Source organism: Flavobacterium sp. LHD-85, from assembly GCF_030929595.1.
GTDB lineage: Bacteria > Bacteroidota > Bacteroidia > Flavobacteriales > Flavobacteriaceae > Flavobacterium.
In genome coordinates, this window is the sequence record NZ_JAVFVR010000015.1 from 115,344 (window position 1) to 173,014 (window position 57,671).

Genomic DNA, 57,671 nt, shown 5'->3' on the forward strand with positions numbered 1-57,671 from the left:
TCAAATCAGATTCGATAAAAACAGTTTTAGAAGCCAAAAACTTCGATACGATTATCGATGGTAAAAAAGTCGGTTTGTATTGGATCGAAAATAAAGATATAAAAGCTGCATTTACCAACTATGGCGGGCGATTAATAGGTTTATGGGTTAAAGATAAAAACGGGAAACCAACCGATGTTGTGGTCGGAATGAATAGTGTGAAAGGCTTTAAAACGTCAACAGAACCTTATTTTGGAGCTGCAATTGGAAGAGTTGGCAACAGAGTTGCATTAGGCAAGTTTACGCTCGAAGGAAAACACTGTCAGATTCCGCTTAATAACGGAAAGAATGCGCTGCACGGTGGTGTAAAAGGATTTCAAGATGTAGTTTGGAATGCTGAAAAGACAAACGAAAATACTTTGGTTTTTACTTATGTTTCGCCAGATGGAGAGCAAGGTTTTCCAGGAAATTTAAACGTTAAAGTCACTTATACGCTTACAGATGATAATGCCGTGAGAATGGAATATGAAGCGACAACCGATAAAACTACGATTGTCAATTTAACTAATCATGCTTTTTTCAATTTGAATGGAGAAGGAAGTGGGACAATCTTAAATCACGAATTACAGATTTACGGAGACAAATTTACACCGGTTGATGAAGGTTTGATTCCGACTGGCGAATTGAAATCGGTAAAAAATACGCCATTCGATTTTACATCAAAACATAAAATTGGCGAAAGAATAGAAACCAAAGACGAACAGCTGAAATTTGGTAAAGGTTATGACCACAATTACGTGCTTAATGCAACGAAAAAAGATGGATTTGTTCATGCGGCAATGATTAAAGGTGATATTTCAGGTATTACTTTAGATATTTATACAGAAGAGCCTGGACTACAATTTTATAGCGGAAACTTTATGCAGAGTAAAAATACCTTTAAATCAGGTGCTAAGGATGATTTTAGAACCGCTTTTGCGTTAGAAACACAGCACTTTCCAGATGCACCAAATCAGCCAAAATTCCCTCAAATAACTTTAAAAGCAGGAGAGAAGTATCATACGGTTTCTTTGTATCAATTTTCGGCTAAATAGTAATGAGTTTTGAGCTAGAAATTAGGAGTTGGAAAACGTTATGCGAAAGGCTTTTTTGTGAAAAATAAAAAGGAGTTTTTTGAAGCTAATTGACGGATTTTTAACAAAATTTGCATCATAGAGGTTTTCTATAGTATTGTTTTAACTAATTGATTTTTAGTTTTTAAACAGAATTAATTAAATAAAAAGTTTAATAATGAAAATAAAAAAATATTTTACGCTTTTAAGTCTGTTTTGTGTCTTTGTTTGCTGTTCTCAAGAGAAAGAAACGGTTAAAAAAACGACTTCAAAAGAGCAGCCAATCTTGTTGGCAGATCCAACCATTTTTTATGAAAATGGAGTTTATTATTTGTATGGAACCACAACAGGAGATTTTCCGAACGGAGAAGGTTTTCAGGTGTACACTTCATCTGATTTAAAAAAGTGGAATGGTCCCGTTGGAGCACAAAATGGTTTGGCATTAAAAAAAGGAGAAGCTTATGGAACGAAAGGTTTTTGGGCACCGCAGGTTTTTAGATACAACAATAAATTTCACATGATCTATACTGCCGATGAGAATATTGCTATGGCAAGCAGTGATAGTCCGCTTGGGCCATTTAAAAACGATTCTAAGGCTCCAATGTTTAATTCGGGCAAACAGATCGATCCTTTTGTTTTTGTTGATCAGGATGGCAAAAAATACCTTTATCACGTGCGTTTGACCAATGGGAACCGAATTTTTGTGGCTGAACTGAAAGATGATTTGTCTGGAATTAAAGAAGAAACGCTGAAGGAATGTATTTCTGGCGTTCTTCCATGGGAAAATACTCAGAATGTTTCCTGGCCAGTTACAGAAGGCCCAACGGTCTTAAAACACAATGATTTGTATTATATGATTTACTCTGCAAACGATTTTAGAAATCCGGATTATGCAGTAGGTTATGCGACGGCTAAGAGTCCGCTTGGACCTTGGGAAAAAGCGACTGAGAGTCCGATCATTAGTAAAAAAGATGTTGGAATTAACGGAGTGGGTCACGGTGATGTTTTCTATGATAAAAGCGGAAAAATGAAATATGTGCTGCATACTCATTTTAGCAATAGCGGGGTTTCACCAAGAAAAGCAGGAATTATCGATATTGATTTTGAAGGAAATAAAATCAAAGCAAATGCTAAAAGTTTTGTTTTACTGGAAGAATAAAAACTTTGCGATTTTAGAGTTGATAACGCGGGCTGTCTCAAAGTGAGTCAGCCCTTTTTTTAACATTTTAACCTGCTTTTAACACAGATACCATTTTAATATTGTCTATTTCAGTTCAGATTCGTACATTGTTAAAAATTACAGACATGACAAAAAAAATAGAAGATTTAATTCCGCATCGTGCTCCATTTCTCTTTGTAGATGAAATTATCTCTTATACAACAGATACAATCATTGGTTTAAAGACGTTTACAGATAAAGATGCTTGGCTTCAGGGCAGTTTTCCTGATTTTAATTTTGTTCCAGGAACTATTTTAATCGAAGCTATGGCGCAATGTGGCGGTGCCGGAATAAAACTTTTAGGAATTGCAGACGGCGTTTTTGGATTGGTTAGTATGGATAATGTTGAGTTTTTTGGGGGTGTTGAGTTCAATAAACTCGTTAAATTTGTGGTAAAAAATATTCGTACCAGCGAAAAAATCATAAAACAATCGGGTGAAGCTTTTGATGAAGATAAATTGATTATGAAAGGCGAGTGGATGTGTGTGAAGCTTCAGTAAGAGGGTAGAAGCGAGACGATAGAAGCGAGACGATAGAAGCAAGAAGCTAGATGGTGGAATATTTTTTAGTGGATATTTAGAAAAGAGGTTTTTTAAGCTTCAGAGAAGCTCAATATTTATAGCTTGGGATAAAATTTTAGATTAAAAAGCTCCGGAGGAGCGACATATCTAGCTAAGAAATATGTCACTCCTCTGGAGCTTTTTCTATTTGTTTAATCGTAATTCTATAAATATTTTACCTCGCTGGGATTTTACAAATATTTCTCTTTTTACATTTTTGTGATGATGAATTCGCTTCGGCGATTGACTTGGTGTTGTGCTTCTGTACATGGAACTCCGTTAGAGCAATTGTTGATTAACTGGGTTTCTCCGTAACCGATTGCGCTTTCGATTCGTTCGGGAGCGACTCCTTGAGAAATGAGATAATCTCTTGTGGCTTTTGCTCTTCGGTCAGACAATTCTAGATTGTATTGGTCGTTGGCACGAGAATCGGTATGCGATTCAATTTTGATTACGACAGTGTTATACTGATGCATTAAGAGAACTACTTTATTTAATTCTATTGCAGCATCATAGCGAATATCTGATTTGTCTAAATCAAAGTATATGATTCCGATTTTGATTTTTAAAAGACCATTTTCTCGCACAATCAGAGCAGGATCTAAACCAACTAAAGCTTCTGTTTTTCCTGAGCTGTTTGCAGTTACAATTGCTTTAGTATTGTTGTTGTAATTCTCTTTCGAGACTTCGATAGTGTAAGGCGTGTTGCAATTTACGTTGTTATTAAAATCGTATTTTCCGTCCAATTGAGAAACGGTTTCGGCTACTTTTATTCCGTTGGCATTTTTAAGTGTAACCATAGCTCCTGCAATTCTGTTGTTTGAAATGGCATCAAAAACATAACCGCTTATGGCTTGGTTGCACGATCTTTCAAAGGAATAAATATCGTCATCGCCTTTTCCTGTTTTTCTGTTTGAGCACACAAAACCTTTGTTGGTGGCTTCATTAACGATGTATCCAAAATCGTCTCTATTGCTGTTTAATGGCGCACCAAGATTGGCTGGCGTGTCAAAAGCTCCGTCATGTATTCTGCTTTCGAATACGTCTAAACCTCCTAAACCTAAAAATCCGTCAGAAGAAAAGTATAGCGCCTGATCGGTAATGTACGGGAACATTTCGCGGCCAGTTGTGTTTATTTTTTCGCCTAAATTTTTAGGTTCAGAAAATTGATTATTGCCTAAAATATCTACTACAAAGATATCTGTAGAACCAATAGTTCCCGGCATATCTGAAACGAAATATAGCTTTTTACCATCTTTGCTTACTGAAGGATGTCCAACGGAATAGTTATCACTGTTAAAAGGCAGTTCTTTAATATCTTTCCAAGAAACGGTGCCATTGCTGTTCTCTGTTGCCGTGGCAGAAAAAATCTTAAGATTATTGATGCCTTTGCTGTCACGTTTCAGTTTTCCGTTATAATTGTTTCGGGTAAAATAAATTGTTTTTTCGTCTGGAGAAAAAGCGATGCAGGCTTCGTGATATTTGGTTGTAATATCTTTGCCAAAACGCTCTTTAAAAGTAACGTTTGATTGTGTTTCGCTTATTTTTCCCAATTGCATATTCAAATATGGCTGATCATTCCATCCGTATTTTTCAGTTTTAAAATACGAAGAATCAATTGTGGTAGAGTAGACTAGATCGCCTTTGTAAAACATCGGACCAAAATCTGAATAGGCTGAATTGATTTCTAAGTTTTCAAGCAGAAAAGAAGGCTTTATGTTTTCTATATCTTCTAGAGTTATATTTTTAAGCGAAAAATTCTTTGCTCTTGTCGCATCGATTGATTTTTCTTTTTCTGCAAAAGCCTTCATCCATTTTTTAGCAAGCTCATAATTTTGAGTTCCTTGTAATGACTGTGCATAACGAAATAAATATTCGGCAGAGACTTCGTTCGGATATTCTGCAATCAGCTTCCCATACCATTTTGATGCACTTGACATTCTGGTATTAAAATAATAAGCATCTCCCAGCCGTTGAAGCGTTTCTTTAGAAGCATCACCATTATTTATCGAAAGCTCGTACGATTTTGCGGCTTCAACATAATACATCTTATCAAAAAGAGCATCGGCAGCTTTGTTTTTGGTTTGCGAGTAAATCAGCTGTATAACCAATAATGCGAGTATAGTAATTGTTCTTTTCATAGACTATCCGTATTAAAAGAATCTTGGTGATTTTAGTCCTTTTTTGCGTGAAACCAGTTCAAATCGAAGCATGATTTCGTGCGTGCCGCTATTGTAATTTTGCAATGCGGTTGTGGTGTAATCGTAAGCATAGCCAGCCATAATCATTGGTGTAATCTGGATTCCGACAAGACCGCTTACAGAATCTGAAGTACGATATGAGGCTCCTAGCGTCAATACATTGTTGAACATAAAATTGGCCGAGAAATCGGCAATTATAGGCGCACCGGCAACATATTTCACTAAAACAGCAGGTTTAAATTTGGTATGTGCCGAAAGGTCAAAAACATAACCCCCAATAAGATAAACGTGTATTCTCTGATTGACTAAATCTTCGCTGATATCATCGTAAGTATAACGTTCGCGGGTCATAAAATTCGGAACCGAAAGCCCGATATAATCCCTCTCTCCATGCCAGTACAATCCAGCGCCAATGACAGGAAGGAATTTGTTGGTAATGTTTTCACGAAATTGCACATCGGGATCTTTATAGCTTCCTTTAGACCAATCGATATTGATGACGCGTCCACCGCCTTTTATACCAAAAGAAAGCTTGTGCGTTTCGCCAGATTTAATGGTGTAAGAGAAATTAGCATCCAGATATTGTTCTTCTGTTGGTCCGATTTCTTCATTTACAATCGAAATTCCAAGACCCACATTTTTTCCGACTGGTGTATCGAGAGAAAAACTTTGAGTATCTGGTGCGCCTTCGATACCAACCCACTGCGTTCTTAAAAGACCTGTTACGGTTAAATGTCCAAGAGATCCTGCATAAGCTGAGTTTACGGTCATTGTATTGTACATATATTGCGTGTATTGCGGGTCCTGTTGTGCAAAGGCTCCATATACCGAGAATAGAGTAATTATCGCGAAAACCTTTTTTATATTTTTAATCATAGCCAATTCTATTTTGGTTAATCCTATTCTTAAACTTTTCATTTTCTGGATGGTTTTATTTGAGGTAAAGCCATCCAGAGGTTTTTTTAGATCCGTCTCCTAAATCAAGGATATAGAAATAGGTTCCTTCAGGAAGCGTTTTGGCAGAACCTTCCGCTTTTCCGTCCCAAGTGTTTTTATAGCCTTTTTGATAATAAACCAAATTACCCCAGCGGTTAAAGATCTCCAACTGGTTATTAGGATATCTCTCAATACAATCAATATAGAAGTAATCGTTTTGGCCGTCATCATTTGGTGAAAACTCATTGTAGATTTTGAGACAGTTTGGCGAAACAGTGGCAGTGTCCTGATTGTTTGCCGGATTTGTATCGATCTGATCTAGTTTTGTCAAATGTGCCGTGTTCAGATAATCATTAAAATCGACAACTTTAACTGTTAAAGTCAGCGTTTGTAAAGCTCCAGTATTGATTGATGGAATACTCCAAATGCCTGTTTTAGGGTCATAAGCTCCTGAAGTTACAGTTGAGCTTATAAATGAGTATCCTTTTGGCAATGCATCCTGCACTTCTACATTTGTAGCATTTATACTGCCACGATTTTCTGCTGTAATAGTAAAGGTTACCTGAGAGTCCATTGGAACATCGGTTTTATCTACTTCTTTATTGATGGCTATATCTGTAGAAGGAACATTGATAAATTCAGAATCTTCATCATCCTCGCTTTGGTCTCCATTATCGTTATTTGGAGTCGAATCTGGATCAAATTGATTGCTGGCAGTTACTTGAGCAATATTAACATAATCAGTGCTTTCTAAGCCAAGAGGGTTGGCTACAGTTGCTTGGTACGTTAGTGTAATGCCTCCAACAGGAACGGTTAAATCGACCCATTTTATAATGTCTTTACTGAAGATACCTCCATTATTGATGTTTGAAATATTCTTGAATCCAAGCGGTATCAGGTCTTCAACAGCAACTCCAGTAGCGGTGCTTGGCCCATCATTATTAAGCTGAAGCGTAAATGTTACAACTTCGTTTACATTAGCGTTTTTGTTGCTGGCTGTTTTTTCCAAACTTAAATCGGCAACTGCAATTTTGATTTGTAAGCTGTCATAATCATCTTCTGTTATAACTCCGTTATTTGGAGTCGAATCAGGATCGGGCAGGTTACTGGCAATAACCTCGGTTATATTTGTGTATTCGCCTGCTGTGCCCGTTGGCTTATCCACTGTTGTATAAATATCTAGGGACTGATCTGTTCCGGTAGGAATATTTCCGACATTCCAAATACCTGTGACATAGTTGTATAATCCGCTTGTAGGGCTACTTGTCTGATAAGTAAATCCAGGTGGAAGCAAGTCTTTGACTCTTACGCCAGATGCATCTGCAGGCCCGTCATTAGTAACGGTAACTGTAAAAATTACCGTTGAGCCTACATCATAGACGGCATCCTGATTAAGAGCTGTTTTTTTAATAGATAAATCTGCCATTACAATTACCGGTGCAACAGAAATACTGTCATAATCATCCTCAGTCGTAACGCCGTTGCCTGGTGTACTATCCGGATCATGCTGATCTGCGGTCATGATTTCGGCTATATTTAAATATTCGTCTGTAGTGCCTGTTGGACTTTTTACAAAAACATTTAAAATCAAAGTATGGCTATTTCCAGGCAGTATAATTCCAGGAGACCATTCGCCAGTTGCAGGATTATAAGCTCCTGAAGTCGAATTATAGAAAATGTAATCATACCCAGAAGGCAATACATCTTTTATAGTTACACCTGTAGCATTGCTCGGACCTGAATTGGTTACTGTAATTGAGAAAGATATCTGCGAACCTACTGCAGGAGTAAGTATGTTGTTAATTACTTTTTTCTCAATAGAAAGATCAGCCACTGCAGGAACTGGTGTCAGTAGTAAAGAACTGATATCGTCTTCGCCAATGACATTGTTATTTGGTGTCGAATCTGGATCTAATTCATTGGATGCGTAAACTTCAGCGATGTTTAAATAATCTCCTGTTGTATTTACTTTTGCACCAATTAATAAAGATTCTGAACCTCCACTTGGTATGTTTCCAACTTCCCATAGTCCAGTGGTATTGTAATATTGACCAGATGTTGAACTGTATACCACATATTCGTAACCGCTTGGCAGCATATCTTTTACTTGAACGCCTGTTGCGGTTTGTGGGCCACTATTTTTTACGGTTATTTCAAACGTAACTGTTGAGCCAAAGATAGGGCTTGAATTGCCACCTACTATTGATTTAATTAGTGATAAATCGGCTGATGCTGGAATCGGAGCTGTTGTTATTTCTGCATAATCGTCTTCTGTAGTAATTCCGTTATTCGGAGTTGAATCTGGGTCGGGAAGACTGCTCGCGGTTACTTCAGTTGTGTTTAAATAATTTCCTGTAGTGTTTACAGTTGCTGTTAATTGAAGTGTTTGTGCGTCTCCGCTTGCTAAAGAACCAATAATCCATTTTCCGTTTGTACTGGTATATGTTCCTTTTGTTGCTGTAAAACTATTAAAAGTATAACCAGAAGGCAGTAAATCGGTTACTTCGACGCCTGTTGCATTTTGTGGCCCCTGATTGGTTATGACTATTTCAAAAGTAACTGGAGCTCCAATTAATGGAGTGGCATTGTTAACGGTTTTAGTTAAAGATAAATCGGCTGCTTGTCCTAAAGGAGAAGTAGTTGCCGTACCATAATCATTTTCAGTTGGTACTCCGTTGCCTGGAGTCGAATTAGGATCAGGCAGGCTACTTGCAGTCACTTCTGCAATGTTTTCATAATTTCCTGTCGGATTTACAGTTGCAGTTATGCGCAACACTTGCGAATCTCCATTTAAGAATGAACCAATTATCCATTTCCCTGTTGCAGCATTGTAAGTTCCTTTTGTAGCGCTGTAATTAGCGAAAGTATAGCCAGAAGGCAATAAATCGGTTACTTCGACCCCAGTAGTATTTTGAGGACCATTGTTTGTTGCAATTATTTCAAAAATAACAATAGATCCTACTAGTGGAGTAGTATTGTTTACTGTCTTAGTTAAAGATAAATCTGCGGCTTGAGCATTTGGAGTAGTGGTTGCGGTCGCATAATCATTTTCAGTAGGAACTCCATTATTTGGCGTTGAGTTAGGATCTTGAATGTCTGCGGCAGTTACTTCTGCAATATTGGTATAATTTCCAGTTGCATTTACGGTCGCTGTAATCTGTAAAGTTTCAGATTTTCCATTTATTATATTGCCAACATTCCACAAACCTGTCGCTGGTGTATAGGTTCCTGTTGAAATAGTGTATCCGGTAAGCGTATATCCAGACGGAAGCAAATCGGTCACTTGTACTCCTGTATTATCATCACTTCCGTTGTTGGTAATGATAACTTCAAAGGTGATTTGTGAACCTACTAATGGTGTTGAATTATTTACCGTTTTAGTTAAAGACAGGTCTGATGCTGGGATTTTAGTTATTACTGTTACCACCGCAGAGCCGTAATCATCCTCTGAAGCTATTCCATTATTTGGAGTTGAGTCAGGATCGGGAAGATCAGATGCTGTTACTTCAGCAATATTTGTATAATTCCCAGTTGCTTTCACGGTTGCAACGATCTGTAAAGTTTCAGAATATCCTATTGGTAAACTTCCTATATTCCATATGCCAGTTGTTGAATTATAGGTTCCTTTTGAAATAGTATACCCATTTAATCCGTACCCGCTAGGAAGTAAATCTGTAACTTGTACGCCAGTTGCATCCTGTGGACCGCTATTGCTTACTATAATTTCAAAAGTTACCAAAGAATCTACTAACGGAAAAGGATTACTAACTGTTTTCGTTAATGATAAATCGGCTGATGCTGGAATCGGAGCTGTTGTTATTTCTGCATAGTCATCTTCTGCTATAACTCCATTATTTGGAGTAGAATCTGGATCAGGCTGATTGCTTGCTGTGATTTCGGTAGTGTTTGTGTAGTTTCCTGTTGCATTTACTACCGCTGTTATTTGCAATGTATGAGTAGCGCCAATTGCTATATTTCCAACTGTCCATATACCTGTTGCCGAATCATAACTTCCAGCAGTTGCACTGTAGGAGGCATAAGTATATCCAGAAGGCAGTAAATCGGTAACAGCAACGCCATCTGCGGCTTGCGGTCCAGCATTGTTTACCTGAAGACTGAAAGTTACTTGAGAACCTACAAGTGGGGTAGTGTTGTTGACTGTTTTAGTTAATGATAAATCAGCTGATGCTGTAACCGGAATCGTTGTTGCTTCTGCATAGTCATCCTCTGTCGTAACGCCATTGTTTGGAGTAGAATCAGGATCAGGCTGGCTGCTTGCTGTAATTTCTGCACTATTGGTATAATTTCCAGAAGCATTTACTATAGCCGTTATCTGTAAAGTATAAGAATCTGTAATTGGCATATTTCCAACATCCCAAAGCCCTGTTGTAGAATCATAAGATCCTGTTGTTGCGCTGTAGGATACATAAGTATAACCAGAAGGCAATAAATCGGTAACTGTTACGCCATTTGCTTCCTGAGGGCCAGAATTGGTTATTTGGACGCTGAAGGTTACCTGAGATCCTACAAGCGGAGTAGGATTATTTACAGTTTTGGTTAATGATAAATCTGCAGATGTCGGAACTGGCACTGTTGTAGCTTCTGAATAATCATCTTCAGTAGTGATTCCGTTGTTTGGAGTGGAGTCAGGATCAGGAAGATTTGCTGCAGTTACTTCAGTTTTATTCGTATAATCTCCACTTGGATTTACCCTTGCCACAATTTGAAGTGTTTCTGCGTCACCAGCAACCAAATTACCAACAGTCCATATTCCTGTTGCGGTATCATAAGTTCCGGTAGAAACCGTAAATCCAGTAAAAGTATAACCAGACGGAAGCACATCTGTTACCTGCACGCCAAAGTTATCTTGCGGGCCATTATTGGTAACCACAACTTCAAAAGTAACCACTGAGCCTACTAGTGGAGTAGCGTTATTAACAGTTTTAACTAAAGATAAATCCGAAGACTGCGGAATTGGAGTGGTAGTGGCTGTTCCATAATCATCTTCTGTTGGCACGCCGTTATTTGGTGTCGAGTCAGGATCTGGAGTGTCACTATTGGTAACTTCCGCTATATTGGTATAATCTCCTGTTGGATTAACTATAGCATTTATCTGTAATGTTTCAGACTCACTGCTTTCTAATATATCGAGTGTCCAAAGACCAGTTGTACTGTTATATGTTCCGCTTGTTGCACTAAAAGTAGCAAAAGTATAACCAGAAGGCAGTAAATCAGTTACTTGAACTTGAGCAGCATCTTGTGGGCCACTGTTTGTAGTGATAATAGTAAACGTTACTAGAGAACCAACCAAAGGGGTAGCGTTATTTACTGTTTTTGTTAATGATAAATCTGCTGCTGGAGGTATAGGAGTTAAAACTACATTATCTTCATCATCTTCGCTCTGATCGCCATCGTCATTATTAGGCGTACTGTCTGGATCAGGAAGGTTGCTTGCCGAAACTTGCGCTATATTTTTGTAATCTCCAGCGGGCAATACTTTTGCATCTAGAATAAGTGATTCCGTAACACCAACATCGACTGTACCAACATTCCAAATTCCAGTAGCACTGTCGTATGTTCCGGCAGACGAACTATAATTTACGTACTGAAAGCCAGAAGGCAATAAATCAGTTACCTGCACCCCAGTTGCATTATTTGGGCCGTCATTTGTTATTTTAAGTTCAAAAGAAACTTGGCTTCCAACGACTGGACTTGTATTGCCTGTAACGACATTTTTGACTAAAGATAAGTCGGCAGAAGGGCCTATAAAAGTGATTTCAGCATCATCTTGATCATCTTCCGAAGCAATATTGTTATTGGGTACGCTGTCAGGATCTGGTAAATCGCTGGTTATAACTTGAGCGACATTTTGATAGCTTCCCAAAGGATTAACAAAAGCATTAAAAGTAAGATTAACATTTGAGTTTGCAGGCAATACTAGGTTTCTCCATTCAAGTGTAGCCGTAGCAACTTGATAGGTGCCTCCAGCAGATACCGATCCCGGAATAAGCGTATAGCCTACAGGAATAACATCTTTTACGCCAACTCCTGTAGCATTTCCTGGGCCTCTGTTAAGGACATTAATGGTAAAGCTTACCTGTTCGCCTGCCGCGGCAGAAGTTGGCGTCACAGATTTAGTAAGTTCCAGATCAGCTTGTTTTAGAGAAACAGAAGCTGTAGCTATATCATCTTCTGGCAACCCGTTTCCTGGAGTACTATCTGGATCGAACTGATGTGCGGTCTGAATTTCTGCCGTATTAAAGTAATCGTTCATTGATGTTACGACATTTACTTTGGCTGTAATCTGTAAAGCGAGAGAGTTTCCATTGTTTAGACTGCCAACATTCCAAATTCCGGTAAGGCTATTGTACTTTCCGCCACCATTATCGCTTACATAAGTATATCCTGGAGGAAGATGGTCTGATACCGTAATTCCAGTTGCATTATTAGGTCCGCTGTTTGTAACTCTAATTGTAAACACAACATTGTCGTTTATACTTACAGTTGCTGGTGAAACGGTTTTTTGTAAAGATAAATCGGCTACATCCAGAACAACTGTTGCGCTATCTTGATCATCCTCTGCTGGGTTTTGATTGTTTGGCGTACTGTCTGGATCAAATTGATCAGATGCGACAACTTCTGCTGTATTTACATAAGATCCACCACCCAGAATAGTAGCTTTATAGGTTAAATTTAAGATACTGCCGCTTGGAATCGTTACACCGCTCCAAGTAATCGTATTATCTCCAACATTATATATTCCTCCTGAATTAACTGTTCCGGCCACAAGCGCAAAGCCCATCGGAATATAATCGCGTATAGCGACATTTGTGGCAGTAGCAGATCCACCCAACGAGTTATTATTAAATACATTTATATTAAAAGTAACAACATCGCCCACGCTTCCAGTTGTTGGCGATACGGTTTTGGTCAATTCTAAATCAGCAATTGATCGAATGGTTAGATTCATGGTGTCTGATGAAACCGCACAATTGCCATTGCTGACAGTCCATTGCATTACATATAATCCTGGAACAGTTCCTGTAACAGCTGTAGTAGGAGAGCTTGCGTCTGTAAAGCCAACCACACTTGGCCCTGAAATCTGAGTCCATTCGCCAGTACCAACCGTTGGAACAGTTGCATTTAGGTTTACTGGTGAAAATTGAGGAATTATTTGATTCGGACCTGCTTCTGCAGTTGAAGGATTTTCATAGATTGTAACTAGAACAAGATCTTCTGAAGTACATCCGGTTGTGGTTATGGTCCATTTAAACGTATAAGTCCCAGCAATTAATCCTAACATCAGTGAGTTTGGATTATTTGGAGCTGAGATTGTAGCCGAATTAGGCCCAGAAACTTGAGTCCATAGTCCTGTGCCGATAAGTGGTGTATTAGCTGCCATAGTTGCTGTAGTAACATCACAAATTTCTTGATCGGGACCTGCATTGGCTAAGGTTGGTGGATTATCGTTAAAAGTAATGCTGACAGTGTCTGAGGTTGGCTGACATAACGAAGGATTGGTAAATGGTCCGTTTGTAACTGTCCAGGTTAAGACATAAGTGCCTAAAACATTGATATTTGATAAGGTAGTAATTGGGCTGTTTGGATTATCAATAACAGCATTTCCGCCAGGAGGCTGAGAGGCAAATGTCCATGTTCCAATACCTACTGCTGGTGGCAGAGCGGCAGTTTTGTAGGTGGTCTGACAAGCAACTGTATCGTCAGGACCTGCATCTGCTGCACTAGGAGGAGCATTCATTACGATTCTCACAATATCAGATAATGTTCTGCAAGAAGGGCTTTCAAAAACCCATTCTAGAATATATAAACCTGGCACTGTTAGGCCAGTAACTGTTGTAAGTGGAGCGGTAGGAGTTGTTATTACAGCTACACTTCCAGCTGGCTGCGATGCAAAACGCCATTCAAAAGTTGTAACGTCTGCTGGAGGAACATTTCCCTGTAAAGTTGCGGTTCCGTTAACATCAGATATACATAATGTTTGATCTGGCCCTGCATTAGGCGGTATGCTTGCTCCACTGAAAACTTCAACATTCACAGAATCAGATGATCCTGGGCAGGTAGATCCATCAGGAAAAGTGGTATCACTAGTCGTATAGGTAAAGACATAGCTAGTTCCAGGTACAACAGTCGCATTTGCGATGTAGCTATTAGGAGGTGTCTGTGTTATTTGAACATCAGCTGGATTTCCAGACGTGCTAGTCAATGTCCAGATTCCAGTCGAATTTTTATTTCCTGTTAGCTGAATGCTAGTGACATCACAATACGTTTGTGTTGTAGTTCCTGCATCTGCTGCAGGAGTAACCACAACAACCATATCATCGAATGTACCCTGGCATAAGAAAATGCTCTTAGCGGTTATGGTCCATCTGAATGTATACGTACCTGCTACAAGTCCATTGATGATAGTGTTTGGGTTAGTAGGATCCACAATGTTGGGCTGATTAGGAGCGCCAGTCAATACTGACCATTGTCCAGTTTCAAAGAAGCTATCGTAAGTGCTTCCCGCCATTGTAACGCTGGTGTCGTCACAAACATTTTTATCTGGTCCTGCAACCGCTTGATGGGGCGGAATGCCAATAGTTAAATTAACATCATCAAATGCTTGCCCGCAGACAGCAGCATCAACTGTCCATCTAAAAATGTAATAACCGCTGTAGGTAAAAGTAAAAACTGCATTAGGATCATGTATATCACTTATGGTATACTCACCAACACCAGAAATTCTTGTCCAGGTTCCAATTGAACCACTGCTTGTTGTAGCAGCCATTGTAATAGTCGATCCGCAAATTTCCTGATCAGGTCCTGCATCTGCAGCAGGAGGAGTGTCTGCAATGGTAACCGAAACACTGCTTTGATTTGGCGCGCAAAGTCTTGTTATAGGTTCTATTGACCAAGTAAAAACATAGGTTCCGTTTCCGGGAACGGTTACCAGCGTGTTTGGATCGCTAGTATCAGCAATAATAACACCAGCCGAAGGTGTTACAGACCAAAGCCCCACTTCCAAAAAATCAGGGTTATTACCACTTAGGTTAAAAGAAGTTGTTCCAGATGGATAACAAGCATCTGGACCAGCATCAGAAGTTGAGGCTGCTGTAGAATTATTAGTAGCAATTATTACGTTATCAGAGACAGAAGAACTACATGATGGGCCAGGATGAAGATAGGAAACTGTCCATTGCAATTCGTACTGAGACAAGTTTGTTGTAAAGCCCGTAGCTATAGCATTCGGATCATTAACATTGGAGAATGAGATAGTATTTGGTCCAGAAATCTGGGTCCATGTGCCTATTTCGCCATCTTGTACGGGCACTGCAGCAAGCTGTACTTGGGCATTGGCGCAAACAATTTGATTTGCTCCTGCATCGGGAGTGCCCAATGATGTGTCAGAGACATAAATAGTTACAGCTGAAACAGAAAAACCACAAGTTGCACCGCCTCCTTTTGTTATGTATTGAAAAACATATGTTCCAGGGATAAGCCCTGTTACTTGAGTGTCTATGGCAAAATTGTCTGCAATTACTGCTTGATTTGGACCGCTAAGCTGACTCCAAAAATGCATGCCATCTCCGGTTACAACTCCAGAGAGCATAGTACTAGTATCTCCACAAGGCAAGCTTACGTCAGATCCTGCATTAGAAGGAGTCGGGTCGCCAGAGACAAGAATATTTAAAGTGTCAAATCCATAATCGCAGCCAGCAAGAATAGACCCGTTTTGACTCCTGATAAATTCTACGGTATATTCTCCCGCTTCAGTAAGAGTCAATGTCAGAGAATTTCCAACATCCTGCAATGCAGTCGGAAAAGGCGCTAGAGGAGAGTTGTCTGGTCCAGTTACAATTCGGTACTGATTTATGCCAGTTCCTGTAACGGTTAGCGGAATAGTAAATACCGTTGCATTACAACTTCCAACCATATCATCGCCATTGTTGGCGACAATAGTTCTAGTTGCTCCATTAAATTGAACATTATAATCTTTAGTGAAGATACAGCCTGTATTGTTATTGGTAAGCGTATATCTAAATTTGTAAGGGTCACCAGAATCAGATATATTGGTAACTAATGTGGTTGGATTTGTTGGAGATACAATTACAGCGCCAGGGTCTCCAGTTATTTGTGTCCATTGAACAGTTTCTCCAGCATAAAGAGGAGTTTGAGCTACTAAAGTTACTTGAGTAATGGTATTGTCGCAAAAGAAAATATTTTCATCACCGCCAGGGAGAGTAGTAACATCTTGTGTCGCTGCTGGAACATTAATTACAACCAAATCGTTGCCAGAAGCACAAGGGCCAGTTACGGTCCATCGGAATGTGTAAGTTCCCTGAACAAGATTTGAAACGCCTGTATTATTAGCGCTAGGATTGGCAATTGTTGGCGTATTTGGACCGCTCACAAATGTCCACTGACCATTTTGTCCGTTAAGACCGCAGCCACCATAAGTTGCATTAAGATTGGTGCTTTGAGTTGTAGTATAACAATTGCTAAGTGTTTGATCTGGCCCTGCTGAAACAGGTTTAACACCTCCATAATTGGTTACGGTTATTTGAGAAGTTGTTCTACAACGCTGGCCAGGAGCATATTCAGGTCCTTCAATAACCCATTGCAACGTTGTAACCCCACAGCTTGTATCAGGTAATGTTATGGTAGAGGTTGGCAAATTTGGAAAATTAATTACAACTCCCGCATTATTAGCGCCAACGATCTCCCAATGGCCAGTTTCTCCTGTATTTTGGGGCGCATTTGCTGTTATCGACAAATTTCCATTACTATTAGGACAGCTGGCAATATTGCCGCCTGCATTTGCCATCGTAATAGGCTCAACATTTACTACTTTATCCTGATAAGCTGTAATTCCATCTCCACAGGTTGCGCTATATCTAAAAATATAAGTATTGCCTCCAGTATAACCAGAAACTGTTGTGCTTGAGCTTGTTGGTGAATTAATGGTTACTGCTGGACCAGAAATTTGAGTCCATTTGACAGTGCCAATAATAGGACTCGGATTATTTCCAGTCAAAACCAGTGCATCTGTAGCACAAATGGTTACATTCAAAACTCCAGCGTTTACGGTACAGTTTTGTGCATTTGTTTGAAAAATTGAAAGAAAAATTAATAAGGTGGCAAAAGCCAGTTTTTTTGATAAAGTGCAAATTCTCCAAGAAAAATAAAATTGTGCCATAAGCAATCTGGAATAAAAAGGCAGCACAATAATTTATAACTACCTTAAATTAATAAATTGATTTTGAGCATTAATTGTAGTTAAGATTTAGAATATATTTTGGGGTTACTTCAAATTTAAAGAAAGATAACCATGAAATTTTTTTTTGTATGTTGCAGATTATAAAATGAAACATAAAAAATAGATTTTGGAACAATGAAATGCATTACAGTAACGTGAGAAAGCGTTTGCTTGAAAAATAAATTGGCTTCATTTTTTTGAAAAGATAGGAGTAAAATAAAGTATTTAAGAAAGAAATTCAGTTTTTGAAGCCTTAAAAAAAGCTCTTAAACGGAGGCTGCGGAAATTAAATAAAAAAAGACCATCTTTTTTGAGACAGTCCTTTACATGAGTTTTTTGAAATTAAAAAGCCTCACCAATTCTAAAATAAACACCCCAATCTCCTTTACCAACTGCACCGTCTAAGCCAACATTAAATTTTGATTTTTTGAAAGGATTGTATCGATAACCAACGCCGCCTCCAGGATACATTTTCCAGTCAAAGCTTGGAGTGTCAGAACCGTAAATTGTTGCGATACCAAAAAAGCCTACCAAACCCATTTTTTTTCCAAAGTTGTAGCGGTATTCGCCCTGAATATCCATTAATCCCGCACCTCTATATTTTCCTTCAGAGTACCCACGAATGTCTGTTCCTCCTATGGTGCTTTGCTGTTCAAACGCCACATTTCCAAGACCAAATTTACCAAACACGCGAGCTGCAATAACATCTTTATTATCTCTAGTAGGAATATATCTATTGGCCTGAAAAGATATTCTATTAGATGCCAGTTCATTATCTAGGAAATCAGGATAAGTAGACCAGTCCAATTTAATTTTATATCCTTTTGTTGGGTAATAAACCGCATCTCGGGTATCATATAATAAGTTTACAACCAAGGCATTACTATGTGATATTGAAGAAGGAGAAATATCATCTTCATAAACCGTATTATAATGTGCATAAGTATAAGAAAGCCCACCATAAAATTTTCCCACAATTTTCCTTTGGCCGCCTACACTCAAAATAGTTGTTTTGGTTCCGTAGTCGTAAAAATCGGGTTGGTCTATGTCATCAACATAATACTGTGAGTTCTGATTTCCGGTAAGGAAGAAAAATTTTACGCGCCATTTATCTTCATTCAAGTACCACCTATTAAAGAAAGCCAAGATATAAGATTTATTGGTGGTATAAATGGCCGACATTCCGGATAATGATTTAGGAGAAATCGTATCGTTGTGATTGAGTTTGTACATCGCCATCGGAATTGCCCCAAACATAAAATCGAGATTTCGATTGTAACTCAGATAAGGCATTATTCGAAGTTCAATTTTCTTTTCTTTTTTCGGGATAGAATCTGCTTTTTTTTGTCCAAAAGCAGCATACGTAAAAGCAGCAAAAAAGAATAAGAGTAGAAAATGCCTCATGGTATAAATTTATTTGGTGAAACTTATATTGGCGCAGAAAATGTTTTTTGGGTATTTGTAAATTTAAATAAAAAATATAAGTAATTGGAATAAAATAAATTAAGATTAAACTGTTTGCCCAAATATTGTGAGTAATTTTTCTAAAGCATTTTCAGAATGCAGCTTTTCTCCGTTCTTTAAAGTGTTTTCCAATGCAATTGCTGCCCTCTCCAGCATTTGTTTTTCAAAATAGGAAATAGCGGTTTTCATATCAGAAAACTGATTGTTGGTTAAATAGTCTACCAATTCAACAGCATCTAGCAAAGCCAGATTAGCGCCTTTTCCAGCAAAAGGAGGCATTCTATGCGCAGCATCGCCAATCATGGTTAAGTTTTTCTGTGCTTCCCAAGATTGGTTAAACGGAAAATAATATTGGGGACGCAGAATAAAATACAATTCGTTACTTTTAAATAACTCATCCCATTGCAAACTCCAATCTTGATAGACTTCTTTGAACCATTCAAAAATCTTTTGATTGTTTGTAAAATCCAATTGATTTTCGATGATCCAACTTTCAGAAATTTTACTGCTGAGCAAAAACATCAGAGAACCGTCTCCTTTTGTGCCATACATAATGGTTTGTTCTTTTCCTAATGCAAGAACTTTTCCGCCTTTTGAAAACTCAAAAAGATTCGAAGCATTTTCTCTTGCATTGTAAATTGTGCCTTCAATCATGGTAATTCCAGAATAAATTGGTTTTTCTGCACTTATATAATGACGGACTTTAGAATTTGCGCCATCTGCGGCAATTACCAAATCTGCGTAAACAGTAGTTCCGTTCTTAAAATGCAAGCGCCAACCTTCATTTTCTTTTTCCATAGCAGTAAACTGGCTGTTCCAAACAATGGAATCAGGAGAAAGAGAATTCAATAAAATATTTCGAAGCACTGAACGGTCTATTTCAGGACGAGGTTTTGAAATGTCTTGGAGTGAATCCAGACTGTTTTCTGAATTTGTTTGAGAAGATTCTTTTGTAATGGAATGTTCATCAAATTTCAATTCAAAGTTTTGGTTCACAATTCGGGCTTTGCTGGCATTGGGCCTGATGTTTTTATAAAACTCATCTAATAGATCAGCTTGTTTCATGGCTATCAAACCTGAATCTTCATGTAAATCTAACGGAGATCCCTGCACACGAACTTCTGAGTTGAGGTCTCTTTCATAAACTTTCACGTTAATATTCTGCAATTGTAAAAGGCGAGCTAGCATTAAACCGCCCATTCCGCCGCCAATCACGGCAACTTGTTTATTTTGTAGTAACATAATTTTGTGTTTAAAATCTATGCCACAAAATTATTGAGAGGAAAGAGCTGATAATAGTATAAATCGGTCGTTTTTGTTTTGAAATAATTCTTTTGGAAGAGAACCCGAAATCTTTTTGATCTCTTTAATAAAATGGGTCTGATCAGAAAAATTCTCTTCTGGAAATAATTTCCCTTTTGCTATATGTTCTAAAGAAGCGCGGAATCTAAGGATTGAGCAGTAGCCTTTTAGCGAAATTCCAAAATACTGATTAAAGTATCTGTTGATTTGCCGGCTGCTCCAGTTCGCTTTTTCTGATAATTCTTTTACAGTCATTGTTCCCTTGGTTTCATAGATAAGACGAAACAGTTTTTGTTTTCTGCTGTCTACATCTTTTAATAATAAGGAATGAATTTTTGCAGAAGCTTTCTCGCAGAACAATTCAAAATTTTCCAAATCATTTTCATTAAAATCCCAAAAATTGGAGTTCAGCATTTTCCCCGAATTTAAAAGCGCTGCAATGCTTTCGTGAAAAACATATTCCGAAGCAAGAAGTTTAAAGCTGATTACGAAGGTCAAGCTGTTGGCTGGAATTATTCCTTTTTCATATTGCTGAGTGCCTAAACCTAGAAGTCTAATTTGAAAGGAAGTTTCAGCCGTTTTTATGAGCGATAAATCAATTCGACCGTCGGGAAGGCCGATTGTTTCTAAAGTCTGGTCCGATTTATTTTCCATACACCAAAAACTGTCTACAAAATCTGAAAGGTTTTTGTTGGGTTTAATGGATTGATATACTAAATCGTGAATCATTTTATCAAAATTAAAGCGAAATTATGCAATTCGTCACTCATTATTAAAAGAAAGAACAGCTTTAAAAAGGCTGTAAAGACGTTTTGGCTTTCGGAAAGATGGCAATGAAAAACTTAACATTGGGTAATTGCTTGATTTTTAGTTTAATAAGTTCTGTTTTTTATGCTCATGAAAAACTTAACATTGGGGAATGTGTTTTTCAATCTATATTTGTTTATTATTTTTTGATGTTAATTTAATGATTTAATAACATTAAGAATTAGTTTAATCCACAATAAATTTAATCAATTTCTTAAAATTAACAGAATAATGACAAAAGAAGTACTTACTAATGAAATCGATCAGGAAGTAGAAGCTGCTCCAGTTATCTCGAACGAAGAAAAGGAACAGCAAGAGAGTTCGGTTTCAGAAACAGAATCTGCTGTTGAAATTTCAGAATCAAAACCAAAACCTAAAAGAGCTCCAAAAAAAGCTGCAACTGAAGAGGTAGCAGAAAATAAAGAAGTCGAAACAGGAGAGGAGATTGTATCTGAAGCTGAAACAGAGACATCAGAAGAAAACGAAGATCAGCCAAAATCTAAAAAAAATAAAAAGATGAAAGACAAAGACAAAGACAAAGAGAAAAAAGAAAAACTGAAAAAGAAAAAAGCTGCTGCTAAGAAAAAAGAAAAAGCTAAAGACAAAAAGAAGGAAAAAGCGAAAAAAGCAAAACTAAAAGCGAAAGCTAAAAAGAAAGCCAAAGCAAAAAAAGCAAAGGATAAAGCTAAAGCTAAAAAAATCGCAAAAAACAAAGCGAAACGATCTAAAGCAAAGAAGAACAAGAAAAAATAATTGTGAATTGTGAATGGTTAATTGTGAATTTTCCAAAGCAACCACAAAATAGAATTAAAAAGCCACAGATTACAAGATTAACACAGATTTTCAAAAATCATTTTAATCCTGTAATCTGTGGCTTTTTATTAGAGTCTTGTATTTCACAATTCACAATTCTTTAGCTTTTTTCTTTAGCGTGAGTTTATCAATTTTCTGAAGAAATTCAGGATCAAATTCAGAATAGGCTCTCAATCTGTATTTTTCGTCTCTAATTTTCATAACCAGACGAATTTTCTGCACCATCAGCCAGATTGGCTCATACCTTTTATGTCCTAGTAAATATTGAATTCTAAGAATGGATAATCTTCTGTGCGAAAGTGTCATCAATTCAATACAGATCATCCAGTATCGAACAGGAAGATTGGAGTTTTCCATTACGGTTCCAGAGCGCAGACTAGTGCGGCTACTACATTTTCGGCACTGAAATTTTAAATCACTCTGACGGAAAGAATGCGCATTATGCCCGCATTTCCTGCATAAAAGGCCATTCTCTAAACGTTTGTTTTTGAGCTCTTCAATGCAAGTTGCTTCATCAGAATATTTTTCAAAATAGGCGCGTAGCTCCATCTATACAAATCCATAATTTACGTTTCGAAATATAAAATATTTTAAAAGAAACGAATAACAATTTGCATAAAAAATAAAAAAGGGTTTTTGTGATTTTTTAAATAGGAATTGTTTGTGTCAATATATTTCGCCCCGCTGGGGCTCCTTTATGTCTGGGGTCGTTTTTCTACAAATATTTCGCCTCTCTGAGGCTCTTCCGAAATTATCGATTTTTTTTTGACAACATGAAGCTCCGTTGAAGCTCTTATTCAACAAAAAAACATTTCATTTCTCCAAGATTTTTAGCCATGAGCAGAGCTCAAGCGGAGCTCAATATTTATAGGAAGAAATAACGTAAAGGACGTAAAGCTCCAGTGGAGCAACATATTTAAAGGTATGGCTGAAAAAATAAAAAGGAATATTCATTCATGAATATTCCTTTTTATGAAGGGCAAAATTGTGTTATAATTTAGCTACGATTTCTTTTTTGTACTTATTAAGGATAGATTTTGTCATTCCTAAATTAGCTTTTGTAGAATCTACAGCCAGGTAAATAAAGTATTCCTGATTGTCAGAAACGTCAATAATGTGAATTTGAGAACTCAATGTAATCATGATATTGTCGATTACTTGACCTTGTAGTCCTAAAGCTTTAATAGCGTTCATTTTTGCTTTTACCACTTCCAGATTATAAGCTGATGCTAGTTCTGGATCAAAATCTGCAACTACAGATTGAGAATAGTATGACATGCCGCTTGCAATTTCAGCTACCGAAACTGCGATGAACCCAGGGACGTTCTTTTTTAGGTCTTCCCCAAATTGAGTTAAAAAATCAGACATAATGTTAGAATTTTAGTTGTTGTAAATAAGATTGAATTGTTTTGGATAAGAGCAAAATTAGGGATACAATATTATTTAATTATCCGCATTGCGTACCTTTTTTTATGCAATAATTAAAAAATAACATAAGTCTGATAAAATCAGTTTTTGTTCTTATAAACTTAATTTTGTTTTGGTTTGAAAATGAAATGATTAAACTAAAAATGCTTCTGAAAAAGCGCTTGTAGGCCTTTCAGAAGCATTTTCTTTTAAGAAAAAAATAATTTTTTACTTGATTTCTGTTATAAAATCTTCTTGAGAAGTTCTTACTTTTTTCAAGTTTACCAACCAGTCGTTTGCATCATCTCTATAGCCAAGGGGTAAAACTAGAACGCTATTTAAACCAAGTTCGTTTAAACCTAGCAGTTTGTCTACTTCAGCCGGAATAAAACCTTCCATTGGAGTTGCGTCTACTTGCTGTTCTGCAGCTGCAGCGATTGCAATACCAAACGAAATATAAGCTTGTTTTGCAGCATGATGAGCGTGCCATTCCTGTCCAAGAGGTTCGTACATTCCCCAAAGTCTTTGTTTGTATTCGTCCATTGCATCTGCAGGAATTCCTCTTTCAGCAATTGTTTTGTCAAATACAGCAGAAATTTTTTCTAAGCTGTAACCGTCCCAAGCAGCCCAAACCAAAACGTGAGAAGCATCTGTAACCTGACTTTGATCAAAACTTACTGCTCTTAGTTTTTCTTTAAGTTCTTGATTTGTAATAACAAAGATTTTATAAGGTTGCAAACCAGAAGAAGAAGGAGCTAGTTTTGCAGCTTCAAGAATATAATCTACTTTTTCTTGCGGAACAGCTTGTCCGTTCATTTTTTTTGTAGCGTAACGCCACTTTAGTGCATCTATTAAGGCCATTTTTTTTATTGATTAAAATTGTATTCAAATGTAAAAACTTTAAGTGTATTTTTGTCATTAGATTACCAAAAGTAACTCTAACATCGAGGTAACCTATAAATACAGCATGATAAAAGAACCAATACACGATAAAAAATCGTGCAATCAGCATATTATGGCAGTGCACGACGCCATGTATATTTTAAACGGAAGATGGAAAATTTCTATCATAGCTTCTCTTTGTTTTAATACATTGAGATTTACCGACTTATTAAGAGAAGTTGAAGGCATTTCGGGAAAAATGCTAAGTAGGGAATTAAAAAATCTCGAAGAAAATCAATTGGTAACCAGAACTGTTCTCAATACGCAGCCTGTTACAGTTGAGTATGAATTAACAGAATACGGACATACCTTAAAGGAAGTTATCGATTCTCTTGCAAAATGGGGGCACAACCACAGAAAGAAAATAACAGGCAAAGATTAGCTTTTGTTTTTTATTTCGATAGCTCTTTGCAAAAAACCTTGACGAGTTAGATTCTGTTCTGCTTCTTCAATTGCTCTTAGAAGATTGTTTTGCGTATTAGTAATTTCGTTCAGTGTTATTGTCATAATGCCCCAAACTGGTTGCATTTTAGAAACCAGTTCTTTCCCTTTTGCCGTTAAGATGATCAATCTCTTACGTTCATCTTGTTTGTCTTTTTTAGAACTAATGATTTTTTCTTTCTCCAATTCTTTCAATAAACTGATGGTCGACGGATGGCTGTAGCCAATTTCATTTGCAATTTCAACGACACTCAGCATTTCTTTTACATGCAGAGTGTAAATCACTGGAAACCATTTTGGTTCAAAATCAATATTAAAATAACTGTATATCTGTGCTCCGTCCTTGCGTAATTGCTCGCTAAGGCGCTGTAACCGTGTTGATATGGCTAATATTCCAATTTCGTCAATTATATTCATTTTTATTGATTTAGTTTTAGGTGACAAAAAACATTATCTGGTCGCATTAACGGAAAATCAGTCGGAAGCGATTCTTTTGGTATTGTTACAAAATTATTCTTTTCGTAAAAACGTAATGCCGCCTGCAATAATGTAACCGTTCCTAAATATAAGTCTTTAATTCCTTTTTCCTTGCTGTATGCAATTAATTGCTCGAGTAATTGTTGGGCTATTTGAAATTCTTTTCCTCTGTATTCTTTCTTGACGAACATTTTTCTAATGGCTCCAGCTTCAGAATTGAATTTTACCAAAGCAATAGTTCCCACAAGTTTTTCATCTATAAACGCTCCAAGAAAAATCCCGCCCGGTTTATAGTAGAAGTTCTCAATATCCAGTAAATCTGGTTGGTCTTCTAAAGTAACAGGAACATTAAACTCTTTTTGCTGAATGTTTAAAATCAAATCTACGATTTCATTTTCATGCTTGTTTTGTATAGGTTGAATGTGCATTTGATTGTAAATTAAAATATATGTACAAAACTACGTAGTTAGCTACATATAAACAACAAAAAAACTGCTGAGATGAGCAGTTTTAAGTGTTTTTTATGATTTCAAACGATTTCTGTTTGAAAGTTTTATTCTTTAACTAATACAATAACGGCTTTATATCCCGTACCAACATTCCATTCGCTTGACGAAATAACCTGGCCTTTATCATCATAAACTTTAAATTCGGCTGTGTTTGGAGAAGCAAAACCTTCGTTTAAAGCTTCAATATCAATTTTATTGATTCCTTTTTCCAAGTTTATTTTGACGCTTTTAAAATCACCGTTCAAAAAAACTTCAGGTTCAATAATTTTATCGTTCAAATATACTTTTACTTTATCTCCGTCCACAAAAGCTGCATCGCGGTACATTATAGTAGAAGTAACAGCGGTAGTGTTGAAATTGCCCAAAAATTGGTTTCTTCTATAAAATATTCCCTCAACATTAGCTTCTGGCTTATAAAGATTAGTGTTTTTAAACAATTCGTCTGGATTAACCTGCAATGGTGCTGGTTTCTCAATAGGCGCTGGCGGGTTTTCTTTAGGAGCGGCTTCTGTTGGCGGAATAACTTCTTTTACAGGAGATTTTTTTGCTGGAATCGATTTGAATTTATTATCCAGTTCTTGAGCAAAACTGTGCAGTGAAAAAGAAGCAAAGGCAATTATCAAAAATATTTTTTTCATGTTTTTATACTATTAATCTGTGTGGTATTGATTTAAAAAATTAGATGCATCATAATCTTTTATATATAAACATTTTATGAAACCAAATATTGTCTTGTTATGAATTTTTTGTCGAAAAATTAACTTCTTTAAAGGCAGAATCATAATGTTTTCTGCTAAAACTGACTTATCTTTATGTTCTCTTGAAATTTTGAAGATTGTATTGTTTTAAAGTGATTTTCTTCAAATAAAAATGAAATAGTATGGAATGGAAAAATGTTCTTACCGATTTATTTAAAACGGATTATCCGATTATACAAGCTCCAATGCTGGGCGTTACAACTCCAGAAATGGTTGCGGCTGCAAGCAATGCTGGAGCCTTAGGATCATTGGCTTTAGGAGATCTTCCTGCAGAAAAATGTATCGAATTAATTAGAGCGACAAGAAAATTGACTGATAAACCTTTCGCAGTCAATATTTTTGTACATAAAATAGATCCAATTACGTCAAAATTGGAGGATGATTATGCTAAAACGAAAAAGCATCTGCAGAAACTTACTGAGAAATTGGGCATTGAAACCGATTTTCCTGATATAAAGGAACTCAAACTTACAGATTATCACGATCAGATCGAAGCTATTTTATTGGAAAACTGCAAAATTGTGAGTTTCACTTTTGGAAATTTGGATCAGGAAAGTATTGCAACATTCAAAGAAAACAAAGTGATTCTGATTGGAACTTGTACTTCTGTTCAGGAAGCTATCGTATTGGAAAATAGCGGTATCGATATTATTTGTGTTCAAGGTATTGAAGCAGGTGGGCATCGTGGCAGTTTTCTAGAAGAAACGATTCCGCAGATCGGCGGATTATCACTGCTTTCTCAGGTTACTGAAGCTGTAAATATTCCTGTAATTTATGGAGGTGGAATTTATAATGCCAAAACTTTACTGGCTGCCAAAACTTTGGGCGCAGCTGGTTTCCAGATTGGAAGCCTGTTTCTAGGAAGTGCTGAAAGTGCTTTACAGGATTTTGAAAAACACCGTCTTAGAAATATAAAAGAAAATGAAATTGTTTTGACCAAAAGTTTTACAGGAAGATACGCGCGCGGAATTAGAAATACGTTTATAAAAGAAATTGAAAATTCGGCATTTGTGCTGCCGTATCCATATCAAAATAAGCTGACTGCGGAGTTGAGAAAAACAGCAAAATTAGAGCAAAACGCCGATTTTGTAAGCATTTGGATGGGACAATCTATTACTAGTTTTAGTGATGTTTCGACTGAAATTATTATCAGGAATTTAATAGAAGAAACCGAAAATTTTGCCTGAAAGTTAATTTCATTAGTTAGATCTGTTTTTGGTTGTAATGTATTGAATGTTAATATTTTATATATTTGTTGTTCAATTAGATAACTTCAGATATGAATAGGTTTAATTTTATCTTTTTTCTTTTAGCATCCGTTACTTTTGCTCAAGGGAGTAAAACAGATTCGGTTATTAAAAAACAAATTGAAGAGTATAATACTTCATTTTCAAACGCTCTCGTAAAAGGAAGTCAAGGCGATTTAGTAAAAGCTTATACAGATGAAACCATATTTATGCCGGAACACAGCAGAGAGCGTGTGGGCAGTAAAACGATTCGAGATTTTTATAAGCAATGGCTGGCTCAAGCAAAAATTGCATCTTATGAAAGAAAAATTCTGGACTTGCAGGATTTTGGAAATTATATTTTGGAAATCGGAACTTTTGATGAAAACTTAAATCTAAATGAACAGAATGCATTTTTGTACACGGGCAAATATGCGGTTTTATGGAAAAAGTCTTCAAATAGGAGCTTGCCTCCAACAATTGCTGCCGAGATCTGGGGATCTTCAAGTTATTTTGATGATAAAAATATTCCTAATATCGATGATTCTTCTGTTCCAAAAACGGAAGAATATAGTTTCTCAGACAAATTAGCATCTGAAATTAAAGAGCGAAATAATACCATTAGAGATTTTGTTAAAAATAGACAAGGAGCAGAACATGCCAAAATGTTTATGCCTGATGCCATGTATCTGACCTATTACACACCAATTCTTTCGGGAGAAAAAGAAATTACGGATTATTTTACAGAACATGAGAAACCTGGAACATTAAATATTGATAAAATTTCAATTCTGACTTCGGGAATTATTTATGCTAGAACAGCAATCATAGAAGTTGGCTATTATAGTGTAGATTGGCGTGATGGTGACAATCATGGAAATGTAAAAGGAAAAAGTATGAATGTTTGGAAAAAAGATAACAACGGAGCATTACTGCTTTTTCGTCAAATCGTAAATCATGATTAACTTTTGGGTTTTTGTGTTAGAATGTTTATTTCTCCTATTTGTTATTAAATGCTATTAATTTTATATAATTTTGGACTTGTACTTATGATTTTTATACGTGATGGGTCGAATACTTTGCATATTTTTTATTTTCACAACTTTTTATATTTATCCGCAATCTTCAACAAAAGAATGGATCGATAGCCTAAATACTATTGATAATCATGAGAAAAAAGTGGATTTAGCTCTCAAAATTGCATCAAAACTTCAAGATTCCGATTGGGAAAGAGCTGTAAAATATATCGAACTGGCAGAGTCTGAAGCAAAAAAAACAGATAAAAGCGATCTGTCTCTGGCTAAAACCTATGTGACAGCAGCTCAAATTTACGATGCAAAAGATGTTATTGATATTACATTGCAGTATAATTTGAAAGCCTACGATATTTACAAAAGCAATAATATTATAGATGAAACTGCAAGAATAGAAAATAACCTTGCTATTATTTATGCCAAAAGCAATAATGAGGAAAAAGCACTTAAGTATTTTTTGCACGTCTATCGTTATCAAAAATCTAAGAATGAGCCTGATAAACTAGTCAAAATTTTAAACAATATTGGTACAACTTATCTAGGTAAAAGTTTAGATTCTTCACTTTATTATTACCATAAAGCCGATGCAATTGCCAAAACATTAAAAGACAACAGGCTGAAGGTTTATGTTTATACCAATTTAGCACGTGCGTACGGATTAAAGAAAGATAAGAAAAATGCTGGTTTTTATTTTGAAAAAGCATTTTCGTTAACAGATTCTTCCATCGATAACTCATTAAAAGCTTTTACTTATGAGTCGCTTTCAGAATATAATTTTCAGGAAAAGAAACTCGACGAGGCGATTCTAAATGCCAAAAGTGCTTTGGAATTATCAAAAGACAATGAATTTGGTTTTGCAGGACTACGACTGAATAAAATATTGTATCAAGCTTATTTAGGGAAAGAGGATTATAAAAATGCAGTTCATTACTTTGAAAAATACAACGCAATCAGCGATAGTATCAATATTGAGCAGAAAGCAGTAAACTTAGAACGAATTAGGCTCGAACAAGATTATAAAGTGCGAAGCCAGATTCGAACTCTTGTAGAGGAAAAAACCAGATTCAAGTATTATGTCGTCGGGTTAATATTAGTTGTCGGAATATTGACTTTAGTTCTTCTGCTTATCCGTTATCGAAATAGGAATATTAAAAATCAGCTGGAAAAGGAGAAACTAAAAGCCAAACAGCAAGAATTGAATCAAAGTCTCGAAGCCAAAAATATGGTTTTGGTAGGTAAGGCTATGGCCGAAATTCATCGTACTGATAATATCAACGAAATTTTGACCGATCTTAAAAAAATTAAACTCAAAACAGCCAACAAAGAATTACAGCAGGCAATTGATATTGTCTTGAAACGTTTGGAAAAAGATTTGAATGCGGATATCTGGAAAGAATTTGAAATTAGTTTTGAACAGGTTCATAAATCTTTCTTCGATAAATTGACTATCGATTATCCGACACTTACTCCAAAAGAACGCCGACTTTGTGCGCTGCTTTATTTAGATTTAACTACAAAAGAAATTTCCCAAATTACAGGACAATCTTTTAAATCGATAGAAAATGCCAGAACCAGATTGCGCAAAAAGTTCGATTTAACCAACGAAAAAGTAAATCTTTCCACTTATCTGAATAGTTTTAAAGGCGATTCATTGTAAAATAATTTTATTTGTAACTATTTGATATAGTTTGTTTTAGTTTAAAATGAGTGTTTTCTGAGTGCTCCATTTCTGCCTGCGAGTGTTTTTGCATTAGTCCTTTTTTTTCGAGCCTTATAGTGTCCGTCTATTTTTACCAAACAATTATCAAAAACAAGTTTGGATGAATACCACAAAAAAAGAAGAACCCTCTAAAAGTTTGGAAGAACTTCTAGAAGAAACAAAAACAAAAAAGAGTGCGCTCTTAAAAATTCTACAAAAAATAACGAAAGCAAGTTCTAAGAATCAACCGCCGAATTGATTCTAAGGACTTGCTTTTGTGGTTTTCTGCGAACCATTATATTCTATTAACTCGCAGCCTTAATACTAATTTTTAAATTAAAAAAAATGAACCAGATTTACTCTAAACCCAGGTATTTGTTTCTTTTGTTAGGTTTCTTGATCTGTTCCGTCGGAATGGCCCAGTCTCCTTTTCCAAAAAACAAAACGTCTAATGCGCAGACGGCTGTACAATCGCCAGCTGCTAATCAGAAAAAGAATCAAGTTTATCAGAAAAACAGCGATTCAAGTGTTAATCAAGAGGATGATGCCAATACTCTTTTGACGCAAAAAAGCATAAATGGAAAAACGCTTTCGCAGGAAGAAAGTGATGATGTAAATAAGAGATTAAAAGCAAGCCAGAAGCTTTTTAATAAAAGCGGAAGCGCTTCAACAGCTAAAAATCTTCAAACAACAGACAGCACAAAAGTGAGATCTTTTGCAAAATCTTCTAATTTGACTATCCGTAATGTATTTGAAGTTAAAAAAGCAGATTTCGAACTTTCTAATGCAGACAAAATGCAGCTGAGATCGGTTTCAGACAAACACGGCAGAAGTTTGGCAACCTATCAGCAAATGCATAATGCTGTTCCTGTTGAAGGCGCTATTTATAAAGTAAGAGATAACAAGAGCAAAATTGAAGCATTTGGGCATATCAGTAAAAAATTGCCTGCAAACAGTAATTATAAAGTAAATGCGTCGGCCGCTTTACAAAACGCATTAAATACTGTAAATGCTAAAGAATATGTTTGGCAGAGCAAAAAACTATCGTCTTTAGTCCATAAAAAAATCAGTACAAAACCACAGGGAGAATTGGTTTATGTTGGGCCTAATTTTTCTTCAGAATTGACAGAATATCATTTGGCATGGAAATTCGACGTTTTTGCTACAAATCCGCAGTCAAGCCAGACGATTTATGTTGATGCCAATACCGGAAAAGTCATTTTAAAAATTGATTTAAGCAGAGATCTTCGTTCGTCTTCTTCGCCTTATGCAGACGGAAGAAGTGCAATTGGTAAAGGAAAAGCAAGATTTGCGGGAGATGTAACTTTTGGAACTACTCAATATGCAGATGGTTACAGATTGGAGGATTTAGTAGGAAAGTATAAAGTACAGATGTATACTTTAAACATGAATCATGCGGAACACGCATCTGATGAAGTCTTAACCGAATTTATCGATGAAGATAACAATTGGAATGATTTGTACAATAAGGATCACGACGAAGCAGCAATTGATATTCATTGGGGAATTCAAAAGACTTTGAACTATTACGAAGAAAAATTTGACCGTAATAGTGTTGATGATAAAGGAATGACCATTTTTGCATTGGCGCATTTAGGAACTAATGTTCAAAATGCCTCTTGGACAGGAGGATGGGCACAGTTTGGAGACGGAGATAAACAGCCTTTTGTGAGTTTAGGAATTACTGGACATGAAATGACTCATGCTGTAACACAATTCTCTGCAGGATTGATTTATCAGGGAGAATCTGGAGCAATGAATGAATCTTTTAGTGATATTTTCGGGATTTCTATAGAGCTGTATGCCGCAAAAGATAGTACAAAGGATATTTGGCTGCTAGGTGACGAATTATATTCTCACGGAAGTTTGAGAAGTATGGCAAATCCAAAAGCGGCTGGACAACCGGATACTTATGGAGGTGAATTTTGGACAAACCCGGCAAATACAAGTTATGATAATGGCGGTGTGCACCAGAACAGCGGAATTACCAATTATTGGTATTATCTGTTAGTAGAAGGAGGAGAAGGCGTAAATGACCTTAACAACAGTTATAGCGTTAAACCAATCGGATTGGCTAAGGCTGAGAAAATTGCTTATTTAGCGCTTACCGAATATTTGTCACCTTCTTCAAATTTCAGCGACATGCGTCAGGCGACTTTGATGGCTGTAGAAGATTTGTATGGTCTAGGTTCTGAAGAGTTTAAACAAGTTACTAATGCTTGGTATGCCATCGGTGTAGGTACAGCTTATGCAGATAGACAAATAACTATTGTTTCGGTAGAAAATCCGTCAACATCTTGCGGACCATTAAAAGGAGATGAGCCTTTTTATATTACAGTAAGAAATACAGGAACTAAGATCATTAAAGCTGATGAAGGTTTAAATTTCAAATTAAGAGCCATGGCTAGCGCACTTGGCAGACTTATTACTTTTTATACCAATGATGGAGAAGTTCCTTTTACAAAAGATTTAGGAATTGGAGAAGAAACAACTGTTGCAATAAAAAGCAAAATCCCATATCAGATAAATGCGACGAGCTATGTAGAAGTTAAAGTAGATCTTGATCCTATTGTAGATTTTGGCGTTAAAGAGGGATATTCTTTTGTTACGGGGATTTACGTTGGTACTGCACAAAAAGATTTTGATATTAAAGCTACGGCTTTAGATCTTCCAATGTATACAGGAGATTTGCTAATGTCAAGTTATACTCCTGCTATTACAATTTTTAATTTAGGCTGTCAGGATATTCCAGCAGGAACTGTTTTAAAAGTTGGATATGCAAATACAAAAGCAGGAAGCACAACAATTTGGAAAGATGTGACATTGCAGACTGCTTTCAAAGCAAATTCAGAAATGAAAATAACTTTTGATACTGCGGTCGATTTATCAGCTGCAGGTTTACACACTTATGAAGCTTATGTAACCTATGACAAAGATCCTATTACTACAAATAATAGTATTATAAATGGGGCTTACAGTGATGTTATAACACAATTTCCTTATACAGAAGGATTCGAGAGAACGCCAGGAGGATGGAATACAAAAGCGTTAAGCGGGAATCAGAAGTTTGTATTTCAAAATTATCCAGCATCTTTTAGAACTGTTAAGTCACAATATATGTGGGGAATGGTAGACTTTAAAGGAAATGACAGAATGGGACTTAATTCTGATTTCGTTTTAGAATCGCCAATCTTTGATTTTACCAATGTGGTTTCTCCTTATGTAGAGTTCGATTTGTATTATTTATTGCATAGAACGTACGATGGTTTAATCGTTGAATATTCGGAAGATAAAGGTAAAAGCTGGAAAAAAATAAATACAGTTAATTATCCGGAAATAGAACACAATAATGATTTATTTGATGGCGGCTGGTTTACGGGAGCAAATAATAGTCTGAAAAAAGATCCGTATCAAATTCGTTTAAATGAATTGGCAGGAAAGAAAGCGGCTATTCGTTTCCATGTAAAATCAGATGATTATTATGACGGATTCTTAGGCGGATTTATAGATAACATTTTGGTAAGTGATGCACCTTACGATTTAGAAGTTGTATCTGCAAAATTAGACGCTGGTAAATGTGATATCAATAATAATAACGCTGCCATAATTGCTAAAGTAACAAACAATTTTGCGACAGCAAGTCAGGAAGTTAATATCACAACTAAAGTTCTTGATGCTGCAAAAGTGGAGATTTTTTCAAAAATAGAAAAAACAACTTTAAACTTCGCAAGGTTTAAAGACACAATAAGCTATTCTATTCCTAATATTAATTTAAAGAATGTTGGAGAACATACCATTTCGGTTTCTGTTTTTCCTGTGGACATGGCAAAAGACCTTAAACAAGGAAACAATGCTGTAACATTAACATACGATAATTGGAATAACGAAGACATGAAAGTTTCTGCACTTCCGTACAAAATGGACTTTGAAGACGCTTCTAAATACAAAGGATGGAGAACTTCTGAGAATAAAGGTTCTGCAGGATGGAAACATGGAGTACGAGCAGATTTAGGCTCTCCAGCATGGTTTATTGCAGATCATACCAAATTTATGGCAAGTAATGATGATAAATGCAATTGTGATGCTTCCAACGATATGCTGGTTTCTCCAGTATTTGATTTAACCAATTACAAAGAAGCGCATTTATCTTTTGATGGTTTTGGAGATCCGCAGCAATGGTCAGACGGTTATGTAAAAGTAAGTACCGACGGAGGAACAACTTGGAAAGAAGTGTTTAAAATGCCTTATTATGGCGCTTGGTTTGGATATAATGTTGACTTAAGTGCGTATGCAGGGAATTCTTGCGTACAGCTTGCTTTTCAGCATAATGACAATGGCTTTTTTGCGAATGGTTTTGCAGTAGATAACATTGAAATTACACCAACGAAGAGTAATTTACAATTATCGAATTTAGTGGTAGGTGAAACCGTTTACGAAGATGCGCCTACGCATGAGTTTTACATTAATGCAAGAAATGTAGCTTATAAAACATTGGAGAAAATTACTCTTAAATATCAAATTCTTCAGAACGGAAACGCTATCGGTGAACCAGTTTCATTAGAAAGAACCCAAACAATACGACAAGGCGAAACTCTAGTTTATAAAATAGACGGTTTGCCTAAATTAGCAGCTGGAAACTATGAAATTAAAGTGCAGGCAACTGCCGATGGAGAGGCAAGTACAAATGTTAAAAGCCTAACTGCATCTTTTCAAGTTGCTGAGAAAGCATTGGAGTTGAGCGAAGAGAATTTCTCTAGCCTGACGCAAGGTTCAATATTTGGATCAAAAGGGTTTATTTCTAATCAAAGCGATGAAAATTATCCATGGAGAGCGGTTACTACTCCAGATAATACTAATCTAACGGTTCCGTTGAAGAATAGAACGGGAGATGCTGGCGGAAAACTATTATACAGTCAGCTAGAAGGCTATTATTACTATAGCGAATTAATTTCTCCACTTTATAAACTATCTGAAAATACTACAGCTTTAGAGTTTTACTACGCTCTGCAAAGCAATGTTAATGATGCTTTAATTGTAGATATTAAGCCAGTTGGCGGAGAATGGACTGAAGCTTGGAGAGCAACAAGTAAAGGAACTTACGTAGATACAGAATGGCAGAAAGCGGCATTAAATATTACGAAATACGCTGGAAAATCAGTTTTATTCCGTTTTAGACATGCAAAATCAGATGGATATTCTTATTTGGTTTTAGACGATCTTAAAGTAATGAGTGAGCCTGTTTTAGACGTTTCTGTTCAAATTTTATCTCCAAAGGATATTTGCGGCAATAGCGAAGTAAAAGTTAGACTTACAAACGAAGGACAAGTTGCTATTAAAGAAAATTCTATCCAGTTAGATTTAGAATATGTTAATACGTCAGAAAAAATTTCAGAAGCCATTGCATCAGGAATTCCGGTTGGAGAAAGTATCGAGTATACTTTTATCAAACAGCCTAAATTAGATGATTCTGGAGATTCTCATGTATTTGCCATTAATGCAAAAATGGAGAATGATGCTATTGAACAAAACAATAACATCAAGAATTATGTATATCAAGGAGTACCATCAGATTTTAAAATGTTTGACACGTCTGTTATCCATGCTTATGCAGGTAAAAGTGTGTATCTGGATGCAGAAAGAAATCTTGTGGCTAGAGAGTTAGAAGCAACTTCATACAAATGGAGTTCAGGTGAAAGCACCAATTCTATCAATGTTGATAAAGCAGGAGATTATAGCGTAACGGCAACATTGGAAAACGGATGTACTCTTACCGAAAAAGTAACAGTAGTATTTGATACTTTCGAATCTGGTCTGCCAAGCGGTGATGTTTGCGGTCCAGAAGTAGTATTAAATCCAGGAAATTATGCTGCTTACGAATGGTTTGATGGTTCTACAGATCCAACTTTCACGACTACAGAAAGTGGTGAGTACTATGTAACGGTTTACAACGAACACGGATTAGGTAAAATTTTCACTACAACTATTAATGTTCTTGAAAATATAGTTCCGGAGATTCAGGCATTAGAAGGAAATAAAATTACAGCTTCTGCTGATGCGACAGGTTATCAGTGGTATTTAAACGGAAGAGTTTTACCAAATGCAACCGAAAAAACAGTTGCAACAATTTGGGAAGGAAGCTATAGTCTTCAGGTAACAAATGCGCATGGCTGTACAAGCATGTCTGCTCCAATTGAATCTAAAGGATTGCTTATCGGAAAATTGACAAATTCTTTCAGAGTGTTCCCAAACCCTGTGGCAGATAATGTAAACATTTTCTTGGCTGAAAAAGCAGAAGGTGAGGCTGAAATGAAAATTTATTCTATGGAAGGTAATGCGGTTTGGAGTAAAACTTACAGTGCAGTTCCGTCTAGCGTAAATGTAAGTCAGCTAACTACTGGGGTTTACATTTTAGATTGTACCATACAAGGTAAAAAGTACACAGCTAAGATTATTAAAAAGTAACAAATTTACAGATAGAAACGGCAGTTCTCACGTAGAACTGCCCTTCTTAAAAACAACAAAATACGATGAAAAAATCAAAGCTAATAATCTGTGCATTGCTAATGTGTGCAGGTGCAATGGCTCAAACCGAAAAGGTAAAACTGGGCGTAAAAGCAGGTTTAAATATTTCGAGCCTATCATTTGATGAAAACGAATTGGATTCATCTTCTAAAACAGGATTTACAGCAGGTTTAATGGCAGAAATTCCGTTGGCAAAAAACTTTTCGGTACAGCCAGAGTTATTGTACAGCCAGCAGGGAATGAAATTGTCTTATTCTGATCCAGAAGTGCAAAATTCAAATTACAAAAGTACTATTGCCTTAAACTATTTAAACATTCCTGTAATGTTGAAATATTACGTAGTGAAAGGTTTAAGCATTCAGGCGGGACCACAAGTCGGAATTTTGCTTAAAGCAAACAACAAATACCAAGACAACTTTTTAGGTTACGATAACCATGAAAAAATGGATTTAAAAGATTACTCAAATGGAGTAGATGCTTCTGTAAATTTTGGATTGGGTTATCAGTTTAAAGACAAGTTTTATGCAGATGCAAGATATAATTTATCTTATACCAATGTGTTTAAAGATGTAACAGCAAACACAAATTATATTATTAACAGTGATATGAAGAATAAAGTTTTTCAAATAACGATCGGTTATTTTTTTAAATAGAGTTAGTAACACCTTCATAACTGTTTAAAACCACTCTTTTTTAGGAGTGGTTTTTTTGTTTTTCCAAAAAATCAAATTCTTATTTGCAGACACCATACCTGCGTCATATATTTGCGCCAGATTTTGGTCTGCTTTTTTCAATCTGAAATAAGCAGTTAAAAGGGAATCAGGTGCAAATCCTGAACAGACCCGCTACTGTAAGTTCTACACAAAGTCTTTAAACATACTAATGCCATTGTCCCGCTTTGCGGGGTGAGAAGGCCGTTTAAAGATAGAATAAGTCAGGAGACCTGCCACGATCACATAGTTTAAAACTTTCGCGGTATGAAGTTGATGACAAGAGAATAACCTGCTATTGCATAGCGGGATTACTACTGTTATATAATTACGGCATCACGCAAAGTTTATTTAATAAAATCGTGATGTATAATTTGAGTAAAACTTTATTTTCTGTTTTTTTAGCACTTGTTCCTTTTTTGCTTCATTCGCAAGCGGTGACTGACAGTTCGCGGGTTTTAAAAGAAGTGGTTTTAAAAGGAAAACCTTATCAGGAAGTTATTCCGGTGCAAAGCCTTTCGGGCGTTCTGCTCGAAAATCTTTCTAGTCATAATGTGGCCGATGCGCTTCGTTATTTTGCCGGAACTCAAATTAAAGATTATGGAGGAGTCGGCGGACTCAAAACGGTTGATGTCCGAAATATGGGAACGCACCATGTTGGTGTTTTTTATGACGGAATTCAGCTTGGAAACGCTCAAAACGGCGTAACCGATTTAGGAAAATATTCGCTTGACGATATGGAATCGCTTACCATGTACAATGGTCAGAAAAGCGAAATTTTTCAGTCAGCGAAAGACTTTGCATCAGCTTCCACGATTTATTTGCGAACTAAACGTCCTGCTTTTATAGGCAATAAAAAAACAAATTTGCTGGTTCGTTACAAAACAATGTCCATCAATTATCACGATCCTTCTTTTAGATGGGAACAAAAGCTGAGCGATAAAGTGAGTTTGAGCGTAAGTTCTGAATACATTAAGTCGAATGGACAATATAAATTTAGATACAAAAGAAAAAATCAAGACGGCAGCATTGCCTACGATACTACAGCTACACGATGGAACAGTGATATAGAAGCATTCCGATTTGAATCTGGACTTTATGGAAAAATAAATAAAGGAACTTGGGACGCCAAAGTCTATTATTACGATTCTGAACGCGGTGCGCCGGGGGCCATTGTAGAAAATAAGTTTAAAGACGGTTTCAGACAATTCGACAAGAACTTTTTCGGACAATCTTCTTTAACGAAAGACGTTTCAGAAAAATATAAATTTCAGCTAAAAGGAAAATTCGCTTACGATTACACGCATTATATTGCACGAGATACTACCAATGTTTTAGGCGAAACCGTGACCGAAGGCGCACAATCTGATGATAGTTATTATCAGCAGGAAGCTTATTTTTCGGCTGTTAACATGTACAGCATTTTACCTACTTGGGATGTTTCGCTCTCAACCGATTTTCAATACAATAAATTAAATGCGACAAGAAGAGGGATCCAAACGCAATTCTCTTTTCCACACCGTTATACGGCGTTAGTTTCTTTGGCAACTTCGTATCGATATGAAGGCTTTAAAGTTTTAGGGAATGTACTCGCAACCCGCGTCATCGAAGAGGTAAAGTATAATGCCAAAGCACCCAATAAAACCGAATTTACACCTGCTTTATTTCTTGGTTATACTCCGTTTAAGAAATACGATTTCAATTTAAGGGCTTTCGCTAAACGTATTTTCAGAATGCCAACTTTCAACGATTTGTATTATACCATGATTGGTTCACGCACTTTGAGACCAGAATACATGAATCAGTACGATGTTGGTTTTACGTATAATTTTCCTGTAAGAGAAAGCTTTTTCGATAGATTTTCTTTTCAGGCAGATGCTTATTATACCAATACAAAAGACAAAATTGTTGCTGCTCCAACAGGAAATTTATTTCGATGGATGATGACCAATATCGGACAAGTGAAAGGAAAGGGAATCGAAACGGTTCTGAATATGGGAACTCATTTTAATAAGCTAAAACTTGATGCTAATTTAACGTATACCTATTCTAAAAGTCAGGATTTTACAAAGTTTGTCGGTTTAGAAATGTCTTCTTATGGAGATCAGATTCCGTACACACCTTGGCATAGCGGATCTGGAATTTTAAACGCCAATTATGAATCTTGGAACTTCAATTACAGTTTCATTTACGTCGGAAAGCGCTACAACGGCAATGTCAATAATATCAAAGTGAATGAAGTGCAGCCTTGGTATACACATGATTTGGCGATTCAGAAATCTTTCGCATTCAAAAATTACAAATTAAACGGAACGATTGAAGTCAACAACGCTTTTAATCAGCAATATGAAGTGATTTACAATTATCCGATGCCAGGGCGAACATTCAAATTTATAATCAGTTTTGAGTTATGAAAAAGAGCTTTTTAAAAATACTATTCGTTTTAGCCGTAACGATTTTAATGATTTCCTGTCGTGAAGATGAAACTGTATTTCTTTCTTCAGATACAGCCGTAGCCGCGCCAAGAAGCGACGGAAATATTGAAGGTTTCTATCTTTTAAACGAGGGAAATATGGGCATGAATCGTGCGAGTTTGGATGTTTTCAATTACAGAACAGGAAATTATACCACAGATGTTTATTCCGAACGAAATCCGAGTGTGGTAAAGGAATTGGGAGATGTTGGAAACGATATCAAAATCTATGGAAATAAGGTTTATGCAGTAATAAATTGCTCCAACAAAGTTGAGGTTTTAGAAAAATGGACAGCAAAACGCATTAAAAAAATTGACATTCCCAATTGCCGTTATGTGGCTTTTTATAAAGACAAAGCCTATGTGAGTTCGTATTCGGGACCAGTTGCCATTAATCCGAATGCAGAAATCGGTTTTGTAGCTGAAATTGATACTACTTCATTAGAAATAAAAAGAAAAGTGACCGTTGGTTATCAGCCTGAACAAATGGTTATTCATAACGGAAAATTATATGTCGCAAATTCTGGCGGTTACAGGGTTCCAAATTACGATAGAACTGTTTCTGTTATTGATCTGGCGACTTTCACAGAAATCAAAAAAATAGATGTGGGCATTAATTTGTATAGCATGCAGATTGACAGTCGCGGCGATATTTATGTGAGTTCACGAGGCGATTATTACAACACGCCATCTAATCTTTTTGTGATTGATACACAGACAGACGAAAAGAAAATGCAGCTGGATATTCCTGTTTCTGGAACTTGTCTGGTAGATGATTTATTGTATTACTACAGCGTTTCTTGGAGTTACTTATCAGGCAGTAATAAAGTGAGTTACGGAATTTTGGACACCAAAACCAAAAAGGTAATCACCAATCAGATTATTACGGACGGAACCGACAAAAAAATCATGATTCCGTACGGACTTCAAGTCAATCCCGAAACCAAAGAAATCTACATTACCGACGCTCAAAACTATGTCGTAACGGGCTACATCTACTGTTTTACGCCCGACGGAAAATTAAAATGGAAAACGACCGCAGGAAATATTCCTGCCCATATTGCTTTTATAACTAAAAAATAACCCTTAAAAATGATGAATAAAAATCTTTTTAAAATCGCTTTGTTTTCAATTCTCTTTTTGGGATTTGTGGCTTGTGATAAAGACAATGATAATGAAGAAAATCTGCTCCCCGCAGAAGTTCTGAAAGAATCCTACACAATTGACCGTTTTAAGGTTCTGAATATCGCAACAAACCTTCCGAGTACAGCAAAACTGACTTGGAGTGTTAAAGATTCTATTATTTCAGAAAATGCTGATTTGGATTTTATCAGTCCGTTTCAAAAAAGTTATCCATTGACTTTAAAAGTTGAAATAAACGGAGAAACCAAGATTTATAACTCGTCAATCAATGTTACAAAAGAAACGGGAACATATAGTAAATATATTTCTAATGTATTTGATTTTCGTCCTGCAGTTGGACAGTTTACAAATGAAATTCCACAATATACCGTAAGGAATACAGAAGCCAATATGATTTCTGCCGCCAAGAAAGCAATTGCAGGTTCAAACACCACAATGATTTCACTAGGCGGTTTTGGAGGTTACGTGGTTTTTGGTTTCGATCACACGATTCCAAATATGGGCGGACGAGATTTTAAGGTTTTAGGAAATGCTTTTTGGGGAAATGAAGCAAACGAAGCGCGTGCAGGATCTTGCGAACCCGGAATTATTATGGTGGCTTACGACAAGAATAAAAATGGAAAACCTGACGAAGACGAATGGTACGAAATTGCTGGAAGTGAATATTTTAAAAACACGACTACAAAAAACTATTCTATTACTTATTTCAAACCTGATCCAAATAAATTGCCAGTTGCAGGAAATGAATTTTGGCAAGTTAATACCGAATACATTAAATGGCAGGACAACGCTGGAAAATCAGGATATAAATCACAAAATGTGTTTCATGAACAAAATTACTATCCACTTTGGATTGCCGATGCTTCTTATAGCTTGAAAGGAACGCGAATAGCAGATAACTTCTACGATCAAAGCGGAGAAGGTTCGTATTGGGTAGGCAAATCGTTTGAATTTGGTTATGCCGATAATGCTCCAAATAGTGATGAAGCTTCGAATATCGATATTTCTTGGGCAGTAGATAAAAACGGAAAATACTTAAAACTTCCTGGAATAGATTTCGTAAAAATATACACCGCAATCAATCAGGAAGCAGGCTGGCTTGGCGAAGTTTCTACAGAGGTTTCTGGGGCTTACGATTTACATCTTAACTAACACAGTAAAATTTTTAACACATAGAGACATAATTTTTTAGAAACTCAGAAAGGCGTTTCACTTTATTTTAAAACACATAGCTATGTGTTAGAAACTAGTTTCTTTTTTCTATTCTTTTCGATGAAATAAAATCTATGTCTCTATGTGTTTAAAAAAATAGTAACACAACATTTTAAAACCATAACATTATGAAGAAAAACTACTTTATAGTAATAATGCTTTTTTTTGCATTTCTAACCAATGCACAGATAACAGTGCAAGGCGTTCCTAGAAATGACATTAAATTAAATACAGTTACACAAAAACAACTAACAGCAAAAAGTGCCAATGCGACCACTTTTGATGATATTCAGTTTTGGGTTGGTACAGGTGCCAATAAAGCAGCATTTGCTGTGCAATGGAACGATGGAAAAAATGCAGACGCTTTAATCTGGGGATTTAAATGGGATGGAAGTGCAACTGGCGAAGATATGATGAAAGCCATTGCAAAAGCCGACCCACGTTTTTATACTCTTTTATTGCAAGGAACACAATTTGGAACTGCAATTGGTGGATTCGGTTTCGATTTGGATGGAGCCAACACCATTGGATTGTACAAAAGCGGAAATCTAACTTATCCTTATTATCCTGTGAGCGGTATTGTAAATACAGCGGCTTATGATTTTGACGAATACACACCAATTGATGCATCAGATCACTGGCAGTCTGGCTGGACAACTAAAGGATATTGGTCGTATTGGGTAAGAGATGATGTGAATAATAGTTTTGATTATTCTGGATTAGGAGCATCAAGCCGAGTTTTACAAAATGGTTCTTGGGATGTTTGGAATTTTAATGTTTCGTTTGCAGAAGAACCCATTGCTGCATTTACTCCTGTAACACCATACTCTAATGTGATAGATTTTACAAAGGGGTATTTTATGGTAAACGAAGAGTGGTTTGGCCACACCAATGGATCTGTAAATTTTGTTAGCAATGACGGGAAAATTAATTATAGGGTTTATAGCGATGTAAATGAAAATAAAGCTTTTGGAGCTACAACACAATACGGAACTATTTATGGGGATAAATTTTATTTTGTTTCTAAACAGCCTAAAGATGGAGGCGATACGCAATATACTCCAGGCGGAAGGCTAGTTGTTGCCGATGCGTTAACCATGAAAACCCTTGCAGAATTTGATAATGTTGGAGGAGGCGATGGTCGTTCTTTTGTTGGAGTTGATGAAAAAACGGGATATATAGGCGCTTCAAACGGAATTTTTATTTTTGATATTGCCAATATGAAAGTAGGAACTCTCATTGCAGGAACAGGAGGCGGAAGCCAGTATGCTGGGCAGATTGGAAATATGATTCGCACTTCTCAATATGTATTTGCTGTAAAACAAAACGGTGGAATTTTGGTCATTGATCCTAAAACAAATAGTGTCGTAAAAACGATTACAGGCGCGTTTCATTCGGTTACGCAATCTAAAGATGGAAGCATTTGGGGAATTCAAAACAAGAAAATAATTAATATTAACCCCTTAACTTTTGCAACTATTGAATATGCCATACCAACCACTCAATATTTAGGTTCTTGGGGAGCATGGAATGCTGGTAGTTTCACTTATAGCAATAAAGAAAATGCTTTGTATTGGATGAATTCTGTCAACGCATTTACTTCGGGTGTTCAAATTATAAAATTTGATGTGGCAGCCAAAACATTCAATGAAAGTTTTGCGAAACTTCCAGGACAAACAGGAACTTTTAAGCAAATTCCTTATGGAGCAGCATTGAGAATTGATCCTGTTTCAGATCAGATTATTGTAAACACAACCGAAAGTGGTTTTGGAGCACATTACCAAAAAAACTGGATTCATACTTTTGACAATACAGGAAAATTAGTTGATACCAAAACTTTAAATGATTATTATTGGTTTCCTGCCATGACAGTCTTTCCAGATAATGCAGCTCCAATTGTAAATGCAATTCTGCCTTCGGAAATTTCAACAGGAAGTCCGACAATTATTGATTTAAAAACAGTGGTTTCAGATGAAGATAATTTGTCTGGTGCGATTGTAAAAAACATAAAATCTAATAGTGATGAAACTATTGTTTCAGTAGAAATTAATGCGAATGAAGAACTGATTGTAACGCCAAAAACAGGAGGAAAAGCAACAATTGTAATCAGTTTTAATTCTAATGGAAAAATAGTCGAAAAATCGATTTTGGTTGATACAGCGGTTTTAGGCAGAGACGAATTCACGAAAGTGCAATTATCAATTTATCCAAATCCAGTTTCAGATTATCTGAATATTAGTACTGAAGATGAAATTACCGATGTTGTGATTTATGATGTTAATGGAAGAACCATCAATACGAGACTAAATAACAATCAAATTGATGTAAGTGATTTTGCCAAAGGTTTTTATATTATCAATATTGTGACTGATAAAGCAAAGTATACTCAGAAATTTATTAAAAGATAAAATTTTAAAATTGAATAATTAAAGGCTGTCACCAAATTGACAGCTTTTTTTTGTAGCAAAATGCTTCGGAGAAGCATAATATTTATAGCAAATAAAATAGCGAGAGGAAAAAGCTCCAGAGGAGCGACATATCGGGAGACGTTTTTTTCAATAAAAAAGATCATTATATTTACGATACAAAATTCCGAACATTATGAAAGCATTGGTAATTGGAGCAACAGGTGCAACAGGAAAAGAGTTGGTTAATCTGCTATTGGAAAATAATGATTATGAAGCGGTATCAATTTTTGTGAGACGTCCAACAGGAAAATCTCATCCAAAATTGACAGAGCATGTTGTTGATTTTTCGAATGTAAATTCATTTCAAAGCGAAATTACCGGAGATGCGCTTTTTTCTTGTTTAGGAACTACGCTGAAAGATGCCGGTTCAAAAGAAAAACAATGGAAAATCGACTACGATATTCCCGCGGATTTCGCAGCTGTGGCAAAACAAAACAATGTGCAATCTTTGATTTTGGTTTCTTCTTACGGAGCTTCAGCAAAAAGCAGCGTATATTATTCTATGATGAAAGGCAAACTAGAAGACTATCTCCAAGAGCTTCATTTTCCTCAATATATTATTTTCAGACCTGGACCTTTAATTCGAGAGAATACAGATCGTTTCGGCGAAAAGATTTCTGTCAAAGTCATAAAATTCTTTAATGCAATTGGGCTTTTTAAAAACCTGAAACCAATTACAACTACATTTTTAGCCGAAAAACTGGTAAAAGCACCAAAAGTACTTCCGTCAGGAAATACAACGCTTGAACTGAATCGAATTATTGAGTTATGAGTTATGAGTTATGAGTTATGAATTATAAGTTACAGACCTATTTGCAACTCATAACTTATAATTCATAATTTTAAAAAAAGCTATTTTTTATCTTCAGAAAGAATTAAAGTAGAAGGAATATTAGTCAGCCAAGGGCTTTTAATATCTACTAAATGTTTCCATCCATCAATAGAAATCAGCATAAGATCTTGCTGGTCGAGAAAATCTTTTTCTATAGATTGTTCTTTTCTCAATGTCAGCTGGTTTGGAGCTGCTTGTTCCATTAACCTAATTTTTTCTTTCGTGTCCAGATCGGCCATAATTTTGCCTTCAACATCCAAAATTTCAATTCTCGCATTGATATTCTGAATAAACTTCTGAACATAATTCTGCATAAAACCCCAGTCTTTTAAGCTGAAAATCGGAATAAAAATCGAGTTGATGTCGGCTAAATCCTTGTCAATTAGAACTCCAACCGGAATATGTGATTTTGCAATAATTTGCCTAGTTCCATCATCAAAAGGAGCAGATTCTAAAATGTTTTCCTTTCCGGTTACGGTATTTAGTATATTTTCAGGATTAATAATTCGTGTTGTAAATCCGAGTACGCGTCCTAATAAACTTCCTTGGTAAATAGATTGCCCAATTCCAACCAATAATAAATCATGTTTGCTTTTGTTGGCAACATTTACAATCTCATTGTCAATATCGGCAGATGCCTTAAACATAGTAGTGATATTTCGGTTTAAAGCAACAGATTCTTCCACAATATCTTTAAACTTTTCGTCTTCATAAACATCAGTGTTGTAATGATGTAGTTCTTCAGAAGGAAGAAAGTGCATTGCCGTTATTTCAGAGCTTTCAGAACGTTTATTGGTCAATCCGTCAGCAACTTTAAGTAAAGCTCTTCCAGATTCAGGTCTGTCAAAAGACAATAATATTCGGTACTTGTTTTTTAATGCAATGTCTTCTTCGGTTTCTGGCTTGCTAGATCTAAAAAGCCAATTGATTAAATCTAAAGTTGGGCCAGTCATAAAAGTAGTGGCAAGTGCCATAATAACAAACATAGAGAACAATTCGGGGCTTAAAACGCCAAGATCGTAACCAATATTTAAAGCAACCAATTCTGTTAGACCTCTTGTATTCATCAAAGCACCGATTGACAAACTATCTTTCCAGTTTTGTCCCACAAATCTTGCTGCAAGCGCACTGCTTACAAATTTACCTATAACAGCCACTGCAAAAATTAATCCTGCAATTTTCCATAAATAAGGTTCGTTCAACAAACCAATCTGTGTCCTTAAACCAGTAAAAACAAAGAATAAAGGCAATAAAAGCACAAGAGCAACGTCTTCCACTTTTTCGATAAATAGATTTCTGAATCTAATATTTTCCGGCATGATTGCTCCAGCAATAAAAGCACCAAATAAAGCATGGATTCCGATAACTTCTGTCAAGTAAGAAGAAACCACAAGAGTCAAAAAGAAAATGGCAACAATGGGTTTGCTTAGTTTATCGCTTGTCGCATACAAATCTCCAATTCTTTTCAGGAACGGACGAACGACTTTTATCATTAAGAAAACATAACCTAAAGCCAAAACAACTGTGTATAAAGCACTTCCAAAAGAACCAGCTTTTACAATTGCAATTACAACAGCCAAAATACACCAAGCCGTGATATCATCGGCGGCGGCACAGGTAATTACAATAGTTCCCAGTTTTGTTTTATGAATGCCACGTTCCTGCACAATTCTGGCAAGCACCGGAAAAGCAGTGATACTCATTGCAATTCCGGCAAACAAACCAAAAGATGTAAATTGTACATCAGCGGGGGCAAACTCGTCATATATAAAATACGCCAGTCCCATTCCTAAAACAAACGGAATGATAATACTTGCGTGGCTTATAACTACAGCATCGTGGGCTTTGTTTCTCAAAATCTTCATATCAATTTCCATTCCCACGATATACATGAAAAGGATTAAACCAATCTGGCTTAAGAACTGAAGATTTCCAAGCGATTCGGCAGGAAACAAAGCGGCAGAAAACTCAGGGAGATACATTCCGATTAAGGAAGGTCCCATCACAATTCCGGCAATCATTTCTCCAATAACGACGGGCTGTTTTATTTTAATGCATATCCATCCAAAAATACGGGCAACAAATATAATCGTAACAATTTGTGCCAATAAAAGAGCTAAAGGATGGTGCAGGTTTTTTATAAGAGAATCGAGAAATTCGCTCCATTGACTTTTGTCTGAAGTAGGGATTTTAAGATTTCGACCTGTTTCCAGTTTTACGCCTAACAAAATAATCCAATACATTAGAACGGAGAATCCTCCAATAACTCCAACGTAAAAAATACTGTTTCTTAAATTTTTCATTTATTTTCATTTTTTGCTCTTCGCAGCGACTTGATTTTTCTTGTGAAAAAGGTAGAAAAAAGGCTTTTTTGAAGAGATTAGTTCATAAAATCAGGGCAATTTTATAACAAAATCAGCATTTGCCCAATAGGGGCTATTCAATTTTGTAATGACCTAGAAAAAATTTGTAATGAAATAAAAAAAGGAAGATTTGACCGATAAAAATTACAGTTTTTTAAGGTGGCTTTTTAGAAAAGTCGAGATAGTGCAAGGGTTTTAGAGTAATTTGCCTTATCTTTATGCCTTTACCATGCCAAAAAATGAATAAGAATTACCCCATTCCAGAAAACGAACTGCAACGTTTAGCAGCCCTAAAACGTTATAATATACTAGACACGCTTCCAGACAATGCCTTTGACGATGCGACAAAGCTTGTTTCTTATATCTGCGGTGTGCCAATTGCCCATATTTCTTTTATTGATGAAGACAGACAATGGTTTAAGTCTGAGATAGGAATAGGAGTTTCTGAAGTGCCAAGGGAAATTACGTTCTGTAATTACACTATTTTAGATACTGAAATTGTAGAAATCAATGATACTCATGTCAACGAAAGATTTAAAGATGATCCCAATGTTACAGGAGGTTTCAATGTAAGGTTTTATGCCGGCGTACCGCTTACAACGCCAGATGGCTATAATATTGGAACGCTATGTGCTATTGATCATGTCGTTAAGGAATTAAATGATAATCAGCGCAATGCACTTTCGATTATTGCAAAACACGTTATTGCACAGCTGGAATTAGGCACAAAAAACAATCAGTTATATACGCAAAGAAAAATTGCAGAGCGTGCTGTTCTGGCAAGAGACAGTTTTTTGGCTAATATGAGCCACGAAATTAGAACCCCTTTAAACGCAATTATTGGTTTTACCGATTTGCTTGCACAAACAGAACTCGATGATACACAGCGCGATTATATTGGAAGTGTTCAGATTGCAGGCGAAAATTTACTTTTGATTGTGAATGATATTCTGGATCTTTCAAAAATGGAATCTGGAAATTTGACAATCGAAACCGAATCTTTTAATTTGAAGAAAACCCTCAAACATGTTTATAGTTTGTTGAAGGTAAAAGTGCAGAAAGAGGTTGAGTTTAATCTTTTTCTTGATGCCGAATTGCCAGATATGGTGATTGGCGATCAAGGAAGACTTAATCAGATATTGGTGAACCTTATCGGGAATGCGCTTAAGTTTACAAATGAAGGAGAAGTAACGGTTTCAGTTAAGAAAATTGAGGAAACAGAAGATAGTTATTCGTTTAAATTTTCTATAAAAGACACTGGAATCGGAATCCCGAAAGATAAGCTTGAAACTATTTTTGAACGTTTTACGCAAGGCGAAGAAAGCACAACACGAACCTTTGGTGGTACAGGACTTGGGCTTAATATTGTCAAACAATTAGTAGAGCTTCAGAAAGGAGAAGTTCATGTTAAAAGTACACTAAACCGCGGTTCGGAGTTTTTCTTTATCCTTTCGTACAAAAAATCAGATTCTGAAGAAGCAGCAGTAAAAACGGTTTCTAAGAACGATTTAGGAAATCTTAAAATATTGCTTTGCGAAGACAATGTTTTAAACCAAAAACTGGCAAAAAGCGTAATTAATAATTTTGGTTTTGATTTAGATATCGCGCAAAACGGAGAAGAAGGCATCGAACTTTTGTCTCAAAACAAATATGATCTGGTTTTAATGGATTTGCAAATGCCTGTTAAAGACGGCTACCAAACGACAGAATATATTCGAAATGAAATGAATTCGACTATTCCGATTATTGCCATGACGGCACATTCTCTAGTAGGAGAGCAGGAGCGCTGCTACAAAGTAGGAATGAATGCTTATGTGCCAAAGCCTTTTAAACAGGCCGTTCTTTTAAAAGCCATAAAAACGGTTATGACTCCAGACAGCGATGGGCATCATAAGAGAATTATTGATATGTCTTTTCTGGACGAAATGTCTGGTGGCGATCCGCAATTTAAGAAAGAAATGATTGGTCTTTTTATAGAAAAAATTCCAGTTCAAGCGACACAGCTGGAAGAGGCATTTAAGAATATTGATCATGACAGCGTAAAAAAATTGGCACATAATATGAAATCGAGCATGGACATTTTTATGCTGCAAGATTTAAGCAATTGTCTGTCGATTATCGAAGAAGAAGCGTCATCTGGCGAATTTACTGCTGAAACATTAGATAAAGTAAATATTTTCAGCTGCGGAATCGAGGAAGTCGTTAAAATTTTAAAAGAGCTATGATATAAGGGAAATATACTGTAGCTTTATAGTAATGATGATATAAATTAGTTTGTCCCAAAGAGAAAAAATAAAAAAATGAGAATTATTGTAGCCGAAGATAATGATATCCTACGCAAATCGTTATCTTTTTTTCTAGAATCTAAAGGATTTAGTATTGACCAGTTTTCTGATGGTAAAGAGGCGCTAGAAGCGATCGAAAAAGAAAACTATGATTTAATATTGACCGATATAAACATGCCGGGCGTTAGCGGAATGGAAATTACCCAGCATGTTAGAGAGAATCTTAAATCTGATATTCCTGTCATTATCTTGACTTCTTCGGGTGTTGAGCAGACCGAGCTTGACTCTTTTGATATTGGAGCAAACGAATTTATTGCTAAACCAGTAAGTCCGGCTGTACTTTTAGTGAGGATTAATAGATTACTAAAACCCCGAATCTGATGAAGTTTGTATATTATTCTATTTTCCTTCTTTTCATTTCCTCTATTGCAATTGGACAAGAAATCAATATAGATGAGGCTTTAGCCAATGTAAAGCGTGAAGTCGAAAAAGAAAATTACGATAAAGCATTATCGATAATTGAGCCTCTCCGAGCCAAATATCCTGAAAATGAAGATATACAGACTTATGCAGGACGCATTTACAGCTGGAAAAAAGACTATAAAACGGCAATAAAGATTTTGTCTCCAATGGCAGACAGAAATAATCCAAATCCTGAGGCTCTGCAAGCGCTTGTAAACATTTACTTCTGGACAGAAGATTACGAAAAATGTATTTCGTATTGCGATAAATATCTTGCGATAGACCCAAAATCGGTTGAAGTTTTGAAGATTAAAGCCACTTGTCTAGAGAAATTAAATCGAGATCAAGAAGCGTTAGATTTAATAGAAAAAGCATCTTACATCGATAATAGTACACAAGCTTTTAGTGGAATACGTACGCTTATTGGACGTAAAGCAAAAAATACAGTTTCGGCTTCTTACTTAAATATTTCGACTTCCGATCCTGGACAGCAACCATTTCATTATGGATATGTTGAATATTCGCATAAGTTCAGTAAATCGGCAATTGTAGGAAGGACAAATATTGGAAATATCAGCAACGAAACCCAAATGTTATTTGAAACCGATTTTTATCAAACCTTTTCAAACAAAAGTTATTTGTATGCAAATGCTGGCGTTTCGACAGGAGAAACCATTTTTCCTGTAGCCAAAGCAGGTTTAGAATATTATTTTAAGCCACAGAAACATTTTGATTTTTCGCTTGGAGGAAGATTTATGCATTTTGATACAGACGATATTACCTTGCTTACAGGACAAGTTGCCTACAATGCAGGAGTTTATAGTTTTGCTTATAGACCTTATTATGATATTTCGAACGAACTTTTTTCTCATGTTTTAAGCATTCAGCGTGTCAATGAAGAAAAAGAACGTCTTATAAGATTGGAATTGCAATACGGAAACGTTCCGTACCTGTATCTCTACAATAATTTTACAGAGCCATTAAAGGCATATCGTGTTGGACTTCAATATCAGCATCGTTTTGGCGATTCGTTTTTTGTACGTCCAATTTTCCTTTATGAATATGAAGAGTATATTCCTAGTGAATATCGAAACAAGTTTAATGTACAGCTAATTGTAACAAAACGTTTTTAAGATGAGAGAATTCTGGGAACTATATAAAAACGGCCAGTGGGAAGTACCTTTTCTTACTTTCTCCATTTATCTGTTTGTAGCGGCCTCTCTTATTCTATATCTTATTATTGTTGCCAGCAGAAACGGTAAAATCAAAAAAGAACGTCTTAGCAAAGAATACAGTTCTATAATTGATAAGGTTATGTCGGCTGTTATTTTTGAGGATATATCTTTTGCCGAAGTAATACAAAAAGACAAAAATTTTCCATTTCTTTTTGATACGCCTTTTTTTAGAGAAGTTTTGACAGATTCGCTTATCAATCTGCATAAAAATTATGAAGGTGTTTATGCTAAAAAACTAGAACAGTTTTATAGAGATTCTCATCTGATGAAAATTTCTTTTAGAAAACTTAAAAGTTTGAGATGGGAAGTAAAATGTAAAGGTATTACTGAATTGGCAGAGTTTAATATTAAAGAAGCATTTGTTCCAATTGTGGCCTGTTCTAAAGCCAGAAAAAAAACATTAAAGATTGTTGCCTTAAATGCCGCAATCAAACTTGAAGGAACTCGGAGTATTAGATATTTAGTAGAACATTCAGATCCTATTGATGATTGGATGCAGCTGAATATTATTGGCGCTTTCAAAAAACACGATGTTGGTGATACAGTTGGAATAGAACATTTATTAGAATCGCAAAATACGACAGTAGTGGCACTTGGTTTAAAATTGATAAAAGAGCTTAAACTAACACAGAAGCTTCCTCATGTTGTTCATTTGGCAGAGAATACTTCAAACACTGTAATTAAATACAAAGCACAGAGTCTTTTGCAGGCATTAACAGTATAATTGAACAAGAAATGACTTTTTTTAATACTGAAATAACGTGGTTTTTGGATGTATATATACTCCTTATTCTTGGTTACGCCATACTAATCATGTCTTCTTATTTAGCATTGGCTTATATTTCTACAAAAGAGCTTAGAAGATACCTTAAACGAAACAGTTTTGTCGATTACGATGTGCTGTTGACTAGCGAGTTTGCTCCAAAACTTTCGCTTATTGCGCCCGCATATAATGAAGGTCTTACGATTGAAGAAAATGTAAAATCATTGCTTTCGCTGAATTACAACAATTATCAGGTTATTGTAGTCAATGACGGAAGCAAAGACAATTCGATGGAAATCTTAACCAAAACCTACGATTTGGTTTTGACTGATTTGGAGTTTCATCCAAAAATTGAGACCAAAAAAATTAGAGGCATTTATACTTCAAGAAATGCAGCTTTAAAAAAACTGATTGTGGTCGATAAAGAAAATGGCGGTAAAGCAGATGCTTTAAATGTCGGACTTAATATTGCCCAGAATCCTTATGTGGTTTGTATTGATGTCGATTGTATCTTAGACAAAGATTCACTTTTAAAACTCGCAAAACCATTTTTAGAATCATACGGAAAACGCATTATTGCCACTGGAGGAGTAGTGCGAATTGCGAACCAATGTATAATAAAAAACGGACGCCTAGTCGAAGTAAATGTTCCAGATGTGATGCTGTCGAGAATTCAGGTTTTAGAATATTTAAGAGCATTTCTTTTAGGTAGAATGGCGTGGGGAAAACTAGACGGATTATTGCTTATCAGCGGTGCTTTTGGAGCTTTTGATAAAGAAATTGCCATACTTTCTGGCGGTTACAGCACCAAAACGGTTGGAGAAGATATGGAGCTTATTGTCAGAATGCGCCGTTATATGCTGGATAATAAACTGCCATATTCGGTGAGCTATATTCCAGATCCGCTTTGTTGGACAGAAGCGCCTGAAGATTTTAAAATATTCAAAAAACAGCGTTCCAGATGGATGAGAGGAACAATAGAAACCTTAAGCATTCACCGCAGAATGTTTTTAAATCCGAAATATAAATTGTTAGGAATGCTGAGTGTGCCATATTGGACTTTGTTTGAATTTCTAGCGCCTGCAATAGAATTTATTGGCTTGGTCATCACTGCAGTATTTATAGTATTCGGTCTTTTAAACTGGCATTTTTTCTTTTTACTGCTGCTTTTTGTGTATACATTTGCAGTGCTCTTTTCTGTTATTGCTTTGTACAGCGAAGAAAAAACCTATCATAAATACCCAAAACAAGCCGATTTTTTCAAATTGCTGATGGCGGCTTTTATAGAACCATTTTATTTTCATCCGCTTACCGTTTATGCGGCTTTAATTGGGTATAAAGAAAAAATGATGGGAACCAAGGGATGGGGCGAAATGACCAGAAAAGGATTTACCAAGAAATAATGAAGATGACAAAGAAGATTTTAATAGTAGATGATCATTTGGTAGTGCGAAATGGAGTTGCCATGATTTTGGAACGGCAGTTTGATGATGTTGCCATTTCGAATGCCGAAAATTTCTTTGAAGCGATTACACTTTTAAAAAATCTTTCTTTTGACTTAGTGATTTTAGATATTAATATTCCAGGCGGAAAAAATACCGATATGATAACCGACATCAGAGCGATTCAACCCGATGTCAAAATATTGGTTTTCTCTGCCCACGAAGAAGAACAATATGCTTTAAAATACCTTTCTTCTGGCGCCAACGGTTATGTAGACAAACTCTGCAGCGAAGAAAAAATCATGTTTGCTATTACATCAATTTTCGAATCGGGAACGTATATTTCTTCTGAATTGGTTAGTAAATTGGTAAATACTCAGACTAGTAAAAAAACTTTAAATCCGTTGGAAGGTTTATCCAAAAGAGAACTTCAGATTACAGATTTATTGGTTCAGGGAAATGGCAATTTAGAAATTTCAAACCAGCTCAACATTCATATGTCTACCGTGAGCACGTATAAAGCAAGAGTTTTTGAGAAACTAAAAGTCAATAACTTGGTAGAGCTCATCAATTTGTACAAAACGTTTAAGAGCTAGTTGTACTCAACCATAATTTCGATTGTAGTTCCCTTATCAATGTCGCTAATAATATTGATGTTTCCTTCAATTAGGATAAGAAGTTCAATAATCATGTGAAGTCCGAGATGATAATTTTTTGAAATCGGATTTTTATAAAAATTGTGATAATAATCAATAAGCTCTTTGCTCATTCCTTGGCCATTATCAATAATTTTTAAGTTAAGAATGTTATTCTGGGTAGTACATAATAGTGCAATTCTTCCATTTTTGGTATTTTTTATGGCATTATCAATCAAATTATGAATAATGATGGAAAGCGCTTTTTTGTTTGTTTTTACAAATAAAGCCTTCGGTACATTATTGATAATGGTATTATTTTCGGCTTCTGCAATCTTTTCAAAAATCTGAATGCTTTCTTCGATGAGTTCATGTAAAGAATAACATTCATCTTCCAGTTTTTTTCCTTCAATAAAAATAGAAGAGTATTTGATAAGATTTTCGACATACTCATACAGTTGAGAAGTAGATGTCTGTAAGGTTCCCAATTGCTGTTTGAGTTTTGGATCTTCTTGTATCGTACTGTTTTCAAAAAGATGTTTTATAGAAGAAGACAAGAATTTCAGCGGACTTTTGATGTCGTGGCTCATGCTTTTAACCAACATTTCGTGCTGTTTAATTTCTTGTTTTAAATTGTTTTCTGCCTTTTCAAGTTTTTTAACGGTAGAAGCTAATTTTTTTGTCTTTTTTGCAATGACTTCTTCCAGTTGCATTCTTTTCATTCTTTGATAGTACAATCGTATGTACCAAAGTGAAATTACAAAACCAGCTGTAAGAAAACAGCAAAGAATAGCAAACCAGATGGTCTGGTAGAATTTTGCAGGCACAACAAGAATGACAGTTTTGTAGGCATAATTGGCATCAAAACCAGACAAACTTCTAAAAGTAAGTTTGTAAGTTCCAGGCGGCAGTGTAGTAAAAGATATCGATTTATCGGCTCTCAGCCTTTCCCAACGGTCACTGCCAATTTTATCCATTCTTGCTTCGATGGTCAAGTTTTTAGGATTGCCATAATAAGGATAAGAAAGTAGAAAACTAACCCTCTGAAAATTGTTTTTTAAGACAATGGTATCTTTTGGCAAAAGTGTTTTCTGATCTAGAACAACCCTGTCTATAAAAAGATCTTTGCTAGGCAGTAAAGGAGACACTTTATCAGGATTAAAAAATACAATTCCGTTCATAGACGGAAAAGCGATAGTGTTATTTTTAAGAAGATTGCCACATGGTTGGCATCCGCCATTAAATTCGTTAATCAGAAAACCATCCGATTTGTTGTATTGATGGTAATATATTATGGTGCTTTTATTTTTAGAATAGTTGAGCAGCACTTTTCTTGAAACCTGAAAAAGCCCTTTGTTGGTTGATATCCAGAAAAAGCCATTTTTGTCTTCAATGATGCAGTGCGAAGAATTAAGCGAGTTTTCTTCGTCTGTTGGGAACGTATATAAGTTATGATCGGAGTAGAGATAAAAACCTTTTTCGTATGTGGTAAGCCAAATTTTCTGTTGGCTGTCGATAAAAACGCTTCTAATATTTAATTTTTCAGTATTTTTTTCAAAATGTATTTTCTCAGTTTTTAAATCATATTGAAATAAACCTTGATCTCCACCCAAATAAAGTGCATTTTTGAGCTGGACAATATAATTAATGTTTTTTTTGAAAACAGCTTTTAGCGTTACCGTTCCGTTTTTTATAGCATACAATTTGGGTTTATGAAATTCATCGATACCCATAGAAACCCAGATCGTATTACTGTTATCCTTGAATATTGTTTTCGGATTTTGATCAAAACGATAAGTGAGATATTTTTTGTAGCCCGAGTTTTTTAGATAACAAAGCACATTTAGGTTTCGGCTGATCCAGATATTTTTTTCATCGTCAAGAGCAATATTTAGACGCTCTTCCAAAAAAACACTTTTAGGAAAAGGAATATGGCCAACAATTTTTTTATCGTTAATAATTAACCCCTCAGAAGTGACGATCGTGCTGTCTGTGAAAGCTTGTGCGGCATAATAGACTTCGGCTCTTCCCGTATTTTTGGTTACAGATTTAAAAGCAGGGAAAGAAATGATGCACAATCCATTTGTACTGCTTCCCAGATATAGTTTTCTATTTTTCTGATCAAAATAAACCGCAATAATATTGCTTGCTTCAAAATCTTTGTATTCAACAATTAATTGGGCTGTCAGTTTGCCATTCTGGTTTTTTAGCTGGTAAATTTTATTTTTAACAGAAAGAAAAACCTGTCCAGTAGTAATATTCCAAAAAAGCTTACGATTACTTTCTGATGATAATACATTAAGCTTTCCAGATGATTTGCCTTTTTGTGAGAAACAGTGATAATCTCCATTTTCTGTTAGGTAGAAAAGAGAATTGTTTAGCGCAAAAAAATTAAAAACATTATCGTTTTTAAAAGCTGTCTTAGAAATGCTTTTCATTTTTGAATCGCATAATTCAATGCTCTCATTATCTACGAAAAATGTATTTCCAGTAGCTAATTTGATATAATAAGGCTCATGCTGATTGATGGTATAGTTTGAGGGAAGGCCATCATGAAAAAAGAAACGTCTGCCGTTTCGGTCTAAACTAGAACGAGGAGCATTTTTTTTGAGTATTTGAACTTTGGCATTCCGAATAAAAACTAGCTCTTTTTTGCTCTCGTTGTAACTGGTGAGGCTGTCTTTTTCTATACTTCCGAAAATATCAGTAAAACGATTGTGCTCTAGCGAAGTGTTGGATGAATTGAAAACCAGAAAATTGTTTCCGTCATAACGCACAATACCATTTTCAGTCGTCATCCATATAAAATTATGTTTGCCCTGAACGATTGCCTTTATGCTATTCTGCTGCAGTTCGTTATTGTCCGCAGTGTACCATCTGGCCTTGTAGTTTTGTTGGCAGACCATTTTAGTTGTTAAGAGCAGCAGCAAAAAACAACCATAACGAAAAGAAACAAAAGCCG

Annotated in this window: 35 protein-coding genes, 1 pseudogene and 1 riboswitch (2 of these 37 cut by a window edge); of the genes and pseudogenes, 22 read left to right on the forward strand and 14 right to left on the reverse strand. The window is 36.0% G+C overall.

Annotated elements, in window-relative coordinates:
* From RB618_RS19670 to RB618_RS19680, 3 genes are all read left to right on the forward strand, one after another.
* Positions 1 to 1,073, forward strand: the 3' portion of a protein-coding gene (locus tag RB618_RS19670) for an aldose epimerase family protein (RefSeq protein ID WP_308070334.1). The gene continues 103 nt to the left of window position 1, outside the view; only the last 1,073 of its 1,176 coding nucleotides appear in the window; the start codon falls outside the window, past its left edge; the stop codon is at positions 1,071 to 1,073.
* Between the two features lie 196 nt (positions 1,074 to 1,269).
* Positions 1,270 to 2,250, forward strand: coding sequence for a glycoside hydrolase family 43 protein (locus RB618_RS19675; RefSeq protein WP_308070335.1), 981 nt, complete (start codon positions 1,270 to 1,272; stop codon positions 2,248 to 2,250).
* Positions 2,251 to 2,396: 146 nt separating this feature from the next.
* Positions 2,397 to 2,810 (forward strand): 3-hydroxyacyl-ACP dehydratase FabZ family protein, encoded by a 414-nt coding sequence (locus RB618_RS19680; RefSeq protein ID WP_308070336.1) that lies wholly within the window; start codon positions 2,397 to 2,399, stop codon positions 2,808 to 2,810.
* Between the two features lie 269 nt (positions 2,811 to 3,079).
* Here the strand turns inward: RB618_RS19680 and RB618_RS19685 are convergent, their stop codons facing one another.
* From RB618_RS19685 to RB618_RS19710, 6 genes are all read right to left on the reverse strand, one after another.
* Positions 3,080 to 5,011, reverse strand: a complete 1,932-nt coding sequence (locus RB618_RS19685) for an OmpA family protein (RefSeq protein WP_308070337.1) — start codon at positions 5,009 to 5,011, stop codon at positions 3,080 to 3,082.
* A 12-nt stretch (positions 5,012 to 5,023) separates the two neighbouring features.
* Positions 5,024 to 5,989 (reverse strand): type IX secretion system membrane protein PorP/SprF, encoded by a 966-nt coding sequence (locus RB618_RS19690; protein WP_308070338.1) that lies wholly within the window; start codon positions 5,987 to 5,989, stop codon positions 5,024 to 5,026.
* A 13-nt stretch (positions 5,990 to 6,002) separates the two neighbouring features.
* On the reverse strand, positions 6,003 to 17,204 hold the full coding sequence (locus RB618_RS19695; protein ID WP_308070339.1) for a gliding motility-associated C-terminal domain-containing protein: 11,202 nt from the start codon (positions 17,202 to 17,204) through the stop codon (positions 6,003 to 6,005).
* Between the two features lie 402 nt (positions 17,205 to 17,606).
* The gene (locus tag RB618_RS19700) at positions 17,607 to 18,668 is read right to left on the reverse strand and encodes a BamA/TamA family outer membrane protein (RefSeq protein WP_308070340.1); all 1,062 of its coding nucleotides are present in this window, start codon (positions 18,666 to 18,668) and stop codon (positions 17,607 to 17,609) included.
* Between the two features lie 105 nt (positions 18,669 to 18,773).
* On the reverse strand, positions 18,774 to 19,970 hold the full coding sequence (locus RB618_RS19705) for an NAD(P)/FAD-dependent oxidoreductase (protein WP_308070341.1): 1,197 nt from the start codon (positions 19,968 to 19,970) through the stop codon (positions 18,774 to 18,776).
* Between the two features lie 30 nt (positions 19,971 to 20,000).
* Positions 20,001 to 20,759 (reverse strand): helix-turn-helix domain-containing protein, encoded by a 759-nt coding sequence (locus RB618_RS19710; RefSeq protein WP_308070342.1) that lies wholly within the window; start codon positions 20,757 to 20,759, stop codon positions 20,001 to 20,003.
* Positions 20,760 to 21,068: 309 nt separating this feature from the next.
* Between RB618_RS19710 and RB618_RS19715 the strand changes: the two genes are divergently transcribed.
* Entirely contained in the window at positions 21,069 to 21,590 is a 522-nt protein-coding gene (locus tag RB618_RS19715) for a hypothetical protein (protein WP_308070343.1), read from the forward strand.
* Positions 21,591 to 21,746: 156 nt separating this feature from the next.
* On the opposite strand, the pseudogene RB618_RS19720 reads toward RB618_RS19715, so the two are convergent.
* From RB618_RS19720 to RB618_RS19730, 3 genes and pseudogenes are all read right to left on the reverse strand, one after another.
* Positions 21,747 to 22,199, reverse strand: a pseudogene (locus RB618_RS19720) (transposase); the annotation flags it as partial.
* 441 nt (positions 22,200 to 22,640) lie between these two features.
* A complete protein-coding gene (locus RB618_RS19725; protein ID WP_308070344.1) occupies positions 22,641 to 23,018 on the reverse strand; it encodes a hypothetical protein in 378 nt (125 codons plus the stop codon).
* A gap of 267 nt (positions 23,019 to 23,285) precedes the next feature.
* A complete protein-coding gene (locus tag RB618_RS19730) occupies positions 23,286 to 23,918 on the reverse strand; it encodes a nitroreductase family protein (RefSeq protein ID WP_308070345.1) in 633 nt (210 codons plus the stop codon).
* Positions 23,919 to 24,024: 106 nt separating this feature from the next.
* On the opposite strand from RB618_RS19730, the gene RB618_RS19735 reads away from it, so the two are divergent.
* Complete coding sequence (locus RB618_RS19735) at positions 24,025 to 24,381, forward strand: helix-turn-helix domain-containing protein (RefSeq protein WP_035690806.1); 357 nt, start codon at positions 24,025 to 24,027, stop codon at positions 24,379 to 24,381.
* On the opposite strand, the gene RB618_RS19740 is transcribed toward RB618_RS19735, so the two are convergent.
* The 3 genes from RB618_RS19740 to RB618_RS19750 all read right to left on the reverse strand — a co-directional run bounded on the left by RB618_RS19740 (position 24,378) and on the right by RB618_RS19750 (position 26,064).
* Positions 24,378 to 24,857 carry a MarR family transcriptional regulator gene (locus tag RB618_RS19740; RefSeq protein WP_308070346.1) on the reverse strand — a complete coding sequence of 160 codons (480 nt, stop codon included), beginning with the start codon at positions 24,855 to 24,857 and terminating at the stop codon, positions 24,378 to 24,380. The genes RB618_RS19735 and RB618_RS19740 overlap by 4 nt on opposite strands.
* Positions 24,858 to 24,859: 2 nt before the next feature.
* On the reverse strand, positions 24,860 to 25,345 hold the full coding sequence (locus RB618_RS19745) for a GNAT family N-acetyltransferase (RefSeq protein ID WP_308070347.1): 486 nt from the start codon (positions 25,343 to 25,345) through the stop codon (positions 24,860 to 24,862).
* Positions 25,346 to 25,470: 125 nt separating this feature from the next.
* The gene (locus RB618_RS19750; RefSeq protein WP_308070348.1) at positions 25,471 to 26,064 is read right to left on the reverse strand and encodes a hypothetical protein; all 594 of its coding nucleotides are present in this window, start codon (positions 26,062 to 26,064) and stop codon (positions 25,471 to 25,473) included.
* A 242-nt stretch (positions 26,065 to 26,306) separates the two neighbouring features.
* On the opposite strand from RB618_RS19750, the gene RB618_RS19755 reads away from it, so the two are divergent.
* The 11 genes from RB618_RS19755 to RB618_RS19805 all read left to right on the forward strand — a co-directional run bounded on the left by RB618_RS19755 (position 26,307) and on the right by RB618_RS19805 (position 45,464).
* Entirely contained in the window at positions 26,307 to 27,371 is a 1,065-nt protein-coding gene (locus tag RB618_RS19755) for a nitronate monooxygenase (protein ID WP_308070349.1), read from the forward strand.
* A 92-nt stretch (positions 27,372 to 27,463) separates the two neighbouring features.
* On the forward strand, positions 27,464 to 28,375 hold the full coding sequence (locus RB618_RS19760) for a nuclear transport factor 2 family protein (RefSeq protein WP_308070350.1): 912 nt from the start codon (positions 27,464 to 27,466) through the stop codon (positions 28,373 to 28,375).
* Between the two features lie 100 nt (positions 28,376 to 28,475).
* On the forward strand, positions 28,476 to 30,101 hold the full coding sequence (locus tag RB618_RS19765) for a hypothetical protein (protein ID WP_308070351.1): 1,626 nt from the start codon (positions 28,476 to 28,478) through the stop codon (positions 30,099 to 30,101).
* Positions 30,102 to 30,264: 163 nt separating this feature from the next.
* Positions 30,265 to 30,402 carry a hypothetical protein gene (locus tag RB618_RS19770; protein ID WP_250835833.1) on the forward strand — a complete coding sequence of 46 codons (138 nt, stop codon included), beginning with the start codon at positions 30,265 to 30,267 and terminating at the stop codon, positions 30,400 to 30,402.
* Positions 30,403 to 30,488: 86 nt separating this feature from the next.
* Positions 30,489 to 36,626 carry a M4 family metallopeptidase gene (locus RB618_RS19775; protein ID WP_308070352.1) on the forward strand — a complete coding sequence of 2,046 codons (6,138 nt, stop codon included), beginning with the start codon at positions 30,489 to 30,491 and terminating at the stop codon, positions 36,624 to 36,626.
* Between the two features lie 65 nt (positions 36,627 to 36,691).
* A complete protein-coding gene (locus RB618_RS19780; protein WP_308070353.1) occupies positions 36,692 to 37,339 on the forward strand; it encodes a porin family protein in 648 nt (215 codons plus the stop codon).
* A gap of 107 nt (positions 37,340 to 37,446) precedes the next feature.
* A riboswitch (cobalamin riboswitch) is annotated at positions 37,447 to 37,652 on the forward strand.
* A 109-nt stretch (positions 37,653 to 37,761) separates the two neighbouring features.
* The gene (locus RB618_RS19785) at positions 37,762 to 39,810 is read left to right on the forward strand and encodes a TonB-dependent receptor domain-containing protein (RefSeq protein WP_308070354.1); all 2,049 of its coding nucleotides are present in this window, start codon (positions 37,762 to 37,764) and stop codon (positions 39,808 to 39,810) included.
* Positions 39,807 to 40,952 carry a DUF5074 domain-containing protein gene (locus RB618_RS19790; RefSeq protein ID WP_308070355.1) on the forward strand — a complete coding sequence of 382 codons (1,146 nt, stop codon included), beginning with the start codon at positions 39,807 to 39,809 and terminating at the stop codon, positions 40,950 to 40,952. Before RB618_RS19785 ends, RB618_RS19790 begins: the two co-directional genes overlap by 4 nt.
* A gap of 12 nt (positions 40,953 to 40,964) precedes the next feature.
* Positions 40,965 to 42,164 (forward strand): cell surface protein, encoded by a 1,200-nt coding sequence (locus tag RB618_RS19795; protein WP_308070410.1) that lies wholly within the window; start codon positions 40,965 to 40,967, stop codon positions 42,162 to 42,164.
* A gap of 188 nt (positions 42,165 to 42,352) precedes the next feature.
* The gene (locus tag RB618_RS19800) at positions 42,353 to 44,632 is read left to right on the forward strand and encodes a DUF5074 domain-containing protein (protein ID WP_308070356.1); all 2,280 of its coding nucleotides are present in this window, start codon (positions 42,353 to 42,355) and stop codon (positions 44,630 to 44,632) included.
* Between the two features lie 193 nt (positions 44,633 to 44,825).
* Positions 44,826 to 45,464 (forward strand): NAD(P)H-binding protein, encoded by a 639-nt coding sequence (locus tag RB618_RS19805; RefSeq protein ID WP_308070357.1) that lies wholly within the window; start codon positions 44,826 to 44,828, stop codon positions 45,462 to 45,464.
* 80 nt (positions 45,465 to 45,544) lie between these two features.
* Here RB618_RS19805 and RB618_RS19810 read toward each other — a convergent pair whose 3' ends face one another.
* Positions 45,545 to 47,827, reverse strand: a complete 2,283-nt coding sequence (locus RB618_RS19810) for a cation:proton antiporter (RefSeq protein WP_308070358.1) — start codon at positions 47,825 to 47,827, stop codon at positions 45,545 to 45,547.
* 299 nt (positions 47,828 to 48,126) lie between these two features.
* Between RB618_RS19810 and RB618_RS19815 the strand changes: the two genes are divergently transcribed.
* The 6 genes from RB618_RS19815 (at position 48,127) to RB618_RS19840 (ending at position 54,670) form a co-directional block, all read left to right on the forward strand.
* Positions 48,127 to 50,112 (forward strand): ATP-binding protein, encoded by a 1,986-nt coding sequence (locus tag RB618_RS19815; RefSeq protein ID WP_308070359.1) that lies wholly within the window; start codon positions 48,127 to 48,129, stop codon positions 50,110 to 50,112.
* Between the two features lie 75 nt (positions 50,113 to 50,187).
* Positions 50,188 to 50,553, forward strand: coding sequence for a response regulator transcription factor (locus tag RB618_RS19820; RefSeq protein ID WP_308070361.1), 366 nt, complete (start codon positions 50,188 to 50,190; stop codon positions 50,551 to 50,553).
* The gene (locus tag RB618_RS19825) at positions 50,553 to 51,767 is read left to right on the forward strand and encodes a YaiO family outer membrane beta-barrel protein (RefSeq protein WP_308070362.1); all 1,215 of its coding nucleotides are present in this window, start codon (positions 50,553 to 50,555) and stop codon (positions 51,765 to 51,767) included. Before RB618_RS19820 ends, RB618_RS19825 begins: the two co-directional genes overlap by 1 nt.
* Position 51,768: 1 nt before the next feature.
* Entirely contained in the window at positions 51,769 to 52,593 is an 825-nt protein-coding gene (locus RB618_RS19830) for a hypothetical protein (RefSeq protein ID WP_308070363.1), read from the forward strand.
* Positions 52,594 to 52,604: 11 nt separating this feature from the next.
* Positions 52,605 to 54,035: a glycosyltransferase gene (locus tag RB618_RS19835; protein ID WP_308070364.1), complete on the forward strand. Its 1,431-nt coding sequence runs from the start codon at positions 52,605 to 52,607 to the stop codon at positions 54,033 to 54,035.
* Positions 54,036 to 54,040: 5 nt separating this feature from the next.
* A complete protein-coding gene (locus RB618_RS19840; protein ID WP_308070365.1) occupies positions 54,041 to 54,670 on the forward strand; it encodes a response regulator transcription factor in 630 nt (209 codons plus the stop codon).
* Here RB618_RS19840 and RB618_RS19845 read toward each other — a convergent pair.
* Positions 54,667 to 57,671 carry the 3' portion of a two-component regulator propeller domain-containing protein gene (locus RB618_RS19845; RefSeq protein WP_308070366.1) on the reverse strand. 13 nt of this gene lie beyond the right edge of the window, so 3,005 of the gene's 3,018 nt are visible here — the last part of the coding sequence; its start codon lies off the right edge, out of view — the gene reads right to left on this strand; it ends in the stop codon at positions 54,667 to 54,669. The two genes, RB618_RS19840 and RB618_RS19845, sit on opposite strands and share 4 nt — an antisense overlap.

What these genes read in the sequence shown, in the direction of transcription:
- RB618_RS19815 (WP_308070359.1), top strand. Translation starts at nt 48,127, where the DNA reads ATGAATAAGAATTACCCCATTCCAGAAAACGAACTGCAACGTTTAGCA.
- RB618_RS19780 (WP_308070353.1), top strand. Translation starts at nt 36,692, where the DNA reads ATGAAAAAATCAAAGCTAATAATCTGTGCATTGCTAATGTGTGCAGGT.
- RB618_RS19760 (WP_308070350.1), top strand. Translation starts at nt 27,464, where the DNA reads ATGAATAGGTTTAATTTTATCTTTTTTCTTTTAGCATCCGTTACTTTT.
- RB618_RS19725 (WP_308070344.1), bottom strand. Translation starts at nt 23,018, where the DNA reads ATGTCTGATTTTTTAACTCAATTTGGGGAAGACCTAAAAAAGAACGTC.
- RB618_RS19745 (WP_308070347.1), bottom strand. Translation starts at nt 25,345, where the DNA reads ATGCACATTCAACCTATACAAAACAAGCATGAAAATGAAATCGTAGAT.
- RB618_RS19775 (WP_308070352.1), top strand. Translation starts at nt 30,489, where the DNA reads ATGAACCAGATTTACTCTAAACCCAGGTATTTGTTTCTTTTGTTAGGT.
- RB618_RS19765 (WP_308070351.1), top strand. Translation starts at nt 28,476, where the DNA reads ATGGGTCGAATACTTTGCATATTTTTTATTTTCACAACTTTTTATATT.
- RB618_RS19685 (WP_308070337.1), bottom strand. Translation starts at nt 5,011, where the DNA reads ATGAAAAGAACAATTACTATACTCGCATTATTGGTTATACAGCTGATT.
- RB618_RS19695 (WP_308070339.1), bottom strand. Translation starts at nt 17,204, where the DNA reads ATGGCACAATTTTATTTTTCTTGGAGAATTTGCACTTTATCAAAAAAA.
- RB618_RS19830 (WP_308070363.1), top strand. Translation starts at nt 51,769, where the DNA reads ATGAGAGAATTCTGGGAACTATATAAAAACGGCCAGTGGGAAGTACCT.
- RB618_RS19715 (WP_308070343.1), top strand. Translation starts at nt 21,069, where the DNA reads ATGACAAAAGAAGTACTTACTAATGAAATCGATCAGGAAGTAGAAGCT.
- RB618_RS19825 (WP_308070362.1), top strand. Translation starts at nt 50,553, where the DNA reads ATGAAGTTTGTATATTATTCTATTTTCCTTCTTTTCATTTCCTCTATT.
- RB618_RS19805 (WP_308070357.1), top strand. Translation starts at nt 44,826, where the DNA reads ATGAAAGCATTGGTAATTGGAGCAACAGGTGCAACAGGAAAAGAGTTG.
- RB618_RS19730 (WP_308070345.1), bottom strand. Translation starts at nt 23,918, where the DNA reads ATGGCCTTAATAGATGCACTAAAGTGGCGTTACGCTACAAAAAAAATG.
- RB618_RS19785 (WP_308070354.1), top strand. Translation starts at nt 37,762, where the DNA reads ATGTATAATTTGAGTAAAACTTTATTTTCTGTTTTTTTAGCACTTGTT.
- RB618_RS19820 (WP_308070361.1), top strand. Translation starts at nt 50,188, where the DNA reads ATGAGAATTATTGTAGCCGAAGATAATGATATCCTACGCAAATCGTTA.
- RB618_RS19790 (WP_308070355.1), top strand. Translation starts at nt 39,807, where the DNA reads ATGAAAAAGAGCTTTTTAAAAATACTATTCGTTTTAGCCGTAACGATT.
- RB618_RS19750 (WP_308070348.1), bottom strand. Translation starts at nt 26,064, where the DNA reads ATGAAAAAAATATTTTTGATAATTGCCTTTGCTTCTTTTTCACTGCAC.
- RB618_RS19680 (WP_308070336.1), top strand. Translation starts at nt 2,397, where the DNA reads ATGACAAAAAAAATAGAAGATTTAATTCCGCATCGTGCTCCATTTCTC.
- RB618_RS19810 (WP_308070358.1), bottom strand. Translation starts at nt 47,827, where the DNA reads ATGAAAAATTTAAGAAACAGTATTTTTTACGTTGGAGTTATTGGAGGA.
- RB618_RS19770 (WP_250835833.1), top strand. Translation starts at nt 30,265, where the DNA reads ATGAATACCACAAAAAAAGAAGAACCCTCTAAAAGTTTGGAAGAACTT.
- RB618_RS19835 (WP_308070364.1), top strand. Translation starts at nt 52,605, where the DNA reads ATGACTTTTTTTAATACTGAAATAACGTGGTTTTTGGATGTATATATA.
- RB618_RS19755 (WP_308070349.1), top strand. Translation starts at nt 26,307, where the DNA reads ATGGAATGGAAAAATGTTCTTACCGATTTATTTAAAACGGATTATCCG.
- RB618_RS19840 (WP_308070365.1), top strand. Translation starts at nt 54,041, where the DNA reads ATGACAAAGAAGATTTTAATAGTAGATGATCATTTGGTAGTGCGAAAT.
- RB618_RS19795 (WP_308070410.1), top strand. Translation starts at nt 40,965, where the DNA reads ATGAATAAAAATCTTTTTAAAATCGCTTTGTTTTCAATTCTCTTTTTG.
- RB618_RS19675 (WP_308070335.1), top strand. Translation starts at nt 1,270, where the DNA reads ATGAAAATAAAAAAATATTTTACGCTTTTAAGTCTGTTTTGTGTCTTT.
- RB618_RS19710 (WP_308070342.1), bottom strand. Translation starts at nt 20,759, where the DNA reads ATGATTCACGATTTAGTATATCAATCCATTAAACCCAACAAAAACCTT.
- RB618_RS19700 (WP_308070340.1), bottom strand. Translation starts at nt 18,668, where the DNA reads ATGAGGCATTTTCTACTCTTATTCTTTTTTGCTGCTTTTACGTATGCT.
- RB618_RS19735 (WP_035690806.1), top strand. Translation starts at nt 24,025, where the DNA reads ATGATAAAAGAACCAATACACGATAAAAAATCGTGCAATCAGCATATT.
- RB618_RS19800 (WP_308070356.1), top strand. Translation starts at nt 42,353, where the DNA reads ATGAAGAAAAACTACTTTATAGTAATAATGCTTTTTTTTGCATTTCTA.
- RB618_RS19705 (WP_308070341.1), bottom strand. Translation starts at nt 19,970, where the DNA reads ATGTTACTACAAAATAAACAAGTTGCCGTGATTGGCGGCGGAATGGGC.
- RB618_RS19740 (WP_308070346.1), bottom strand. Translation starts at nt 24,857, where the DNA reads ATGAATATAATTGACGAAATTGGAATATTAGCCATATCAACACGGTTA.
- RB618_RS19690 (WP_308070338.1), bottom strand. Translation starts at nt 5,989, where the DNA reads ATGAAAAGTTTAAGAATAGGATTAACCAAAATAGAATTGGCTATGATT.